The sequence below is a fragment of the Amycolatopsis sp. cmx-4-61 genome, from assembly GCF_046548775.1.
Lineage (GTDB): Bacteria > Actinomycetota > Actinomycetes > Mycobacteriales > Pseudonocardiaceae > Amycolatopsis.
Genome location: NZ_JAEBEI010000005.1, coordinates 112165 through 167969, shown reverse-complemented (window position 1 = coordinate 167969; position 55805 = coordinate 112165). Strand labels below are relative to the sequence as shown.

Annotated in this window: 55 protein-coding genes (2 of these 55 only partly in view); 41 read left to right on the top strand and 14 right to left on the bottom strand. The window is 72.0% G+C overall.

The features are described 5' to 3' along the window. Window positions 1-268 carry the end of a ferritin-like domain-containing protein gene (locus ACLJOU_RS17740; RefSeq protein WP_410568657.1) on the top strand. 473 nt of this gene lie to the left of the window's left edge, so 268 of the gene's 741 nt are visible here — the last part of the coding sequence; the start codon falls outside the window, past its left edge; its stop codon occupies window positions 266-268. Here ACLJOU_RS17740 and ACLJOU_RS17735 read toward each other — a convergent pair. Continuing rightward, entirely contained in the window at window positions 265-810 is a 546-nt protein-coding gene (locus ACLJOU_RS17735; protein ID WP_410568655.1) for a TetR/AcrR family transcriptional regulator, read from the bottom strand. The genes ACLJOU_RS17740 and ACLJOU_RS17735 overlap by 4 nt on opposite strands. Window positions 811-887: 77 nt before the next feature. On the opposite strand from ACLJOU_RS17735, the gene ACLJOU_RS17730 reads away from it, so the two are divergent. Together ACLJOU_RS17730 and ACLJOU_RS17725 are read left to right on the top strand one after the other, a co-directional pair. Then, window positions 888-1511, top strand: coding sequence for an FMN-dependent NADH-azoreductase (locus ACLJOU_RS17730; RefSeq protein ID WP_410568653.1), 624 nt, complete (start codon window positions 888-890; stop codon window positions 1509-1511). Further along, window positions 1499-1813: a DMT family transporter gene (locus ACLJOU_RS17725; RefSeq protein WP_410568651.1), complete on the top strand. Its 315-nt coding sequence runs from the start codon at window positions 1499-1501 to the stop codon at window positions 1811-1813. Before ACLJOU_RS17730 ends, ACLJOU_RS17725 begins: the two co-directional genes overlap by 13 nt. On the opposite strand, the gene ACLJOU_RS17720 is transcribed toward ACLJOU_RS17725, so the two are convergent. Then, entirely contained in the window at window positions 1803-3815 is a 2013-nt protein-coding gene (locus ACLJOU_RS17720; protein ID WP_410568649.1) for a prolyl oligopeptidase family serine peptidase, read from the bottom strand. The genes ACLJOU_RS17725 and ACLJOU_RS17720 overlap by 11 nt on opposite strands. Before the next feature lie 113 nt (window positions 3816-3928). Between ACLJOU_RS17720 and ACLJOU_RS17715 the strand changes: the two genes are divergently transcribed. Next, on the top strand, window positions 3929-4909 hold the full coding sequence (locus tag ACLJOU_RS17715; protein ID WP_410568647.1) for a neutral zinc metallopeptidase: 981 nt from the start codon (window positions 3929-3931) through the stop codon (window positions 4907-4909). Here the strand turns inward: ACLJOU_RS17715 and ACLJOU_RS17710 are convergent. Further along, the gene (locus ACLJOU_RS17710) at window positions 4902-5474 is read right to left on the bottom strand and encodes a TIGR03086 family metal-binding protein (RefSeq protein ID WP_410568645.1); all 573 of its coding nucleotides are present in this window, start codon (window positions 5472-5474) and stop codon (window positions 4902-4904) included. The genes ACLJOU_RS17715 and ACLJOU_RS17710 overlap by 8 nt on opposite strands. A 77-nt stretch (window positions 5475-5551) precedes the next feature. On the opposite strand from ACLJOU_RS17710, the gene ACLJOU_RS17705 reads away from it, so the two are divergent. The 4 genes from ACLJOU_RS17705 (at window position 5552) to ACLJOU_RS17690 (ending at window position 8977) form a co-directional block, all read left to right on the top strand. After that, window positions 5552-6967, top strand: coding sequence for a PLP-dependent aminotransferase family protein (locus tag ACLJOU_RS17705; protein WP_410568643.1), 1416 nt, complete (start codon window positions 5552-5554; stop codon window positions 6965-6967). Next, window positions 6964-7410 (top strand): hypothetical protein, encoded by a 447-nt coding sequence (locus ACLJOU_RS17700; RefSeq protein WP_410568641.1) that lies wholly within the window; start codon window positions 6964-6966, stop codon window positions 7408-7410. Before ACLJOU_RS17705 ends, ACLJOU_RS17700 begins: the two co-directional genes overlap by 4 nt. A gap of 102 nt (window positions 7411-7512) precedes the next feature. Beyond that, window positions 7513-7944 (top strand): CBS domain-containing protein, encoded by a 432-nt coding sequence (locus tag ACLJOU_RS17695; protein WP_410568639.1) that lies wholly within the window; start codon window positions 7513-7515, stop codon window positions 7942-7944. 118 nt (window positions 7945-8062) lie between these two features. After that, a complete protein-coding gene (locus ACLJOU_RS17690) occupies window positions 8063-8977 on the top strand; it encodes a hypothetical protein (protein WP_410568638.1) in 915 nt (304 codons plus the stop codon). 18 nt (window positions 8978-8995) lie between these two features. Here ACLJOU_RS17690 and ACLJOU_RS17685 read toward each other — a convergent pair whose 3' ends face one another. Beyond that, the gene (locus tag ACLJOU_RS17685; protein WP_410568636.1) at window positions 8996-10546 is read right to left on the bottom strand and encodes a DUF4139 domain-containing protein; all 1551 of its coding nucleotides are present in this window, start codon (window positions 10544-10546) and stop codon (window positions 8996-8998) included. An 84-nt stretch (window positions 10547-10630) separates the two neighbouring features. On the opposite strand from ACLJOU_RS17685, the gene ACLJOU_RS17680 reads away from it, so the two are divergent. Together ACLJOU_RS17680 and ACLJOU_RS17675 are read left to right on the top strand one after the other, a co-directional pair. Next, window positions 10631-12427 (top strand): Xaa-Pro dipeptidyl-peptidase, encoded by a 1797-nt coding sequence (locus ACLJOU_RS17680; protein WP_410568634.1) that lies wholly within the window; start codon window positions 10631-10633, stop codon window positions 12425-12427. Beyond that, complete coding sequence (locus ACLJOU_RS17675) at window positions 12427-13098, top strand: YdcF family protein (protein ID WP_410568632.1); 672 nt, start codon at window positions 12427-12429, stop codon at window positions 13096-13098. The genes ACLJOU_RS17680 and ACLJOU_RS17675 overlap by 1 nt, the downstream gene beginning before the upstream one ends. A gap of 65 nt (window positions 13099-13163) precedes the next feature. Here ACLJOU_RS17675 and ACLJOU_RS17670 read toward each other — a convergent pair whose 3' ends face one another. Further along, window positions 13164-13805 carry a response regulator gene (locus ACLJOU_RS17670; protein ID WP_410568630.1) on the bottom strand — a complete coding sequence of 214 codons (642 nt, stop codon included), beginning with the start codon at window positions 13803-13805 and terminating at the stop codon, window positions 13164-13166. After that, window positions 13802-14905 (bottom strand): sensor histidine kinase, encoded by a 1104-nt coding sequence (locus ACLJOU_RS17665; RefSeq protein WP_410568628.1) that lies wholly within the window; start codon window positions 14903-14905, stop codon window positions 13802-13804. The genes ACLJOU_RS17670 and ACLJOU_RS17665 overlap by 4 nt, the downstream gene beginning before the upstream one ends. A 93-nt stretch (window positions 14906-14998) precedes the next feature. On the opposite strand from ACLJOU_RS17665, the gene ACLJOU_RS17660 reads away from it, so the two are divergent. Continuing rightward, a complete protein-coding gene (locus ACLJOU_RS17660; protein ID WP_410568626.1) occupies window positions 14999-15853 on the top strand; it encodes a M23 family metallopeptidase in 855 nt (284 codons plus the stop codon). A gap of 229 nt (window positions 15854-16082) precedes the next feature. After that, window positions 16083-17144: a DUF4192 domain-containing protein gene (locus tag ACLJOU_RS17655; protein ID WP_410568624.1), complete on the top strand. Its 1062-nt coding sequence runs from the start codon at window positions 16083-16085 to the stop codon at window positions 17142-17144. 173 nt (window positions 17145-17317) lie between these two features. Here the strand turns inward: ACLJOU_RS17655 and galE are convergent, their stop codons facing one another. From galE to ACLJOU_RS17640, 3 genes are all read right to left on the bottom strand, one after another. Continuing rightward, a complete protein-coding gene (galE, locus tag ACLJOU_RS17650; protein ID WP_410568622.1) occupies window positions 17318-18298 on the bottom strand; it encodes a UDP-glucose 4-epimerase GalE in 981 nt (326 codons plus the stop codon). Window positions 18299-18398: 100 nt separating this feature from the next. Next, on the bottom strand, window positions 18399-19583 hold the full coding sequence (gene galK, locus ACLJOU_RS17645; protein ID WP_410568620.1) for a galactokinase: 1185 nt from the start codon (window positions 19581-19583) through the stop codon (window positions 18399-18401). After that, window positions 19580-20296, bottom strand: a complete 717-nt coding sequence (locus ACLJOU_RS17640; protein ID WP_410568618.1) for an iron dependent repressor, metal binding and dimerization domain protein — start codon at window positions 20294-20296, stop codon at window positions 19580-19582. Before ACLJOU_RS17640 ends, galK begins: the two co-directional genes overlap by 4 nt. A 201-nt stretch (window positions 20297-20497) precedes the next feature. On the opposite strand from ACLJOU_RS17640, the gene ACLJOU_RS17635 reads away from it, so the two are divergent. The 4 genes from ACLJOU_RS17635 to ACLJOU_RS17620 all read left to right on the top strand — a co-directional run bounded on the left by ACLJOU_RS17635 (window position 20498) and on the right by ACLJOU_RS17620 (window position 26706). Next, on the top strand, window positions 20498-21343 hold the full coding sequence (locus ACLJOU_RS17635; protein WP_410568617.1) for a sulfurtransferase: 846 nt from the start codon (window positions 20498-20500) through the stop codon (window positions 21341-21343). A 376-nt stretch (window positions 21344-21719) separates the two neighbouring features. After that, complete coding sequence (locus ACLJOU_RS17630) at window positions 21720-22889, top strand: acetoin utilization protein AcuC (RefSeq protein WP_410568615.1); 1170 nt, start codon at window positions 21720-21722, stop codon at window positions 22887-22889. 2 nt (window positions 22890-22891) lie between these two features. Continuing rightward, window positions 22892-25573, top strand: a complete 2682-nt coding sequence (locus ACLJOU_RS17625; protein WP_410568613.1) for a GNAT family N-acetyltransferase — start codon at window positions 22892-22894, stop codon at window positions 25571-25573. Window positions 25574-25575: 2 nt separating this feature from the next. Continuing rightward, entirely contained in the window at window positions 25576-26706 is a 1131-nt protein-coding gene (locus ACLJOU_RS17620; RefSeq protein ID WP_410568611.1) for a serine hydrolase domain-containing protein, read from the top strand. Here ACLJOU_RS17620 and ACLJOU_RS17615 read toward each other — a convergent pair. Beyond that, entirely contained in the window at window positions 26703-27725 is a 1023-nt protein-coding gene (locus tag ACLJOU_RS17615; RefSeq protein ID WP_410568609.1) for an acyl-CoA dehydrogenase family protein, read from the bottom strand. The two genes, ACLJOU_RS17620 and ACLJOU_RS17615, sit on opposite strands and share 4 nt — an antisense overlap. Window positions 27726-27747: 22 nt before the next feature. Further along, window positions 27748-28911 carry an acyl-CoA dehydrogenase family protein gene (locus ACLJOU_RS17610; RefSeq protein ID WP_410568607.1) on the bottom strand — a complete coding sequence of 388 codons (1164 nt, stop codon included), beginning with the start codon at window positions 28909-28911 and terminating at the stop codon, window positions 27748-27750. 70 nt (window positions 28912-28981) lie between these two features. Between ACLJOU_RS17610 and ACLJOU_RS17605 the strand changes: the two genes are divergently transcribed. From ACLJOU_RS17605 to ACLJOU_RS17540, 14 genes are all read left to right on the top strand, one after another. After that, complete coding sequence (locus ACLJOU_RS17605; protein WP_410568605.1) at window positions 28982-29173, top strand: ferredoxin; 192 nt, start codon at window positions 28982-28984, stop codon at window positions 29171-29173. Window positions 29174-29256: 83 nt separating this feature from the next. Further along, the gene (locus tag ACLJOU_RS17600) at window positions 29257-30123 is read left to right on the top strand and encodes a 3-oxoacyl-ACP reductase (RefSeq protein ID WP_410568603.1); all 867 of its coding nucleotides are present in this window, start codon (window positions 29257-29259) and stop codon (window positions 30121-30123) included. Further along, on the top strand, window positions 30120-30878 hold the full coding sequence (locus ACLJOU_RS17595) for a glucose 1-dehydrogenase (protein ID WP_410568601.1): 759 nt from the start codon (window positions 30120-30122) through the stop codon (window positions 30876-30878). The genes ACLJOU_RS17600 and ACLJOU_RS17595 overlap by 4 nt, the downstream gene beginning before the upstream one ends. A gap of 96 nt (window positions 30879-30974) precedes the next feature. Then, the gene (locus tag ACLJOU_RS17590; RefSeq protein WP_176175935.1) at window positions 30975-31763 is read left to right on the top strand and encodes an MlaE family ABC transporter permease; all 789 of its coding nucleotides are present in this window, start codon (window positions 30975-30977) and stop codon (window positions 31761-31763) included. Next, window positions 31763-32611 carry an MlaE family ABC transporter permease gene (locus ACLJOU_RS17585; protein ID WP_410568599.1) on the top strand — a complete coding sequence of 283 codons (849 nt, stop codon included), beginning with the start codon at window positions 31763-31765 and terminating at the stop codon, window positions 32609-32611. The genes ACLJOU_RS17590 and ACLJOU_RS17585 overlap by 1 nt, the downstream gene beginning before the upstream one ends. Continuing rightward, the gene (locus ACLJOU_RS17580) at window positions 32608-33930 is read left to right on the top strand and encodes an MCE family protein (protein WP_410568597.1); all 1323 of its coding nucleotides are present in this window, start codon (window positions 32608-32610) and stop codon (window positions 33928-33930) included. The genes ACLJOU_RS17585 and ACLJOU_RS17580 overlap by 4 nt, the downstream gene beginning before the upstream one ends. Then, a complete protein-coding gene (locus ACLJOU_RS17575; protein WP_410568595.1) occupies window positions 33927-34964 on the top strand; it encodes an MCE family protein in 1038 nt (345 codons plus the stop codon). Before ACLJOU_RS17580 ends, ACLJOU_RS17575 begins: the two co-directional genes overlap by 4 nt. After that, on the top strand, window positions 34961-35992 hold the full coding sequence (locus ACLJOU_RS17570) for an MlaD family protein (protein WP_410568593.1): 1032 nt from the start codon (window positions 34961-34963) through the stop codon (window positions 35990-35992). Before ACLJOU_RS17575 ends, ACLJOU_RS17570 begins: the two co-directional genes overlap by 4 nt. Beyond that, window positions 35989-37182 (top strand): MCE family protein, encoded by a 1194-nt coding sequence (locus ACLJOU_RS17565; RefSeq protein WP_410568592.1) that lies wholly within the window; start codon window positions 35989-35991, stop codon window positions 37180-37182. Before ACLJOU_RS17570 ends, ACLJOU_RS17565 begins: the two co-directional genes overlap by 4 nt. Next, window positions 37179-38324, top strand: coding sequence for an MCE family protein (locus tag ACLJOU_RS17560; protein WP_410568590.1), 1146 nt, complete (start codon window positions 37179-37181; stop codon window positions 38322-38324). The genes ACLJOU_RS17565 and ACLJOU_RS17560 overlap by 4 nt, the downstream gene beginning before the upstream one ends. Next, the gene (locus ACLJOU_RS17555; RefSeq protein ID WP_410568588.1) at window positions 38321-39550 is read left to right on the top strand and encodes an MCE family protein; all 1230 of its coding nucleotides are present in this window, start codon (window positions 38321-38323) and stop codon (window positions 39548-39550) included. Before ACLJOU_RS17560 ends, ACLJOU_RS17555 begins: the two co-directional genes overlap by 4 nt. Beyond that, on the top strand, window positions 39547-40029 hold the full coding sequence (locus ACLJOU_RS17550) for a hypothetical protein (RefSeq protein ID WP_410568586.1): 483 nt from the start codon (window positions 39547-39549) through the stop codon (window positions 40027-40029). The genes ACLJOU_RS17555 and ACLJOU_RS17550 overlap by 4 nt, the downstream gene beginning before the upstream one ends. Next, window positions 40026-40508 carry a hypothetical protein gene (locus ACLJOU_RS17545; RefSeq protein WP_410568584.1) on the top strand — a complete coding sequence of 161 codons (483 nt, stop codon included), beginning with the start codon at window positions 40026-40028 and terminating at the stop codon, window positions 40506-40508. The genes ACLJOU_RS17550 and ACLJOU_RS17545 overlap by 4 nt, the downstream gene beginning before the upstream one ends. 38 nt (window positions 40509-40546) lie before the next feature. After that, window positions 40547-41341 carry a hypothetical protein gene (locus ACLJOU_RS17540; protein WP_410568582.1) on the top strand — a complete coding sequence of 265 codons (795 nt, stop codon included), beginning with the start codon at window positions 40547-40549 and terminating at the stop codon, window positions 41339-41341. A gap of 3 nt (window positions 41342-41344) precedes the next feature. On the opposite strand, the gene ACLJOU_RS17535 is transcribed toward ACLJOU_RS17540, so the two are convergent. Continuing rightward, window positions 41345-41824, bottom strand: a complete 480-nt coding sequence (locus tag ACLJOU_RS17535) for a hypothetical protein (RefSeq protein WP_410568580.1) — start codon at window positions 41822-41824, stop codon at window positions 41345-41347. Window positions 41825-41887: 63 nt separating this feature from the next. On the opposite strand from ACLJOU_RS17535, the gene ACLJOU_RS17530 reads away from it, so the two are divergent. The 3 genes from ACLJOU_RS17530 to ACLJOU_RS17520 all read left to right on the top strand — a co-directional run bounded on the left by ACLJOU_RS17530 (window position 41888) and on the right by ACLJOU_RS17520 (window position 45394). Further along, on the top strand, window positions 41888-43129 hold the full coding sequence (locus ACLJOU_RS17530; RefSeq protein WP_410568578.1) for an aminotransferase class I/II-fold pyridoxal phosphate-dependent enzyme: 1242 nt from the start codon (window positions 41888-41890) through the stop codon (window positions 43127-43129). Between the two features lie 116 nt (window positions 43130-43245). Then, window positions 43246-44223 carry a ferritin-like domain-containing protein gene (locus ACLJOU_RS17525; protein WP_410568576.1) on the top strand — a complete coding sequence of 326 codons (978 nt, stop codon included), beginning with the start codon at window positions 43246-43248 and terminating at the stop codon, window positions 44221-44223. 64 nt (window positions 44224-44287) lie between these two features. Then, window positions 44288-45394, top strand: coding sequence for an FAD-dependent oxidoreductase (locus ACLJOU_RS17520; RefSeq protein ID WP_410568574.1), 1107 nt, complete (start codon window positions 44288-44290; stop codon window positions 45392-45394). Window positions 45395-45561: 167 nt separating this feature from the next. Here the strand turns inward: ACLJOU_RS17520 and ACLJOU_RS17515 are convergent, their stop codons facing one another. Further along, window positions 45562-46611, bottom strand: a complete 1050-nt coding sequence (locus ACLJOU_RS17515; RefSeq protein ID WP_410568572.1) for a LacI family DNA-binding transcriptional regulator — start codon at window positions 46609-46611, stop codon at window positions 45562-45564. Between the two features lie 161 nt (window positions 46612-46772). On the opposite strand from ACLJOU_RS17515, the gene ACLJOU_RS17510 reads away from it, so the two are divergent. Genes ACLJOU_RS17510 through ACLJOU_RS17495 form a run of 4 tightly spaced genes read left to right on the top strand, consistent with a single transcriptional unit; the run spans window position 46773 to window position 51296 of the window. After that, window positions 46773-48053: an extracellular solute-binding protein gene (locus ACLJOU_RS17510; RefSeq protein ID WP_410568570.1), complete on the top strand. Its 1281-nt coding sequence runs from the start codon at window positions 46773-46775 to the stop codon at window positions 48051-48053. After that, window positions 48053-48982, top strand: coding sequence for a carbohydrate ABC transporter permease (locus ACLJOU_RS17505; RefSeq protein ID WP_410568568.1), 930 nt, complete (start codon window positions 48053-48055; stop codon window positions 48980-48982). Before ACLJOU_RS17510 ends, ACLJOU_RS17505 begins: the two co-directional genes overlap by 1 nt. A gap of 8 nt (window positions 48983-48990) precedes the next feature. After that, entirely contained in the window at window positions 48991-49878 is an 888-nt protein-coding gene (locus tag ACLJOU_RS17500; RefSeq protein WP_410568566.1) for a carbohydrate ABC transporter permease, read from the top strand. Between the two features lie 17 nt (window positions 49879-49895). Further along, complete coding sequence (locus tag ACLJOU_RS17495) at window positions 49896-51296, top strand: GH1 family beta-glucosidase (RefSeq protein WP_410568564.1); 1401 nt, start codon at window positions 49896-49898, stop codon at window positions 51294-51296. Window positions 51297-51387: 91 nt separating this feature from the next. On the opposite strand, the gene ACLJOU_RS17490 is transcribed toward ACLJOU_RS17495, so the two are convergent. After that, window positions 51388-53184, bottom strand: coding sequence for an AMP-dependent synthetase/ligase (locus tag ACLJOU_RS17490; protein WP_410568562.1), 1797 nt, complete (start codon window positions 53182-53184; stop codon window positions 51388-51390). 127 nt (window positions 53185-53311) lie between these two features. Here ACLJOU_RS17490 and ACLJOU_RS17485 point away from each other — a divergent pair, with 127 nt between their 5' ends. The 4 genes in view from ACLJOU_RS17485 to ACLJOU_RS17470 are tightly spaced (at most 27 nt apart) and all read left to right on the top strand, a layout consistent with a single transcriptional unit that may run on beyond the window. Beyond that, a complete protein-coding gene (locus tag ACLJOU_RS17485) occupies window positions 53312-53722 on the top strand; it encodes a polyketide cyclase / dehydrase and lipid transport (RefSeq protein WP_410568560.1) in 411 nt (136 codons plus the stop codon). A 22-nt stretch (window positions 53723-53744) separates the two neighbouring features. Beyond that, complete coding sequence (locus ACLJOU_RS17480; protein ID WP_410568558.1) at window positions 53745-54539, top strand: metallophosphoesterase family protein; 795 nt, start codon at window positions 53745-53747, stop codon at window positions 54537-54539. 27 nt (window positions 54540-54566) lie between these two features. After that, window positions 54567-55001 carry an SRPBCC family protein gene (locus ACLJOU_RS17475; protein ID WP_410568556.1) on the top strand — a complete coding sequence of 145 codons (435 nt, stop codon included), beginning with the start codon at window positions 54567-54569 and terminating at the stop codon, window positions 54999-55001. A gap of 3 nt (window positions 55002-55004) precedes the next feature. Next, window positions 55005-55805 carry the 5' portion of an ArsA family ATPase gene (locus ACLJOU_RS17470; protein WP_410568554.1) on the top strand. It continues 333 nt past the right edge of the window, so the window shows 801 of its 1134 coding nt (coding positions 1-801); the start codon lies at window positions 55005-55007; the stop codon falls past the right edge of the window.

The following is a 55805-nucleotide window of genomic DNA, read 5'->3' as shown; positions in this document are numbered from 1 at the left end:
CCACTGCCACCGGCTGGAGCTCGCCTTCCGCACCATGAACCACCCCGCAAGGGCGGCATTGTTCGGCGCGTGGCGGGTCCTGCTGCTCGGCGTCGCGATCACGGTCGCCGTGGACCACGGCGCGGCCTTGAGACGGCTCGGCGTCGGGCGGCTCGTCTTCGTCGCCGACGTGCTCACCGCGTTCGAGGCCGCGCTCGGGCGAATCCGCGGCGAGCGGCCGAAGCCGCCGTACGTCCCGAAACGCGCCAGGCCGCGCGGGCTCTTCTAGAGCAGGCCGGCCAGCTGCCGCAGCGTCCGGACAAGCCGCTCCGGCGTCACCCCCCGGCTCGTCTGGTGCAGGAACAGCTCCGGCGCCAGCGGGGCCAGCAGCACGTCGGCCAGCACGTCCGGGTCCGGCGCGCCCGCCGCCTCGGCCAGGACCCGGACGTGCGTGCGCCAGAACCCGTACGCGCCCGTCGTGAACCGCGAATGGCCGACCTCGGTGCCCAGCACCAGGGGTGCGTGCCGCTCCAGCAGGGCCACCATCGCCTCGTAGAACGCCGCCAGCCGGGCGGACGGCGGCGCGCCCGGGCCCAGCGGCGGGTCGCCGCGCAGCAGCGTCTCCTGCAGGCGGCGCTCGTGCTCGTCCAGCAACGCCACGGCGATCGAGGCGCGGTCCGGGTAGCGGCGGTACAGCGTTCCGCGGCCGACGCCGGCCGCCCGGGCGATGTCCTCCATCGTCACGTCAGCCGCGCCGCGGGCGGTGAACAGCTCCTCGGCCGCCGTGAGGATCTTCGCGCGGTTGCGGGCCGCGTCGGCGCGTTCGGGCATGGGCACCAGCCTAGGGAATATCCGGACGAGACGTCCAGTTAACTCAAGCGGACACCGCGTCCACTTGAGGAGGAATCGTGCCCCACCTGCTGCACCTCGACTCCAGCGCCCGCCGCTCGTCGTTCTCGCGCGAGCTGTCCGCCCGGTACGCCGCCGGCTGGCCGGGCACCCGGACCTACCGCGACCTGGCCGCCGACCCGGTCCCGGTGATCGGCGAAGCCTGGACGGAAATCTGCGACGCCCTGCTCACCGAGGGGATCACCGACCCGGCGCACTACGCCGACGTCGTCACGACGCCGGGCCAGCGGAAAGCGTGGGCCGTCGTCGAGCCGCTCCTGGCCGAACTGCTCGAAGCCGACGTCGTGCTGATCGGCGCGCCGATGTACAACTTCTCGATCCCGGCCGCCCTGAAGGCGTGGATCGACCAGGTGACGTTCCCGAAGATGTCCCTGCGCGGCAGGCGGTTCGTCATCGCCGGCGCCCGCGGCGGAACGTACGCCGAAGGGACGCCGCGGGCACCGTTCGACCACCACGAGCGCTACCTGCGGGACTTCATCGCCGGGCACTACGACGTCGACGACGTCCGGTTCGTGCACGCCGAACTGACCAATGCCCTGGTCGACCCGCACCTGGCCGCACGCGAGGGCGAGCGGATCGCTTCCCGCGAAGCGGCGCTGGAGGCGATCCGATGGGCTGGGTGACGCTCGTCTGCGCCGGGCTCGTCGAGGTCGCCTGGTCGCAGAGCATCAAGCCGACGGAGAACTTCACCCGGCCGTGGCCGACGCTGCTGTGCTTCGTGCTCGGCGCCGCCGCGGTCTACCTGCTCTCGCGCGCGATGGACACCGTCGGAGTGGGCACGGCCTACGCGGTGTTCACCGGGATCGGTGCCGTCGGGGCGATCGTGCTCGGCGTCGTCGTGAACAAGGACCCGCTGAGTCTCGGCCGGGTGGCCGCGCTGGCCCTGATCGTCGGCGGCGTCGTGCTCGCGCGGGTCACTTCGTGAGCTGCTCCCACAGGAACTCGAACACCAGCGCCCACTTGAACGCCAGCTGCTCGTTGTCGGCCGCGGCGCCGTGGCCGCCCTCGATGTTCTCGTGATACCGGACGTCGTGCCCCTGCTCACGCATCCGCGCCACCATCTTGCGGGCGTGGGCGGGGTGCACGCGGTCGTCACGCGTCGACGTCACGAACAGCGACGGCGGGTACGTACGTCCACTGTGGACGTTCTGGTACGGCGAGTACTTCGCGATGTACTCCCACTCCGCGGCGTCGTCGGGGTCGCCGTACTCGGCCATCCAGGACGCGCCGGCCAGCAGCAGGTGGTAGCGGCGCATGTCCAGCAGCGGCACCTGGCTGACGATCGCGCCGAACCGTTCCGGGTAGCGCGTCAGCATGACGCCCATCAGCAGCCCGCCGTTGCTGCCGCCCTGGATGCCGAGCCTTTCCGGCGTCGTGATGCCCCGCGAAACCAGGTCGGCGGCCACCGCGGCGAAGTCCTCGTACACGCGGTGGCGCTCGGCCTTGATGGCCTGGGTGTGCCAGCCGGGCCCGTACTCGCCGCCGCCGCGGATGTTCGCCACGACGTACGTGCCGCCGCGGGCCAGCCAGCCGCGGCCGATCATGCCGCTGTAGGACGGCGTCAGGGAAATCTCGAAGCCGCCGTAGCCGGTCAGCAGCGTCGGGCCGCCCTCGGCGCCGGAGGGCCGGACGACGAAGTACGGGATCTTCGTGCCGTCCTCCGACGTCGCGAAGTACTGGGCGACGCTCATGCCCGAAGCGTCGAAGAACGCCGGAGCCTGCTTCAGCACTTCGACCTCTTCGCCGACGCGGCCGTAGCTCAGCGTCGACGGCTGCAGGAAGCCGCTGGAGTCGAGCAGGTACTCGTCGCTGACGTCGGGGTCGGTGTCGAAGATGTCCGCGCTGCCGAACTCCGGCCCGCCCGCCAGGGGCTCGTCGGTCCAGCCGTCCGGGCCGGGCGTGAGGGTGCGCAGCTCGCTGCGGACGTCGCGCAGCGTGCCGAGGAGCAGGTGGTGGCGCGTCCAGGCCCAGTACTCGAGCGAGGTGTGCTCGTCGGGGGTGAAGAGCGTGGTGAAGGTGCGGTCGCCGGCCATGAAGGCGTCGAAGAGGATGGCGATCAGCGAGCCCGCCGGGTGTTCGGTGCCGCCGACGGTCCACGCCGTCCGCGGCCGCACCAGCAGCCATTCGCGGCGCACGGACGCGCTCGCGTCGTCCGGAACGTCGATCTTGACCAGGCCGTCCGGCGTCTTCAGGTGCAGTTCCGAGCGGTAGAAGTCGATCGAGCGGCTGACGAAGTCGCGCTCGAAGCCTTCGGTCGGGTCGTGCGACGCGCCGATCGAGACGTCGTCCGGCTTGCCTTCGAAGACCGTGACGGCTTCCGACAGCGGCGTGCCGCGGCGCCACTCCTTGGCCAGCCGCGGGTAGCCGGAGCTGGTCAGCGAACCCGGGCCGAAGTCCGTTCCGATGTAGACGCGGTCCTCGTCGATCCAGCCGATCCGCGTCTTCGCTTCTCCGACCGTGAAGCCGTCTTCGACGAATTCGTGGGCGTCGAGGTCGAACTCGCGCACGACCGTGGCGTCCGCGCCCCCGCGGGAGAGCTCCACCAGCCCCCGCCGGTAGTCCGGCTTCAGCACGGCCGCGCCCTGCCAGACCCAGTTCTCGCCTTCGGCCTCGGCCAGCGCGTCGACGTCGAGCAGCAGCTCCCACTCGGGCTCGGCGGTGCGGTAGGACTCCGGCGTCGTCCGCCGCCATAGGCCGCGCGGGTGGCTCGCGTCCTGCCAGAAGTTGTAGAAGAACTCGCCGCGGCGGCGCACGTACGGGATCCGGTCGTCGGCGTCGAGCACCTCGCGCAGCTCGTCACGCACTGCGGCGAACCGCGCTCCGGTGGTCAGCTCGGCCAGCGTCTCGTCGTTGCGGGCGCGCACCCAGCCGAGCGCTTCGTCGCCGGTCACGTCTTCCAGCCACAGGTAAGGGTCCTCGACACTCATGCCGTTCAGTCTCGCCCGGCGACGGGTCCCGCGGCCACCCGGTGGCGTTTTCGTTTCGTGATCCCGGCCATCCGGGTGGTCCGTATGCTGGTGCCACACAGCAGGGGGAGATCGTGAACGACGCCGAACCGCCGTGGCCGGGTCCGGCCCGGCCACCGGAACACGCGTGGGCGCCGGAGGCGAACCCGTGGACGCCCGGCTGGGCCGCCGCCCCGCCCGTGCCGATCGCGCCGCCGCGCAACCGGCTCTGGGGTGCGGTCAGCGGGGTCCTGATCGTCGTGGTGGCGTTCTCCCTGATCGCCGCCACCATCCCGCACCGGGTGGACGGCCGCGCGCTCCCCGCCCAGGGCGCCGACACCGGGCGGGCGCACGGCGGCTCGGGCAAGAAGCCCCCCAAGTCCGTGCCCGAGCTGGCACGCAACCCGCTGCTCGGCGCCGGCATCAGCCCCGGCCCGGCCACCTGCACGCTGCCCGACCTCGGCCGGGCGCCCGAGCAGCTCAAGGCCTACTACGGCGCGCTCGTCAGCTGCCTGGAGCAGTCGTGGCGCCCGGCGCTGGAGAAGGCGAACGAGCCGACGCTGACCGCCACCGTGTCGGTGACGCTGCCGGAGCACAGTTCGTGCGGCGCGGCGCCGACGGAGAACGAAGCGGTCGCCTACTACTGCGGCGGCGACACGACGATCTACGCCCCGACCGACTGGATGCTGTCGGACGCCGGGCTCAACAAGGCCCGCCACATCGCCACGATCGCCCACGAGTACGGCCACCACGTGCAGCGCGAGAGCGGCATCCTGTCCGCGGCGGCGGACAAGATGACCTCCCCGGACGAGGACAGCGCGGCCGACAAGGAGCTCGTGCGCCGGATCGAGCTGCAGGCGAACTGCTTCGGCGCGCTGTTCCTGACGGCCGTCGCCGGCACGGGGGCGATCAGCCGGTCGCTGGCGAACGCCGCGGTCGCCGACTACGGCCGGGCCAACGACAGCGACACGCACGGCTCCCGCGAGCACCAGCTGTCCTGGGCGAAGGCGGGCTACGACGGCAAGGCCACGAAGGCGTGCGACACCTGGAGCGTGCCGGCGGCCGAAATCAGCTGAGCGCCCAGGCCGGGTCGCGGCCGAGGAGGGCGAGGAACCGGTCGAGCTCGCCGGCGTCCGGGGGCACGTCGAGGCGGTGGGCGAACGAGCCGTTCTGCTCCCGGCCCTCGTCCGGGATCCGCTCGGCGAGCTGCAGGGCGGCGTGCACGGCTTCGGCGTCCGGCTCGTAGGGCAGGCCGAGGGCGCGGGCCAGGTCCCAGCCGTGCGCGACCGTGTCGACCAGGTGCATGTGCGCGGCGATCGGACCGGGGAACGTGCCGAAGTGGTTGATCGTGAGCTGCCGCTCGAGCACGGCGTCGTCGGCGAAGGCGTCGAGGAAGTCGTCGACGGACGCCCGGTACGCGGCGTAGGCGTCGTCGCCCAGGACGCCGGCGTCCCAGTCCGGCGCCGAGCCTTGCCGGGCCGCCGTCGCGAAGGCGTGGTTCTCGCTGACCTGGTGGCGCAGCAGATCGGCGAGCGTCCAGCCGGCGCACGGGGTCGGGCGGGCGAGGTCGGCGGGGGTCACCCCGGCGACGAGCTTGTCGAGGACGAGCAGGGTGCGGCGGTCGAGTTCGCGGAGATCCATACCGGGCACGCTAGGCGGGGGAGCGGACCACGAGAAGTGCCAAAGCCGACTCTCTTCCGGTGTGCCAATCTGGAGCCGTGGACGTCCACATCGATCTGACCGGGACGCGCGGGCACCGCGACGCGATCTACCGCCAGCTGCGCGCGGCGATCCTGGCCGGCCGGATCCGGCCCGGTGAGACACTGCCGCCGACCCGCGAGCTCGCCCAGCGGCTGGCCGTCTCCCGGACGACGGTCAGCGCGGCCTACGACCGGCTCGCCGCCGAGGGGTTCCTCACCGGACGCGTCGGCGCGGGCACGTTCGTCACCGCTTCGCCGGCGGCTCGCCCGCCGTCGGTTCCGGACGGTCCGGGCGTGCAGCCGCTCCCGGAGTGGGACGCCGTCCCGCCGCCGCCCGCGCCGTTCGCCCCGGCGCCGGAGTTCGACTTCCGGCCGGGTGTCCCGGACCTTTCGCTGTTCCCCTTCGACACCTGGCGGCGGCTGCTCACCCAGCGGCTGCGGGCCGGCCAGGCCGACCTGATGACCTACGGCGACCCGCAAGGGCTGGGGGCGCTGCGGGAGGAGATCGCGAGGCACGTCGGCGTGTCCCGCGACGTCCGGGCGAGTGCGGCCCAGGTCGTCGTGACCGCGGGCGCCCAGCAGACGACCGACCTCGTCGCGCGCGTGCTGCTGCGGACCGGCGACCTGGCCGCCGTCGAGGACCCGGGGTACCCGCCGCCGCGGCTGGTGCTCGGCGCGCGCGGGGTCCGGGTCGCGCCGGTGCCGGTGGACGCGTCCGGGATCGTCGTCGACGCCATCCCGGCGGGGACGCGGCTGGTCTACGTGACGCCGTCGCACCAGTACCCCCTCGGCCTGGCGATGTCGCTGGAGCGCCGTCTGGAGCTGCTCGACTGGGCCGAGCGCACCGACGCCGTGGTCGTCGAGGACGACTACGACACGGAATTCCGCTACACCGGACGGCCCCTGGAACCCTTGCACAGCCTGGATTCCCGGGGCCGCGTCGTGTACGTCGGCTCGTTCTCGAAGGTGCTTTCGCCCGCTCTGCGGCTGGGTTTCCTCATCGCGCCGCCGTCGCTGGTGCCCGCCCTGGTCAAGGCCCGCTACCTCACCGACTGGCACGCGCCGAACGTCGAGCAGGCGGCGCTGGCGGCGTTCATGGCCGAAGGCGGCTTCGCCCGGCACGTCCGGCGGATGCGGAAGATCTACCGCTCGCGGCACGAGACGCTGTCCGCGGTGCTCGCCCGCGACTTCGCGGACTTCCTGACGCCGTTGCCGTCGACCGCGGGCCTGCACCTGAGCGCCACTTCGGCCGCCGACCTCGGCCCGCTCGTCCGCGCCGCCCGCCGTCGCGGCGTGCGGCTGTACTCGCTGGGGGACTTCGGGGCGGGGGAGCGGCGGCACGGGCTCGTCTTCGGTTACGGTGCGGTCGCGGCCGGGCGGATCGAGCCCGGGCTGGCCCGGCTGCGGGCACTGGCGGACGAGGGAGCGGCATGACCGACGACGTGATGGTGGCGATCGACGCCGGTCTGCGGCAGCACATCGGCGGCGACCGCGCCGGCGCGTACGCGACCTTCTCGGCGCTGTGGGCCTCGATCGGCGACGACGGCGACCCGCTGCACCGCGTCGCCCTGGCCCACCACATGGCCGACGTCTGCGACGACCCGGCCGAGGAACTCGAGTGGGACCTGCGGGCGTTGGCCGCGGCCGATTCGCTGACCGATTCGCGGGCCCGGGAGCACCACTCCTCCCTGGCGGTGCGCGGGTTCTACCCGTCGCTGCACCTGAACCTCGGCGAGGACTACCGCAAGCTCGGCGACCTGCCGGCGGCCCGCGAACAGCTGGCGCTGGCCCGCGCGCGCCTGGCCGCCCTGGGCGACGACGACTACGCGGCCGGGATCCGGCTGGCGCTGGACGGCTTGGCCGAACGCCTCGGCTGAGGTGGCGCCCTTACCACGAAGACGCCCCGTTTGCCGGACTTTCGCGGGGCGCCGGGGGGCCCTAACCTGTGGTGATCCAGCTCACCGACGGGAAGGATCGCCATGCGGATTGCGGATCTGCTGCGCAAGAAGGGGTCGGCGGTCGCGACGGTCACCCCCGAGACGACGGTGACCACGCTGCTGGCCGGACTGGCCGACCACAACGTCGGCGCGATGGTGGTCGTCGCCCCGGACGGTTCGATCGCGGGAATCGTCTCCGAACGCGACGTCGTCCGGCGCCTGCACGAACACGGCCCGGAGCTGCTGGACGGCCCGGTGTCGGAGATCATGACGAAACTGGTGGCGAGCTGCACCCCGGACGACTCGGTGGACCAGCTGTCGATCCTGATGACGGAGAGGCGCATCCGCCACGTCCCGGTCCTGGCCGACGGGCGGCTGGCCGGGATCGTGTCCATCGGGGACGTCGTGAAGAACCGGATGGAACAGCTGGAGCAGAGCCAGGAACAACTGCAGGCGTACATCGCCCAGGGGTGACGCCGGGGCCGGCTCGCCTTTCCGGGTGAGCCGGGCCCTCGCACAAGCCGGAGTTCCTCGAAGTGCCGTATGCCTCCGATAAGGTCCGATGGTCAGGACCGGCGAGAGGGGAATCGGTATGGCGGAGCTGGGCGAGCGCCTGAGAACCGGCCGCTTCCGGGAGAGCTCATTGAGTCTCTTCGCGGTATTCGTCGACGAAGGGCTGTGTTCGGCCGCCGAAGCTCGCCGGGCTCGCTGGAGCGCCCATAGGTCCGAGTACGGGTCCTTCTACCTCATCCTGTCGAGCGTGGTTCTCGCCTCGTTCACATACCGACTGGTCGAGCCGCTGCCGCCCGAGGCTCGGTCGATGACTGTGCCGTTCGTTATGTGGCCCAGCGTGCTGCTCGTCTTGTACGTATTCGTCGGTGCCTGGGGTGCCCGGTTCGCGGGTGGCCGGATCCATCGCCAGGTCGCGAAGCTGCTGGACGAGCTGGGTGATGTGGACGCACTGGCGTCCGGTGTGTCCTTTCGCTGCCGGCTGGGCAATCCGGCGCGGATCGAACAGATGCGGATCCGCACGCTTCGGGCACTTCTCCGGCGAGCGGCTGTGACTGTTCCCAGGGAGTTGCTGCTCCTCAGTGGTCGTGGCCACCAAGCAGGTGACCTCGTGACGACCGACAAGGTGAAGAACGTTTTCCTCGACGCGCTGACCACTGTGCCGAGGCCGGAATCGGCGGCTGAGCGGAAGGATTTCCGCAGATTCCCGGCTACTCTTTCCGTTGCGGTCATGGAAGCCGACCCGTACTCGCGACTGGAGCGCGCGGTCCGCACGGTGCCGGCGGCTTGCTCGGCTCGTTCCGCGCCGCTCAAGACATGGACGTGGCAACTGAGTTCACTTTCCGTACCGGTACTGCTCTCGATCATCGCTCTCCCGGTCGCGGGATTCCTGATCGTCAAGTTCGCCGGCTCTTCCACACCGGTCGGCTTGGCCGTCGCGGCTGTCGCCACGGCGTTCCAAGCCGCGATGCGGTACCTCAAGAACCACCGGGACTGATCGCCTCCGGGCGAGCCGCTACTCCCGCCAGCCAGACAGTTCCACGCCCTTCGCGACATCCACCCGGTAGGACAGCGACACGGTCTTGGTCTCACCCGGTGCCAAGGTCAGTTTCCACGTGTGTTCGCCCAGTTCCGAAGTCTCCACCGGTTCCGGCGCGGTCTTCACGTCCTTCACCGTGATCGCGTCGTCCCGCGAAACCGGCGCCTGGTCCAGCACCGTCACCTCCGCCGGGCGCGGCCCGTGGTTCCCGACCGAAATCCGGTACTCCGCCTCACGCCGCTTCTGCCCGGACAGCGCCGCCTTGGAAGCCGTGCGCCGCACCAGTTCCCGCTCCACCCGGATCCGGTCGTCGACCCCCAGCGCCAGCTCCAGTTCCTCCCCGGGCGCCCACGGTTCGAGCACGGTCGTGCCGACGAACTCCGCGTCGTGGAACACCGAAGCGCGGCCTGACCGCAGGGCCTGCTCCGACGTGTTCACCACCGTGACGCGCAGGTACGCCTCTTCCGCCAGCACCGGCGCGGTGACGTACCCGAGCGAAGCCGTGAGCGAAAGCTGCGCCAGCGTGGTCCGATGGCCCGAAGCCCCCGACGGCACCGCCACCGGCCGGGACGGCCGGTAGGTGACCGCCGTCGTGCCCTGCTCGACCGACGCCAGTTTGTTCACCATCGGCGGCGAAGCCGCCGCCGCGAACCGCATCCGCGCACCCTCGTGCGCACCCCCGGCCGCCGCCGTGGCCACCCAGCCGCCCGGCTCCGCGAGGACGCGGTCGAGGTACCAGGGCGAAAGTTCCGGCACCACCACCGACACCGCGGGCCGCGCCGTCGACAGCGCCAGTTCGCACTCCGGCCAGTCCTCGCCCGTGTGCTGGGTGACCAGCCCGTACGACACCACGGTGACGTCGGTGCCGCGCACACGCACGTCGTAGCCCGGCTCCCAGCTCGCTCCGGCGACCACATAGGACAGTTCCAGCTCGGCTTCCCCGGCCGGGTCCGCGATCTCCAGCTCCACGACCACCGACGTGCTGTCCCGCCCGGCCTGCGCGCCGTGCGCCTCGATCCGCCGGTCGAGCGCGGCGAGGTCCTCGCGCAGCCGGGCGATCCGCTCGCTCAGCACCCGCCGCGCCTTCAACGCGGCGGCCAGCCGCGCACTCAGCGCGTCCGTCACTTCCGCGACGCGCGCGGGCTCGGTGGTGCTGGCGGCGAGGGCCTTCGCGAAACTGCCGCCGCTGCGCTTCGCGAGCGAAGTCAGCAGATCCACCTTCATCGTTTCGGCGGCTTCGTCGTCGACGACGCCGTCGAGCGTCGCCTGATCGGCACGCCGTTGCTCGACGAGCGCGTCCAACGCCGCGTCGGCGGGGGCGGCGTGCCACTCGGTGCGCACGTCGACGCCGGTGATCAGCGCGGGCCCGGAGCCGGTGACGCGCACCGAAGCCGGGTCGAGCGCGGGCGGGAGCCCGGCGAAGGTGACGCGCGGCCCGCCGTCGAGCGGGGCCTTGCCCCGGCGGGTGATCCGCGCCTGCTGCGGGTAGACGGTGACGGCGGCGATCGGCGCTTCGACGGTCGGCATGCCTCCGACGTTAGTCGCTTGACACCCCCGCGGGCGGAGCGGAAGTGTCTTCAGTCGTCCGCTTCGCCCGGCTTGGGGGTTTGAGTGAAAGCCGCAGTCCTGCTCGCCGCCGTCCTCGCGCTGCCGCTGACCGCGGGCGTCGCCGAAGCCGCGCCACCGGCCCCGGTGTTCACCGGCGGCCAGGCGCAACCGGTGTTCGACCCGGCCGACGTCGTCCGCGAAGACGTCTGGGTCACCGCGCCGGTCGACAGCGACCACGACGGCGCCGACGACCTGGTGCACGCCCAGGTCGTGCGTCCGCGCGCGACCCAGCAGGGCCTGAAGGTGCCGGTCGTCTACCAGGCCAGCCCGTACTACGCCGGCGGCAACGACGTCGCCAACCACGACGTCGACGTCGAGCTGTACGCGCCCGGGTACGCCCGCGGCCCGGAAGGCCCGCGCGTCGCCGCGCACGGCGTCGGCCCGGCCACCCCGATCACCTGGCGCTACCAGGACTACTTCACCGCGCGCGGGTTCGCCGTCGTCTACGGCGAATCGCTCGGCACCGGGCTTTCGACCGGCTGCCCGACCACCGGTGATGTCAACGAGACGATCGGTGCCCGCTCGGTCGTCGACTGGCTCAACGGCCGCACTTCGGCGCGCGACGCGGACGGCGTCGCGGCGAAGGCGGATTGGAGCACCGGCAAGACCGGCATGATGGGCGTTTCCTACAACGGGACGCTGCCCAACGCCGTCGCCAGCACCGGGGTCGAAGGCCTCGAAACGATCGTGCCGATCGCGGCCATCTCCAGCTGGTACGAGTACTACCGCCACGCCGGCGCGGTGGTCGCGGCCGGCGGGTACCAGGGCGAGGACGCCGACGTGCTCGCCGAATACGTCTACACCCGCGCCGACCGGCAGGTCTGCCGCCCGGTGATCGACGGGCTCACCCGCGACCAGGACCGCATCACCGGCGACTACACGCCGTTCTGGGACGTCCGCAACTACCGCAACGACGTCGGCAAGGTGCACGCCTCGGTGCTCGCGGTGCACGGCCTCAACGACTGGAACGTCAAGACCGAGCAGGTCGCGACCTGGTACGAGGCCCTGAAGGCCCGCGGCGTCGAGCACAAGATCTGGCTGCACCAGTCCGGCCACGCGGACCCCTACTCGCTACGGCGCGACGTCTGGCTCGCGACGCTGAACAAGTGGATGTCGCACTACCTCTACGGCGTCGACAACGGCATCCAGAACGAGCCGAAGGCGACGATCCAGCGCGAGGACCTGTCCTGGACCGACGAGGCCGACTGGCCGGCGCCGGGCACCTCCGACGTCCGCGTGTACCCGTGGCCGGGCGGCCGGTCGAAGGGCACGATCGACACGCGCCACCCGGTGCCGGGCACGGCGGCCGTCGAAACCCTCGCCGACGACTCGTCGAAGACGATCGAGCAGCTGGCCGGCCTCGCTTCGTCCGGCAACCGCCTGCTGTACGCGACTTCGGCGGCGAAGCAGGCCGTACGCCTCTCCGGCACGGCCCGCGCCGACCTGGCGCTGGCGTTCGACCGGCCCGCGGCGAACGTCTCGGCGATCCTGCTCGACCGCGCCCCCGACGGCACGTCCCACGTCATCAGCCGCGGCTGGACCGACCCGCAGAACCGCACGTCCCCGGCCCGCACCGAGCCGATCACGCCCGGGCGGACCTACCGGATCGGCGTCGACCTGATGCCGAAGGACTACCTCCTCGCGGCGGGCCACCGGCTGGAGGTCCTGGTCGCCTCCAGCGACCACGACTACACGGTGCGGCCGAAGCCGGGCGCGGGGCTCGCGCTCGACCTGACGAGGACGTCGGTCACGCTGCCGGTCACGGGCGGCAAGCCGGCGCTGCGGGCCGCGTTCGGCTGATGCTGCCGGCAGACCTGCGGGCCGACGTCCGCACGTTGTGGGACTACCACGACCTGCGGCACGCGCCGCGGCGCTCGGACGTCGGCATCGGGCTCGGCAGCCGGGACCCCGGCGTGGCCGTCCACGCGGCGGAGCTGTTCCACGCCGGCTGCTTCCCGCTGATCGTGTTCACCGGCGCGAACGCCCCGACGACGGTGGAGCGCTTCCCGCGCGGAGAAGCGGTGCACTACCGGGAAATCGCCTTGGACCTCGGCGTCCCGGACGAGGCGATCCTGGTCGAGCCGCAGGCCCGCAACACCGGCGAGAACATCGTCTTCACCCGGCGGTTGCTCGAACAGCGGGGGATCGCCGTCCGGACCGTGACGCTGGTTTCGCGGCCCTACCAGCAGCGCCGGGCGTACGCGACGGCCAAGCGGCTGTGGCCCGGGACCGACCTGGTCTGCGCGGCGAAGGGTGTGTCGCTGGAGGACTACCTCGCCGGGAGCGAAGAGGCCGAACGGGTGATCGGCATGCTCGTCGGCGAGACGCAGCGCATCACCGAGTACGCCGAGCGGGGCTTCGCGATCCCGCAGCGCGTCCCGCCCCGCGTCGAGCGGGCGTTCGGCAGGCTGGTCGAGGCCGGCTTCACCCAGCGGCTGGTCACGGTCCGCGCCGACGATCACCGAAGGTAACGGTGGTCGCCGGTCAGGCGGGAGAGTCCGCCACCACGCGAACATCCCGCCCGCGTCGTGGGGAATCAGCCGGCGATGCCCGTCCGGTAGGCGAAGGCGACCGCCTGCGCGCGGTCGCGCAGGCCGGCCTTGGCGAACAGGTGGTTCACGTGGGTCTTCACGGTCGCCTCGCTCACCACCAGGGTGCGGGCGATCTCGGTGTTGGACAGGCCCGCGGCGATCAGCCGCAGCACTTCAACCTCGCGTGCGGTGAGGCCGTCGACCTCCCGGACGCGCGCCGGGGTGCTGCGGGCGGCGGCTTCGACCAGCCGCCGCTGCAGCTCGCCGTCCACTGTGGACTGCCCGGCCGCGGCCGAGCGCAGCGCCCGCGCGATGGACTCGGCGTCGGCGTCCTTGGTGAGGAACCCCCGCGCACCGGCGCGCAGCGCGGCCAGCAGCGACTCGTCGTCGGCGTACGTCGTCAGCACGACGACCTCGGTGCCCGGGTGCCCGGCGCGGATCCGTTCGGTGGTTTCGACGCCGTCGCAGCGCGGCATCCGCAGATCCACCAGCACGACGTCGGGGTGGTGCTCGGCGACGAGCTCGAGCGCGGCCAGCCCGTCGGCGGCGGCACCGACCACCTCGATCCCGGGCAGCAGCCCGAGCAGCGTGACCAGGCCTTCCCGGACCACCGCCTGGTCGTCGGCCAGCACGACGCGCAGCGTCACGCCGGCACCATCAGGTGAATCCGCCATCCGTCCTCCGCCGGCCCGCTGTCCAGGCGCCCGGCCAGCAGCGCGACCCGTTCGCCCATCCCGCGCAAACCGTAGCCTGCCGCCGGCGCGGCCGGCGGCCGCCTGCCCTGCCGGTCGGCCACGGTCAGCTCCACCGACCCGGCGCCGTAGTGCAGCGTGACGTCCACGTCGGCGTGCGCCGCGTGCTTGCGGGTGTTGGCCAGGGCCTCCTGCACGGCGCGGACCAGGGCCGTGCGCACCGCCGGGTCGAGCTCGCGGGACTCGCCCTCGATCGCCAGGTCCGCGCGGGCCCCGCTGTCGAGGCGGTACGCGGCGAGGAGGTCCGCGATCGCGCGTTCGGCGCCGACGGCGTCTTCGCGCAGCGCGGCCACGGCCTCGCGGGCTTCGGCGAGGCCGTCCGACGCCAGCTTCTGGGCCCGCTCGATCTGCGCGACGGCGTCCGGGCTCGCCCCGTCGCGCACCAGCATCAGCCGCGCGCCCTGCAGGTTCAGCGAAAGCCCGGCGAGCGAGTGCGCCAGGACGTCGTGCAGCTCACGGGCGATGCGAGCGCGTTCGGCGAGGGCGGCCGCGCGGGCGTGCTCCTCGTTGGCGGTCTGCGCGCGGGCCAGCGCCAGCTCGGTCTGTTCGATGCGGGCCAGCCGGGCACGCCGATTCAGCCCGAGCAGCAGGATCACGACGACGACCGCGTACGTGGGCAGCGCGCTCTGCCAGGTGCCGTGCAGGACGGCCCAGCAGGTGATCGCGGCCAGGTCGATCGCGACGGCCAGCACGATCGGGCCGGTCCGCTGCTTGAGGACGACGAAGAAGGTGGTGCCGAACATCGTCACCGACGCCCAGCTGTTCGGCACGATCGCCAGCAGCGTGCCCGCCGCGCCGATCACGGCGATCGTGACGACCGGCGCCCACCGGTACCCGGCGGGATCGTGCAGCCACAGGACCGGGACCGACAAGGCCAGGGTGACCCCGATCAGGACCCAGGCGAGGGCGTTCGCGCGGGGCATCGCGGCGACCATCGGCCCCGCGACGAGCGCCCAGCGCAGCCAGTCCTGCGCCTCGGGTCGTCGGGTCGTCATCGGCAGTCCTCCGCGGTGCTTGTACGGAAAATGTACCGGCGGGGACTTCCCTTCGTGGGGTCACGTTGTCCCGTTCGCCAAGGAGGTTCCCCCATGTCCAAGTTGCGCCGGCTCGCCCTGCTCGCCGCCGCCGCGGCGCTGCCCGCGCTCGGCCTCACCCTCGCCGGCCAGGCGACCGCCTCGGCCGCGCCCAACTTCCAGGTGCCGTTCAAGTGCGGGGTCACGGTGACCGCGGCGACGTTCAGCGGCCACAGCCCGGCGTACTCGGTCGACTTCCAGAAGGACGGCATCACCGGCATGCCGGTGCTCGCGGCGGCCTCCGGCACGGTGACCCGGGTGGCCGACGAGGGCAGCACGAGCTACGGCAAGTGGATCGAGCTGGACCACGGCGGCGGCTGGCGCACCCGGTACGCGCACCTGTCGGCCCAGGAGGTCTCGGTCGGGCAGTCGGTCGGCCTCGGGAGGGAGCTCGGCAAGGCGGGCTCGACCGGCGGCGTCACCGGGCCGCACCTGCACTTCGAAGAGCGCCTGGACGGCGTGGTGCAGAAGGCGAAGCTGAACGGCGTCGCGGTGCCGTACTACGGCCACACGAACTTCACGAGCAAGAACCACTGCGGCGGCAACCCGTACTCCGCCGAAGAGGTGTGCGGCGACGGCTTCTCCGTCGTCGACCAGCAGGCGCTGGCCAACTCCTCGGGCACGGCCTACCTGCTGTACAACGCGTCCACCAAGGCGAACTGCGTGACCACGCTGAAGGCCACGTCGCTCGGCACGGCCAGCGCGGTCTCGGCGTTCCTCGAGGTCCAGGGTTCGACGCGGGTGACCGACTCCGGCAGCTTCACCTACTACGCCGGACCGGTGAAGAAGACCGCCGGCGCCACCTGCGTGAAGTGGGGCGGTTCGGTGGGCGGCAACACCTACGAGAGCGGGTTCGAGCACTGCGGCTGAGCCGTGGCACCAGGCCACCCGCAAGAAGGCCGTGACACCCGGGGTTCCGCGACCCGGCCCCCGCGAGAAGATGTGGTCCGGCCGGTGGGGCCGGGCACTATAGCCCGCCCCACCGACAGGAACGCCCCGCCCGGCCGCCGCCGGGCGGATTCCGTCCACATCGGCCCCGCCCATCCACAGATTTCCCGCCACCGCCCCACCCGGCCCCGTCCTGCCCCATCGTGGAGGCATGACCACAGCCACCCCGGCCGGCCCATCGCCGGTCGACCTCCGAAACCCCGCGCAGCTGCTGGCCGCGCTGCCGTACCTGATCGGGTTCCGGCCCGCGAAGTCCGCCGTCCTGCTCGGCCACCTCCCGCCGGGCCACCGCCCGGGCCTGGTCCTGCGCGGCGACCTGCCCCGCCGCGAACACCGCGCGTACCAGGCGCGGGCGCTGGCCGCGAAGTTCGCCGCGGGCGAGCACACCGGCGTCACGGTGGTCCTCGTCGGCGGACGGCGAAGACCCGGGAAGCCGCCGCCGCACGCGGGTTTCGTCGGCGACCTGGCGGACGCACTGGGGGACTTCGGGCTCCCGGTGGTGCACGCCCTGTGGACGCCCGCGATCACCGCGGGCGCACCCTGGGCGTGCTACCGCGTCGAGGAGTGCGGCGGCGAGCTGCCGGACCCGCGCTCGACGATCGTGGCGGCGGTCGCGACCGAGGGCGGCACGGTGGCGTTCGACAGCCGCGAGGAGCTCGCGGCCCTGCTGTCCCCGCGTTGCCCGGAGGCGGTGGCCCGCCGCGCGGACCTGTTGGCCGGCCGGCGATCCGCGCCCGGAGCAACGGCGGTTTCCGCCGCGGCATCGGCGGTCCGGTCGGCGTTCGACCGCCAGCGCCGCGGCGACGGCCCCCCGACGGACGAGGAGGCGGTGGGGCTGGCGAGCGCGTTGGAGCTGCCGGAGATCCGCGACCTGTGCCTCGCGATGGCGGTACCCCCGGGCACGACATCGGCGCGGGAAGCGGAACGCCTGTGGCTGACCCTGGTTCGCGAGCTCCCACCGCCGGAGCGCGCCGAGCCGGCCACGCTCCTGGCGTTCACGGCCTACCTCCGCGGCGACGGCACGTTCGCGGGCATGGCCTTGGACAACGCCCTGGAGGCGGCACCGGGCCACTTGCTGGCGTCGCTGTTGCGGAGGGTCCTGGACCGGGGAACGCCCCCGCAGGTCATCCGCGGCCTGGCCGCGGCGGCGGCCGACCCCTTGTCGAACTTCGGCTTGGCGCCGGCGGATTTCGACGCGGACCAGGCGGTGTGAGACCCCGGCAGCGGTCCGGCTCGGGTCGGCATCCACTGTGGACAGCGAGAGTCCTGCCGCCGCGGTTGCGGCCGGTGTCCGGAATGGACTCCGGCCGCGACTCCGCGGGCCGGCCTTCCCGGCCGGCGGTTCGGGTTCGGCAGGCGCAGACCCGCCGCCCGTCAGGGGCCGGTTCAGCCCCGCCGCGACTGGGTGAAGTTCCAGGCGTCCCGCACGATCGCGGTCAGCTCGGTCCGCTCCGGCTTCCAGCCCAGGTCCTCACGCGCCCGGTCACTGGCCGCCACCAGCACCGAAGGGTCACCCGCCCGCCGCGGAGCCACCGCCGCCGGGATCGGGTGGCCGGTCACCTCGCGACAGGCTTCGATCACCTCGAGAACGGAGAACCCGGTGCCACTGCCCAGGTTGTAGATGCGGTGCTCACCCGCGGTGGCGTGCTTCAGCGCCAGCAGGTGCGCGTCGGCGAGGTCCACGACGTGGATGTAGTCGCGCACCGCCGTGTGGTCCGGCGTCGGGTAGTCGTCGCCGAAGACCTGGATGTGCTCGCGGTCGCCCGTGGCGACCTGCAGGACGAGAGGGATGAGATGGGTTTCCGTGGTGTGGCGCTCACCGAAAGCGCCGTACGCGCCCGCGACGTTGAAGTACCGCAGGCTCACCGCCGCCAGGCCGTGCGCGCCGGCGAAGCTGGTGATCGCCGCGTCGATGGCGAGCTTCGTGGCGCCGTAGGTGTTGGTCGGCCGGGTCGGCGCCGTCTCCCGGATCGGCGACTGCTCCGGCTCGCCGTAGGTCGCCGCGGTCGAGGAGAACACCAGCCGGGGCGTGCCGTGCTCGTGCATGGCCTCGAGCAGCCGCAGCGAGGTGACGACGTTGCCTTCCCAGTACTTCGCCGGCTCCGTCATCGACTCGCCGACCAGCGACTTGGCCGCGAAGTGCAGCACGCCGTCGAAGCCCTCGCGCAGCAGGCTGCCCGCCACCTCCGCGGCGTCGCCTTCGATGAACCGCGCGTCCGGGTGGACGGCGTCGGCGTGCCCGGTGGACAGGTCGTCGACGACGGTGACCTGGTGCCCGGCTTCGACCAGCCGAGCCGCGCAGACACTTCCGACGTACCCGGCTCCGCCCGTCACGACCAGCTTCAGGGCGTTGCTCTGCTCCGACACATCCAGGCCTTCCTGCCGAGGGTGACTGTGCCCCCCCAGTCTTCCCCCTTGGCGACGCGCGGGTCCGCGCGGGGGTTGCCCCGGACGGACCCGCGCGGCCTCAGACCTCGTCGCGGCCGGCGCCGCGCGAGGGCACCGCCGTGAACATCCGCGGCCGCCGGTAGCCGGCCTTCTCGTACGCCGCCTCGACCGCTTCCTTGACCCGCTCCAGGTCGGCGTCGCGGACCAGCGCAATCGCCGAGCCGCCGAAGCCGCCGCCGGTCATCCGCGAGCCGAGCGCGCCGGCTTCCCGCGCCGAGTCGACCGCGAGGTCCAGTTCGGCCGTGGAGATCCGGTAGTCGTCGCGCATGCTGACGTGGGAGGCGTCCAGGTGCGGCCCGATGTCGGCCAGCCGCCCGGCGCGCAGCAGCTCGACCGTCTCGAGCACCCGCTGGTTCTCGGTGACGACGTGCCGGACCAGCGGCACGAGGTCTTCGGGCAGCCGGTCGAGAGCGTCGGAGAGGCCGTCGGGGGTGATGTCGCGCAGCGCTTTCACCCCGAGCAGCTCGGCCGCCCGCTCGGTGCCGCGGCGGCGCTCGCCGTACCCGCCTTCGGCGTGGGAGTGCTTGGTGCGGGTGTCCATGATCAGCACCTGCAGCCCGGCCTCGGCGAGGCCGAAGGGCACCTGCTCCTGCTCGCCCGACCGCACGTCGAGGAACAGCACGTGGGCCTCGGTGCAGCAGAGGGACGCCGTCTGGTCGAGCAGGCCCGTGGGGGCGCCGACGAAGTCGTTCTCCGAACGCTGCACCCACCGCGCGACCTGGGGCCGCGTCGGGACGTCGTCGCGGCTGCCGTCCAGCTCCAGGCCGGCCAGCCCCAGCAGCGCCAGCGACACCGCGCACTCGAGCGCGTGGGAGGAGGACAGGCCGGCCCCGGACGGCACGTCCCCGGCGATGACCAGGTCGGCGCCGTCGGCGAAGCCCTGGTCGCGCAGCACCCAGGCGACACCCGCCGGGTACGCGGCCCACCCGTCGACGCGGCCCGGCGCCAGGTCGGCGATCTTGAGCTCGCCGGAGCGCTGGAGCTGGCCGTCGTCGCCCAGGGTGGCCACGGACAGCACGCCGTCCTCGCGGGGCGACGCCGCCGCGGCCAGGCGGTGGGGCAAGGCGAACGGCAGCACGAAGCCGTCGTTGTAGTCGGTGTGCTCGCCGATCAGGTTGACGCGGCCGGGCGCCGACCAGACGCCGGCCGGCGCGGTGCCGTGGATCGTGCGGAACGCCGCGACGGCGTCCGAAGCGGGGCTCATCGGGCCTGCGCCAGGACGGCGTGCAGCGCGGAGCTGGAGACCTGCGCGGTGGTGTCCCCACCCGTGACCTCGATGGTGCCGCCGGTGGCCTTGCCGACGGTGACCGTGCCGCCCGGCACGATGCCGACGGACTTGAGCTCGGTCATCAGCGACTCGTCCAGCTGGACGTGCTCGGCGATGCGCCGGATCTCCACGCGGCCGCCGCCGGTGCGGGCGAACTCGTCGAGCCGGACGAGGTCGGCCTCCGCGGGCGGGGCGGGGTCGCCGTCGCCCAGCTTGTCGAGGCCGGGGATCGGGTTGCCGTAGGGGGAGGTCGTCGGGTGGTCGAGCAGCTTGACCAGCTTGCGCTCGACGGCCTCGCTCATCACGTGCTCCCACCGGCACGCCTCGTTGTGCACGTGCTCCCACTCGAGCCCGATCACGTCGACGAGGAGGCGTTCGGCCAGGCGGTGCTTGCGCATCACGGCGATGGCCAGCTCGCGGCCGTGGTCGGTCAGCTGGAGGTGCCGGTCGTCGGCGACCACGACCAGGCCGTCACGCTCCATCCGGGCGACGGTCTGGCTCACGGTCGGGCCGCTCTGCTGCAGGCGCTCGGCGATGCGGGCGCGCAGCGGAACGACACCCTCTTCTTCGAGCTCGTAGATGGTACGCAAGTACATCTCGGTGGTGTCGATGAGATCGTTCACGCTGTCCCCTTCGTCCGCGTTGCTCATCGTAGTCGTTGACCCCGGCCGCGGCGGCGGCCCTCGGGGGTAACGCGGCGCCGGTGGTCACCGATCCGGCCGCGGCCACGGCCGCACGACTTCGCAGCACCGAGCGGGGACGGCCTGCTTTCGGCCGGATCGGCGATCGGCCGGTGGGGAGATGTCCGCACCCCGGCGCGGCGGGGCGGGCGGCCGCTGGAAGATGGGGGCATGCGTCCGCTGATCAGCACCACCGACCTCGCCGCCGCCCTGGCCGGCCCGGAGCGGGACCGCCCGGTGGTCCTCGACGTCCGCTGGCGGCTCGCCGGCCCGCCCGGCGCCGAGTCCTACCGGGAGGGCCACGTGCCCGGCGCGGTGTTCGCCGACCTCGACCGCGTACTCGCCGGAGAGCCGGGCGAAGGCGGCCGGCACCCGCTGCCCGACCCGGCCGACCTGCAGCGCGACCTGCGCGCGGCGGGCGTGCGGGAGGGCGCTCCGGTGGTGGCCTACGACGACGCGGACGGCTCGGTGGCGGCGCGCGCGTGGTGGCTGCTCCGCTGGGCGGGCCACCCCGAGGTGGCGGTCCTCGACGGTGGTTACGCAGCGTGGACGGCCGAAGGTCACCCGGTGACCACGGAGGAGGCGCACCCGGAGCCGGGCGACATCACGGTCCGCCCGGGCGGGATGCCGGTCCTGGACGCGGACGAAGCGGCGGCGCTGGCCCGCGACGGCCTGCTCCTCGACGCCCGCGCCACCCCGCGCTACGCGGGCGAGACGGAGCCGGTCGACCCGCGGGCCGGCCACATCCCGGGAGCGGTGAACGCCCCGTTCGCCGGCCACACCGGCGAGGACGGCCGCTGGCGAGCCCCGGTGGAACTGGCGGCGAGGTTCGCCGGCCTGGGCCTGCGCCCGGGCGAGCCGGTGGGCGCGTACTGCGGCTCGGGCGTGACGGCGAGCTCGGTGGTCCTGGCCCTGGAGCTGGCGGGCCACCCGGGCGCGGGCCTGTACGCGGGCTCGTGGTCCCACTGGTCCCGCGACCCGAACCGCCCAGCGGCTACGGGCACCCTGCCGGGCTGATCCCAACCCATTGCGGGACCTGGTGCCACCGGGTCCCGCGGCTCCCGGTCGGGCCGATCGCCCAGGAGTGCGCTGTAGGGGGCCTGGCCTTCGGCGCCCGCGGGCACCCCGCCGGGCTGGTCTCCGCCCACCGCGGGACCTGGTGCGCCGGGTCCCGCCGCTCCAGACCAGCCGATCGCCCAGAAATGCGCTGAAGGAGACCTGCGGCGCCCGCCGGGCTGATCCGCGCCCGGTGCGCGCCGCAGACGTGGTCCCCCGACTCGCGGCAGCCGGCGGGCACCGGCATCCCGCCGGACCGGCCCCCACGCCCGACGAGCGAGGCGGCCGGGCTCCTTCCACTCCACGCAGCCCCGCGATCGGCACTAGAGTCGACCGCATGTCGCCGGCCGTGGTTTGGGATCGTGGGCTGCTCGGTTATGACCTGGGTGCGGACCACCCGTTCAACCCCGTGCGGCTGGAGCTCACCGTCCGGCTGGCCACCGAGCTCGGCGTGCTCGACGACGTCGAACTGCTCGTCCCGACCGGGGCCGGGGACGAGGAACTCCTCCGGGTCCACGCCCCCGAATACCTCGCCGCCGTGCGGGACGCGCCGCTGGTCGGGTGGGATGTCGGGCACGGGCTCGGGACCTCCGACAACCCCGTCTTCTCCGACATGCACGACGCCTCCGCCCTCGTCGTCGGCTCCACGCTGCTCGCCGCCCGGAAGGTCGCCGAAGGCGAGGCCACCCGGGCCGTCAACATCGCCGGCGGGCTGCACCACGCCATGCGGGACCGGGCCGCCGGCTTCTGCGTCTACAACGACTGCGCGGTCGCCATCTCCTGGCTGCTCGACCACGGCTTCGAGCGCATCGCCTACATCGACACCGACGTCCACCACGGCGACGGCGTCCAGGCCGCCTTCTACGACGACCCCCGCGTCCTCACCATCTCGATGCACCAGCACCCCTTCACGCTCTGGCCCGGCACCGGCTACTCCGCCGAGACCGGCCGCGGGAAGGCCGACGGCACCGCCGTCAACGTCCCCCTGCCGCCGCGGACCCGGGATCCCGGGTGGCTGCGCGCCTTCCACGCCGTCGTCCCGTCGCTGCTCGCCGACTTCGAACCGCAGCTGCTGTTCACCCAGTGCGGCGTCGACTCGCACGAAGAAGACCCGCTGGCCGACCTCTCCCTGTCCGTCGACGGGCACCGCACCATCTACGCCACCCTCCGCGACCTGGCCGAGACCTACGCCGGCGGCAAGTGGATCGCCGTCGGGGGCGGCGGCTACCAGCTGATCCGGGTCGTCCCGCGGTCCTGGACGCACCTGATCGCCACCGTCCTCGACCGGGACGTCGACCCGGCGACGCCGCTGCCGCCCGGCTGGATCTCCACCGTCGCGAAAGCCGCCCCGCACGCCGAGCTCCCGCAAACCATGTCCGACGACCGCGACACGGAGTTCAAGCCGTGGGGCGACGGCGAGGACGACCCGGTGGACATCGCCGTCCGGGACACGCGCCGCGCCGTCTTCCCGCTGCACGGCCTCGACCCGGACGACCCCAGGGACTGACCATGGCCGGACGGGACCCCTTCGACTACCCCCGCGACTGGGAGGCCGACGTCGTGCTGTCCGACGGCGGCACCGTCCACCTGCGCCCGGTCGTGCCCACCGACGCCGACGGCCTCGTCGCCTTCCACGCGAAGCTCTCCGAGCGCACCCGCTACTTCCGCTACTTCGGCGCCTACCCGCGCATCCCCGAACGGGACCTCAAGCGCTTCTCCACGGTCGACCACCACGACCGGGTCGCGTTCGCCGCGTTCCTGGGCGACGACATCGTGGCCGTCGGCCGGTACGAACGCCTCGAGCACGGGCCGTCGGCGGAGGTCGCCTTCGTCGTCAGCGACGCCCACCAGGGCCGCGGGCTCGGCTCGATCCTGCTCGAGCACCTCGCGGCGGCCGCCTCCGAATGCGGGCTGCGCCGGTTCGTCGCCGAGGTGCTCGCCGAGAACGCCGCCATGGTGCGCGTCTTCCGCGACGCCGGCTACCAGGTCAGCCGCGAGATCGAAGAAGGCGTGCTGCACCTCGAGTTCGACATCGACCCGACTGAGGAGTCCCTCGCCGTCGCGCGCTCGCGCGAGCAGGCGGCCGAGGCGCGCAGCGTGCACAACCTGCTGCACCCGTCCTCGATCGCGGTGATCGGCGCGTCCGCCGAGCCGGGCAAGGTCGGCCACGTCGCCTTCGTGAACCTGCTGGCCGCCGCGTTCACCGGCACCGTCTACCCGGTGAACCCCGAGCACCGCGCGATCCGCGGCGTCCGCGCGTACCCGTCGGTGCTCGACATCCCGGACCCGGTCGACCTCGCCGTCGTCGCGGTGCCCGCCGAGGCCGTCGAGTCCGTTTTGGACGCTTGCCTGGCCAAGGGCGTGAAGACGCTGCTGATCCTCTCCAGCGGGTTCGCCGAAGCCGGCCCGCACGGCCTGCACGCCGAGCTGCGGCTGGTGGGGGAGGCGCGGGCGCACGGCATGCGCGTGGTCGGCCCGAACGCGCTCGGCGTCCTCAACACCGCGCCCGGGATCCGGCTGAACGCCACGCTCGCGCCGCGGCTGCCCGGCCGCGGGCGCACCGGGTTCTTCTGCCAGTCGGGCGCGCTGGGCACGGCGATCCTCGCCGACGCCGAGGCGCGCGGCCTCGGGCTCTCGACGTTCGTCTCGGCGGGCAACCGCGCCGACGTCTCCGGCAACGACCTGCTCCAGTACTGGGAAACCGACCCGGACACCGACCTCGTCCTGCTGTACCTCGAGTCCTTCGGCAACCCGCGCAAGTTCGCGCGGCTGGCCCGCCGCCTCGCCCGGACCAAACCGATCGTCGCGGTCAAGTCCGGGCGGCACGCGGTCCGGCCGCAGCTCGCGGCGACGTCGACCGAAATCGACGAGGCCAGCGTGCAGACCCTGTTCGAGCAGGCCGGGGTCGTGCGGGTGGAGTCGCTGGCGCAGCTGTTCGACACCGCGCTCGTGTTCGCCCACCAGCCGCTGCCCGCCGGGCCGCGGGTCGGCATCGTCGGCAACTCCAGCGCGATCGGGCTGCTGGCCGCCGACACCGCGCGGATGCAGGGCCTCCGGCTGGCCACGGACCCGGTGGACGTCGGCCCGCAGGCCGCACCGGAGGAGTTCGCCAAGGCGGTCCGCGAGGCCCTCACCTCGCCGGAGACCGACGCGCTCGTGGTCGTGTTCGCGCCGCCGGTGGCGATCCCCGGCACGGCGTACGCGCGCGCCCTGCGGGAGACCGTCGTCGAACTGGGGCAGCGCAAGCCGATCGTCTCGACGTTCCTCGCCGCCGAAGGCGTCCCGGACGAACTGGCCGTGCTGTCCGGCGACGGCGTGCCGACGCGCGGGTCCATCCCGTCGTACCCGAGCCCGGAACGCGCGGTGAACGCGCTCGCCCGGGTCGTGCGGTACGCGGCGTGGCGGCAACGCCCGCAGGGCACGCTGGTGCGGCCGGCCGGCATCCACACCGAGCAGGCGCAGGGGATCGTGCGCGAACTCCTCGAAGCCGACAACGGCAAGACGACGCTGCTCTCGGACGCCGAAGTCGTGCGGCTGCTGGCGTGCTACGGCATCGACGTCGTCCCGTTCCGCATCGTGTCCACAGTGGACGAGGCGGTCGCGGCGGCGGGCGAGCTCGGTTACCCGGTGACGCTCAAGGCGGTCGACGAGCGGCTGCGCGGCCGGCCCGACCTGGCCGGGGTCCGGCTCGACCTGGCCTCCGAAGACTCCGTGCGCACGGCCTACGAGACGTTGCGCGAGGTCTCCGGCGACGACGAGGTGTACGTCCAGCGGATGGCGCCCAAGGGCCTGTCGTGCGTGATCGGGCTGCAGGACGACCCGTCCTTCGGCACGCTCGTGTCGTTCGGGCTGTCCGGGCTGGTCAGCACGCTGCTGGGCGACCGCGCGTACCGGGCCGTGCCGCTCACCGACGTCGACGCGGCGACCCTGGTGCGCGAGCCGCGGACGGCACCGCTGCTCACCGGCTACCGCGGCGACGAGCCCGCCGACCTCGCCGCGCTGCAGGACATGGTGCTGCGGGTGGGTGCGCTCGCCGAGGACAACCCGGAGGTGCGGTCGCTGGTGCTGGACCCGATCCTGGCCTCGCCGGACGGTGCCTTCGCCGCCAACGCCCGCCTGGTGCTGGGGGCGCCGCCGTCCCGGCCCGACACCGGCCCGCGCCGCCTGCGCGCGATCAACCCCCAGGACTGAGCATGACCGCGCTGACCGAGCTGCTGACCCGGCACACCGGCGACCTGCCGGGCGCGGTGGCACTGGTGGCCCGCGGCGAGCAGGTCGAAGCCGCGGCTGTCGGCTCGGCCGACGCGGAGGGCACCGTGCCGATGGCGCGGGATTCGCTGTTCCGCATCGGGTCGCTCACCCAACCCCTCACCGCCGCGGCCGTCCTGCTGCTCGTCGACGACGGCGAGCTGGCCCTCGACGACCCGGTCGCGCGGTGGCTGCCGGAGCTGGCCTCGCCGGTGGTCGTCCGCACGCCGTCGGGCCCGGTCGACGACGTCGTGCCGGCCGTCCGCCCGGTCACCGTGGCCGACCTGCTCACCCTCCGCTGCGGCTACGGCCTCGCCGTCGACACGACGCTGCCGGCGGTCGATCTGCTGCTCCAGGTCCTGGGCCACCCGGCCGCGTCCCCGCGGGCGCTGTCGCCCGACGAGTGGCTGGCCGCGCTGGCGCAGGTGCCGATGCTGCACCAACCCGGCGAGACGTGGCTGTACAACACCGGCGCGGACCTGCAGGGCCTGCTGATCTCCCGCGTCTCGGGCCGTCCGCTGCCGGAGTTCCTGGCAGAGCGGCTGTTCGAGCCGCTCGGCATGGCCGACACCGGGTTCGTGGTGCCGACGGCGGCGCTCGGCCGGTTCACCAGCGCCTACCGCCGCGGCGAGGAGGGGCTGCGGCTGATCGACTCGCCGGAGGGCCGCTGGAGCGCGCCGCCACCGTTCCCGTCCGGGGCCGCGGGGCTCGTCTCGACGGCCGACGACCTCCTGGCGTTCGCGAGGTTCCTGCGCGACGAAGGCACGGCGGGCGGCCACCGCCTGCTGACGCCGGAGTCGGTGCACCGCATGACGGCCGACCACCTGACCCGGGCCCAGCGCGACGCGGCCCGGCCGTTCTTGCGGGGCCAAGGCTGGGGGTTCGGCGGTTCGGTCGACGTCGACGCGACGCAGCCGTGGGAGGTCCCGGGCCGCTACGGCTGGACCGGCGGGGGCACGGCTCTGTACCTCGTCCCGGCGACGGGCACGGTCTCGGTGCTGCTCACCCAGGTCGAGCCGACCAGCGCCGAACCCACCCCGCTGATGCGCGGGTTCTGGACCTACGCCGCGAGCTAGCCGCGGCCCGCGAGGCGGTCGCCCAGGGCGAGGAGCTGGTGGGTGGCCGCGCCGAGCTGGAACTCCAGGCGCTTCGCCGCCGCGAAGTACCGGTGCACGACGTGGTCGACGTCGATGCCCACGCCGCCGTGGACGTGCACCGCCGTGTGCGCCACCCGGTGGCCCGCTTCGGCCGCCCAGAACTTCGCCGTCGCCACCGCTTCGGCGGCGGGGACGTCCGAGGCCAGCCGCCAGGCCGCCTGCAGCGTCGTCAACCGGACCGCCTCGACGTCGAGGTAGGCGTCCGCCAGCCGCTGGCGGACCGCCTGGAACCCGCCGAGCACGTGGTCGAACTGCTTCCGCTCGGCCGCGTAGGCCGCGGTCAGCTCCAGGGCCCGCTCGACCACGCCGAGCTGCTGGGCGCACACCCCGGTCGTGCCGCGCAGGCGCAGCCACTCGCCGATGTCGCCGAGCGGCACGCCCGGCACTTCGGACAGCGACAGCAGCGCGGCGTCGGCGTGGTCGACCGTCTGCTGCGGCGCCACGGAGACCCCGGCCGCGGACGCGTCGACCAGGAAGACCTCGCCCGAGGCGGCGACCAGGAACCCGTGCGCGTACGCCCCGAACGGCACCGCCGTCTGCGTGCCCGACACACGGCCCCGCGAAGCCGTGAACCCGGACAACGCCACGGCCAGGACCCGCTCGCCGCGCAGCACCGGCAGCACCCAGCGGTCCACCAGCTCGGGCGGGCCGAACTCCGCCAGCGCCGACGCCGCCATCGTGATCGACGTCAGGTAGGGGACCGCTGCCACCGCGCGGCCGATCTCCGTCAGCACCGCGCACTGCTCGAGCACCCCGAACCCGCCGCCGCCGAGCGACGACGGCAGCGCCGCGTCCAGCACGCCCGCCCGGCCGAGCGCCCGCCACGCGGCCGCGTCGAACCCGCCGGTGCCGTGCGGGTCGTGGGTCGCCTTGTCGCCGAGGATGCGCCGGGTCAGCGCGGCGAGGTCGGCCGACGCTTCGGAAGGGGTGAAGTCCATATTTTCTCCTGACTGGGTGCTCCTAGCGCGTGACGGGCAGGCCGAGGGCGGTGGCGGCGATCATGTCCCGCTGGATCTCGTTGGTGCCGCCGCCGAAGGTGAGGATCAGCGCCGACCGGTGCAGCCGCTCGATCCGCCCGGCCAGCAACGCTCCCGGCGAGCCTTCGCGGACGACGGCGGCCGAGCCGAGCACCTCCATCAGCAGCCGGTACGCCTCGATCGCGAACTCCGTGCCGAACACCTTCGTCGCCGACGCCTCGGCCGGGCCGAGCTCGCTCGCCGCGGCCGCCCAGGCGATCCGCCAGTTGCGCAGCTTCAGGTACTCCGCGCCCGCGTGCACCCGCGCCAGGTGCAGCCGCACCCACTCCTGCTCGATGGCACCGGTCTCCTTCGCCCAAGCCAGCACGTCCGCGAGCGCCTTGCGGATCGGGGCCGACGACGTCAGCGCGACCCGCTCGTGGTTGAGCTGGTTGGTGATCAGCGGCCAGCCCGCGTTCTCCTCGGCGACGCGCGCCGACACCGGCACGCGCACGCCGTCGTAGTAGGTCGCGCTGGTCCCGGCGCCCGCGACCGTGTGCACCTTGGTCCACGAAAAGCCGTCGGCGGACGTCGGCACGATGAGGATCGACAGCCCGCGGTGCTTCTTCGCGTCCGGGTCCGTCCGCACCGCGAGCCAGACGTAGTCGGCGTACTCGATCAGGCTGGTCCACATCTTCTGCCCGGTGACGACGTACTCGTCGCCGTCGCGCTCGGCGCGCGTCCGCAGCGACGCCAGGTCGGTGCCGGCTTCCGGCTCGGAGTAGCCGATCGAGAAGTGCAGCTCCCCGGCGGCGATCTTCGGCAGGTAGAACGCCTTCTGGTCGTCGGTGCCGTAGCGCATGATCGTCGGGCCCACGGTGTTCACGGTCAGGAACGGGACCGGTACCCCGGCGATCGCCGCTTCGTCGGTGAAGATCAGCTGGTCGAGCATCGAGCGGTTCTGCCCGCCGTACTCCTCCGGCCAGCCCAGCGCGAGCCAGCCGTCCTTGCCCAGCTGCCGCACGATCTCCTTGTACGCCACGCCATCGCCGTATTCGCCGCCTCCCGAGCGCAGGCCCGAACGCCGTTCGGGCGTCATCAGCTCGGCGAAGTACTCCCGGAGTCCGGCCGCCAGGGCCTGCTGCTCCGGGGTGTGGTCGATCCGCACCCGTCACCTCGATCCGGCGCTATATTAGAACCTGTTCTAGTTGTACCAGGACTCATCCGGCGGAGGAAGCATGGAGATCGGGGTCGACCGTTCGCTCTGCGAAGCGAACGCGGTGTGCGTGGGGCTCGCGCCGGACGTCTTCGACCTGGACGACGACGAAGAGCTCGTCATCCGGCCGGGCGCCGTACCGGTCGACCAGGTGGAACGGGTTTCCGCTGCCATCAAGGGCTGCCCGAAGAATGCCCTGTTCAGCGCAGGTTAGCGGTGTTCACTTTGCCGCTTGCCTGAAACAAGAACAGATTCTAATGTAGGCGCGAGATCCGAGACTCGACGAGGAGGCCTCGCGTGAGCCTGACCGGCAGGACAGCGATCGTCACGGGCGCCGCCGCCGGGCTGGGCCGGGCCGAAGCCCTCGCCTTGGCCGCGCGCGGCGCCACCGTGGTCGTCAACGACATCGGCGAGCCGACGGACGTCGTCGCCGAGATCGAAGCAGCCGGCGGCAAGGCCGTCGCGGTCGCCGGCGACGTCGGCGACCGGGCCACGGCGGACGCGCTCACCGAGGCCGCGCTCGACCTCGGCGGGCTGGACATCGTGGTGAACAACGCGGGCGTGCTGCGCGACCGGATGCTGTTCTCGATGTCCGACGCCGACTGGGACACCGTGCTGCGCGTCCACCTGCGCGGCCACTTCCTGTTGTCCCGCAACGCTGCCAAGCACTGGCGCGACAAGTCCAAAGCGGACGGCGGACCGGTCTACGGGCGGCTGGTCAACACCGCCTCCGAGGCGTTCCTCATCGGCTCGCCCGGTCAGCCCAACTACGCCGCGGCGAAGGCGGGCATCACCGCGCTCACCATGTCGGCCGCTCGCGGCCTGGCCAAGTACGGCGTCCGCGCCAACGCGATCTGCCCGCGCGCCCGGACGGCGATGACCGAGGGCGTGTTCGGTGCTCCTCCCGAAAACACTTCAGCGGGTGCCGATCCGCTCTCGGTCGAGCACGTCGCCCCCTTCGTCGCCTACCTCGCCTCCCCGGCGGCCGAGCACGTGAACGGCCAGGTGTTCGTCGTCCACGGCGGCACGGTCGCGCTGGTCGAGCCGCCGCGGATCGAGCACCGCTGGAAGCTCGACGAGCTCGAGACGTCCCTGAGCAGGTTCTTCGCCGACCGCGACCCCGGCCGGATGTTCGCCGCCACCGAAATCCTGGGAGAGTCATGAGGCTGGACGGGAAGATCGCCCTGATCACCGGGTCCGCGCGCGGGCAGGGCGAGGCCGCCGCCCGGGCGTTCGTCGCCGAAGGCGCCAAGGTGGTGATCGCCGACATCCTGGACGACGAGGGCAAGCAGCTCGCCGCCGAGCTCGGGGAGCAGGCCGTCTACCAGCACCTCGACGTCGGCGATGAGGACGGCTGGGCCGCCGCGGTCGAGCGCGCCACCAGCGAGTTCGGCCACCCGAACGTGCTGGTCAACAACGCGGGGATCCTCCATTTCTCGGAACTCGGCAAGACGACGCTGGCCGATTACGAACGCGTGATCCGGGTGAACCAGATCGGGGCGTTTCTCGGCATGCGCTCGGTCGTTGAACCGATGACCGCCGCCGGCGGTGGCTCCATCGTCAACGTGTCCTCTGTGGAGGGACTGGCCGGGATGCCCTACCTGATCGCCTACACCGCGAGCAAGTTCGCCATTCGCGGGATGACCAAGGTCGCCGCGATGGAGCTGGGCAAGAAGCACATCCGCGTCAATTCGGTGCACCCCGGCGCGATCGACACCAAGATGGTCGAGACCGCGGCGGGCGGGCAGAAAGTCGACATGTCGTACGTGGGGAAGAAGGTCGCGCTCAAGCGGGTCGGGCAGCCGGAGGACATCGCCAAGCTGGTGTTGTTCCTGGCCAGCGACGAGAGCGCGTACTGCACGGGTGCGGAGTTCGTCGCGGACGGCGGGGCGACGGCGACCCACGCCCTCAACTTCTAGCCGGAAGCGGCCGAAGAGCGTAGTGAACACCGCTAACGAAACGCGGTGACCGGGTGTGGAGAAGACTCGGGGGTGAGTGAACACGGGGAGGTCTGGGTGAGCGAGAGCACCGGCACGCTACCGGGAACCGCGGCCCTGACCCAGGTCGGCCGCCTGGCGACGCTTTCCTGGGAAGTCCTGCGCGCGATCTTCAAGCGGCCCTTCCAGGCCCGCGAGTGGATCCAGCAGTGCTGGTTCTTCGCCAGCGTCACGATCCTCCCGACGGCCCTGGTCGCCATCCCGTTCGGCGCGGTGATCGCCCTGCAGCTCGGCTCGCTCACCGCGCAGATCGGCGCCCAGTCGTTCACCGGTGCGGCCAGTGCGCTCGCCATCGTGCAGCAGGCCAGCCCGCTGATCACCGCGCTGCTCGTCGCCGGCGCCGGCGGCAGCGCGGTCTGCGCGGACATCGGCGCCCGCAAGATTCGCGAAGAGATCGACGCCATGGAGGTCCTCGGCGTCAACCCGATCCAGCGGCTGATCGTGCCGCGGGTGCTCGCCGCGATGGTCGTTTCGGTGCTGCTGAACGGCTTGGTCAGCGTGGTCGGCGTGCTCGGCGGCTACTTCTTCAACGTCGTCCTGCAGGGCGGCACGCCCGGGGCCTACCTGGCCAGCTTCAACGCCCTAGCCCAGGTGCCGGACCTGTGGATCAGCGAGATCAAGGCGCTGCTGTACGGCTTCGTCGCCGGGGTCGTCGCCGCCTTCCGGGGCCTCAACCCGGCGGGCGGGCCGAAGGGCGTCGGCGACGCCGTCAACCAGGCCGTCGTGATCACCTTCCTGCTGCTGTTCCTGATCAACGTCGTGCTCACCGCGATCTACCTGCGGATCGTCCCGCCGAAGGCGATGTGATGACCGCCGAACCCCTGGACGCCGACCGGACGCTCGAGTACCTCGCGCGGCCCGGCCAGAGCCTGGAAGGCCTCGGCAAGCAGCTCGCGTTCGCGGCCAAGGCCCTCGCGTGGTCGCCGCGCACGATCCGCCGCTACCGCCGGGAAACGCTGCGGCTGCTCACCGAGGTCTGCTTCGGCACCGGCGGCCTCGCGGTCATCGGCGGCACGCTCGGGGTGATGATCGGCATGACGCTGTTCACCGGCCTGATCGTCGGCCTGCAGGGCTACTCGGCGCTGAACCAGCTCGGCACGGCCGCGCTCACCGGGTTCATCTCCGCCTACTTCAACACGCGCGAAGTCGCGCCCCTTTCGGCGGGACTCGCCCTGAGCGCGACCGTCGGCTGCGGCTTCACCGCCCAGCTCGGGGCCATGCGCATCTCCGAGGAGATCGACGCACTGGAAGTCATGGGCGTGCCGAGCATGCCCTACCTGGTGACGACCCGGGTGCTCGCCGGCGTCGCCGCGGTGATCCCGCTGTACGCGGTCGGCCTGCTGTCGAGCTACCTGGCGTCCCGGCAGATCACCATCTGGCTCTACGGCCAGTCCGCGGGCACCTACGACCACTACTTCACGCTCTTCCTGCCCCCCGGCGACGTCCTGTGGTCGTTCGGGAAGGTGATCGTGTTCAGCGTGCTCGTGATCCTGTCCCACTGCTACTACGGCTTCACCGCCAGCGGGGGTCCGGCCGGCGTGGGCGTCGCCGTGGGCCGCGCGGTGCGGACGTCGATCGTGCTGATCTCGGTGCTGGACTTCTTCCTGTCGCTGGCGATCTGGGGCGCGAACACCACGGTGAGGATCTCGGGATGAGGCGGGAGCTCTGGCAGCGGCTCCGGTACCAGGTGCTGGGGCTGGTCTTCCTGGTGGTCGCCGCGTTGTTCATCGCCTTCACCCTCGCCGTCTACCACAAGGCGTTCACCCCGGTGACGCTCGTGAAGCTCGAGACCGACCGCGTCGGCAGCCAGCTGCGCACCGGCGGCGACGTCAAGGTCCGCGGCATGCTCGTCGGCGAGGTCCGGTCCGTGCTGGCCAAGGGCGACCACGCCGAGCTGGAACTCGCGCTGGATCCGGACAAGACGCCCGTCATCCCGAAGAACGTGTCCGCGCGGCTGCTGCCGAAGACGCTCTTCGGCGAGCGCTATGTCGCCCTGCAGCTGCCGGAGAACAAGGAACGGCCGATCGAGGCGGGTGACGTCATCCCGCAGGACCGCAGCAGCGCCGCGATCGAGCTGCAGAAGGTCCTCGACGACGTGCTGCCGCTGCTGCAGGCGGTCCAGCCGGAGAAGCTGTCGAGCACGCTGACCGCGGTGGCGACCGCGCTCGACGGCCGCGGCAAGCAGCTCGGCGAAACCCTGGCCGGGCTGTCGGACTACCTCGGCAAGCTCAACCCGTCGCTGCCGGAACTCAAGGCCGACATCACCGGTCTGGCGAACGTCGCGAACACCTACGACAAGGCGGCGCCGGACCTGCTGCAGGCGCTGTCGGACCTGACGACGACGAGCCGGACGATCGTCGACCAGCGCGACCGGCTGAGCGACCTCTACGCCACGGTGACCGCGGCTTCGGTGGACCTCACGAACTTCCTGCAGGTCAACGAGGACAACCTGATCCGGCTCACCACCGCCGTCCAGCCGACGCTGGACGTCCTCGCGAAGTACGCGCCCGAGTACCCGTGCCTGCTGCGGCAGCTCGCCGAGTCGGTGCCGCGGGCGGAACTGGCGTTCGGCAAGGGCACCGCCCACCCCGAGGTCAGCCGGGTCACCATCGAGTTCGCCGCCAGCCGCGGCAAGTACCTCCCCGGCGTCGACGAGCCGAAGTACGAGGACAAGCGCGGCCCGCGCTGCTACCCGCAGGTGCCGAAGCCGGGCGTGTGGCCGCAGTACCCGCCGGACGGCGCGATCAGGGACGGCTCCAGCAAGCCCGCGCCGCCGAAGTACCCGCCCGAGACGCTGCCCGCGGGTGGGGGTGCGCTCGGCGGCGACGGCACGATCGTCGGGTCCGCTTACGAGAACGACCTGATCGGCCTGCTCGCGTCGCCCGCGCTCGGCACCGCGCCGGGGGACGTGCCGGGCTGGGCCGGCCTGCTCGTCGGGCCGCTCTACCGCGGGGCGGAGGTGGAGCTGAAGTGAGGAGCTTCCTCCCGTCCCTGATCAAGCTCGGGATCTTCGCGGCCGTCACGGTGCTGCTCACCGGGATCCTCGCGGCCACCATCGCGAACACCAACTTCGGCGAGACGTCCGGGTACCTGGCCAAGTTCACCGACGCGTCGGGACTGAAGGAAGGCGACGACGTCCGCATCGCCGGGGTCAAGGTCGGCCAGGTCGACGCGATCGAAGTGGTCGAGGGCGAACGGAACCTCGCCCAGGTGCGGTTCGACGTCGAGCAGGCCTACCGGCTGCCGGAGACGGTGACCGCGACGATCAGGTACCGCAACCTCGTCGGCCAGCGGTACCTCGCGCTCGGCACCGACGTCCCCGGCGATCGCGCGTTGCCCGACGGCGGCACGATCCCGCCGGAGCGCACGAAACCCGCGCTCGACCTGACCGTGCTGTTCAACGGGTTCAAGCCGCTGTTCAAGGCGTTGAGCCCGAAGGACGTCAACCAGCTCTCGGCCGAGATCATCAGCGTCTTCCAGGGCGAGGGCGGCACGATCACCAGCCTGCTGCAGCACACCGCGTCGCTGACGAGCGCGATCGCGCGCAAGGACCAGGTGATCGGCCAGGTCATCGCCAACCTGAACACCGTGCTCGGCACGGTCAACGCCCACGGCGCCCAGCTCGGCGACCTCGTCGAGCAGACCCAGAAGCTGGTCAGCGGGCTGGCCGAGCAGCGCAAGCCGATCGGGGACGCGGTCAGCGCGCTCGGCGACCTCGCGGTGTCGACCACCGGCCTCCTGGCGGACGCGCGCCCGGCGCTGAAGGACGACGTGGCCCGGCTCGGCGTGCTGTCGCAGAACCTCGGTGACTCCGGCGTGCTGCTCAACCACCTCCTCGAGGTGCTGCCGGGCAACCTGCAGAAGTTCACGCGGACGCTGAGCTACGGCAGCTGGTTCAACTACTACCTGTGCGGGATCACCGGCACCATCGGCATTTCCTCGCTGGACATCACCCTGCCGATCATCCCCATCCCGGGCACCCGGCGCGCGGAGAGGTGTGGTCCGTGAAACCGCTGAAGGAACGCAACCAGGCCGCGGTCGGCGCGGTCGCGCTCGTGCTGATCGTGCTCGTCACGGCCACGACGTACTTCTCCGACCAGCTGCCGTTCTTCGGCAACGGCACGACGTACTCGGCGTACTTCGGCGAGTCCGCCGGGCTGGCGCCGGACAACGAGGTCGAGGTCGCCGGCGTCAAGGTCGGCACGGTGTCGTCGGTGAAACTGGCGGGCAAGCAGGTCCTGGTCCGCTTCCGCGTCAAGGACGTCCGGGTCGGCGACGCGACGACGGCGTCCATCGAGATCAAGACGCTGCTGGGGGAGAAGTACCTCGCGCTCGACCCGAAGGGCGGCGGCGCGCAGGAACCGAACCAGACGATCCCGCAGGCCCGCACGCGCACGCCGTTCCAGCTGCAGGACGCCTTCGACCGGCTGTCGACGACGGTCGGTGACATCGACACGAAGCAGCTGGCGGACAGTTTCAACGCTCTGTCCGACAGCCTCAAGGACAGCCCGCAGTACCTGAAGGACACGCTTTCCGGGTTGTCGTCGCTGGCTCGCACGGTCTCCTCCCGCGACGCCGATCTCCACACCCTGCTGGCCAACACGAGCCAGGTCTCGAAGACGCTGTCCGACCGCAACGCCCAGCTCCAGCGCGTGATCAGCGACGGCAACCTGCTGCTCACCGAGCTGCAGAACCGCAAGGCCGCCATCACCGCCCTGCTCACCGGCACCCAGCAGCTCTCGCAGCAGCTCACCGGCCTGGTCCAGGACAACCGGGCGCAGCTCAAACCCGCGCTGGACAAGCTGAGCAAGGTGACCGACATCCTGCAGCGCAACCAGGGCAACCTCGACCAGAGCCTGCGGCTGATGGCGCCGTTCGCCCGCGTCGGCGCGAACGCCACCGGCAACGGCCGCTGGTTCGAGGGCTACCTGTGCGGGCTGCTGCCGCCGACGATCACCGCGGCCGGGCTGCACATAAACCCCGAAGGCTGCACCCCGCCGATCGCGGCGCCGAACCAGGGGGTGGGCCGCCGATGACCATCCACACCGCCCGCGGCCGCAGCCTGGTGACGTGGCTGGCGTTCGCCTGCGTCCTCGCGCTGATCGTCACCGCGGGTCTCTACCTGGTGTTCCGGTCGTCGAACGGCACCAAGCTGTCCGCGTACTTCGGCAAGACCGTCGGGCTGTACGCCGGTTCGTCGGTACGGGTGCTCGGCGTGCCGGTCGGCCAGGTCACCGACGTCACGCCGGAGGGGGACGCGGTCCGGGTGGACATGCAGGTCGACGACGTGCCGCTGCCCGACGGCGTCGGTGCGGTCGTCGTCGCGCCGAGCCTGGTCAGTGACCGGTACGTCCAGCTCACCCCGGCCTACGACAGCGGCCCGGTCCTGGCTTCGGGCACGGTCCTGCCGCGCGACCGCACGGCGACCCCGGTGGAGCTGGACGACCTGTACGCCAGCCTGGACAAGCTGTCGACCGCGCTGGGGCCGACCGGCGCCAACAAGAACGGCGCGCTGTCCGGTGTCCTGGACACCGCCGCGAAGACGTTGCAGGGCAACGGGACTTCGCTGAACTCGACGGTCGGGCAGCTGGCCGAGCTCGCGAAGACCCTCGACGGTTCGAAGGACGACCTGTTCTCGACCGTGCAGAACCTCAACTCGTTCACCGGTGCCCTGGCCCGGAGCGACCAGCAGCTCGACGAGTTCTACGGCCGCGTCGCCGACGTCAGCCGGTTCCTCGCCGCGGACTCCGCCGACGTCGGGGCGGCGCTGCAGTCCCTCGGCGGGGCGCTCGGTGACGTCCAGCAGTTCGTCAACGACAACAAGACGGCCCTGGAGTCCAATGTGGACAAGTTGGCGTCGCTGTCGAAGGTCCTCGTCGACCAGCGCGCCGCGCTCGCCGAGGTGCTCGACATCGCCCCGACCGGCGCCACGAACTTCATCAACTCCTACGACGCGGCGTCCGGCACCATCGCCGTGCGCGACAACCTGAACGAGCTGACCAACCCGCCGATCCTCACGGTGTGCCGCCTGATCAGCTCGGTCACCCCGAAGGAAGTGCCGGACGCGCTGGGGACCATCTGCAAGCAGCTCGCCCCGGTGCTGGACGGCGTCCTGAAGCTGCCGACCATCCCGCAGGTGCTGAACTCGCTGCAGAACGGGACCCTGCCGCCGTTGCCGCTCCCGCTCGTCGACGTGATGGAGCAGCTTTCGGGGGGTGCGAAGTGAAGCGGTTCGCGGGGGTGCTCGCCGGGCTGCTCGTGCTGGCCGGCTGCAGTGACGGCGGGTTCAACGGGCTCTACGGCACGCCGCTGCCCGGCGGTGCCGACGTCGGGGACCACCCCTACCACGTCACCGCGCTGTTCACCGACGTCCTGGATCTGGTGCCGCAGTCGAGCGTCAAGGTGAACGACGTCGCCGTCGGGCGCGTCGACAAGATCAGCCTGACGCCGGACACGCGCTCGGCGCTGGTGGCGATGACGGTCAACGGCGACATCGCGCTGCCCGCCGACGCCCGCGCCGAGCTGAAGCAGTCTTCGCTGCTGGGGGAGAAGTTCGTCGAGCTGAGCGTGCCGACCGCCGAGCCGGCCACCGGGCGTCTTGGCGAAGGCGGCCGGATCCCGCTCGGGCGCACCAACCGCAACCCCGAGGTCGAGGAGGTGCTCGGCGCGCTTTCGCTGCTGCTCAACGGCGGCGGCGTCGAGCAGATCCAGAAGATCAGCCACGAGCTCAACGACGCGCTGTCGGGCAACGAGCCGGAAATCCGCGCGCTGCTGTCCCGGGTGGACGAACTGGCCACCCAGCTCGACGGGCACAAGACCGAGATCCTGCGGGCGATCGACAGCCTCGCGAAGCTCTCGAAGACGTTGACCGGCCAGACGCAGAACCTGACGAACGCGCTGGACGACCTCGCGCCGGGCCTGAAGGTCGTCACCGACCAGCGCGACCAGCTCGTGGGGATGCTGACCGCGCTGAACACGCTGTCGGGGGTCGCGGTGGACACCGTGACGAAGAGCCGCGACCAGCTCGTCGCCAACCTCAGGGCGCTGCAGCCGACGTTGACCAAGCTCGGCGAAGCCGGGGCCGACCTGCCGAACGCGCTGCAGATCCTGCTGACGTACCCGTTCCCGGACTACGCGGGCAACGTGATCAAGGGTGACTACGCGAACGTCGAGGCGAACGTGAACCTCGACCTGGACACGCTGATCTCGAACTTCACGAACTCGTCGCAGCCGCCGATCGCGCTGCCGTCCGGGCCGCCGTCCGCCGTCGCGCCGCCGCTGCCGCTGCCCGACTCGGGATCGGTTCCGCCGGCCGCCGGGCCGAACCTGCTCGGCGGGCTGCTCGGGCTGATCGGCGGTGGCCGGTGACCCGCAGGATCCGGATCCAGCTGTTCGCGTTCGTCGTCATCGCGGTGGTGTCGGTGGTCTACGCCGGTGGCCGGTACGCCGGGCTGGACCGGCTCTTCGGCCACCGCGGTTATGTCGTCACGGCGCAGCTGACCGACTCCGGCGGCGTCTTCGTCAACTCCGAAGTCGCCTACCGCGGGGTCACGGTCGGCCGGGTGACGTCGATGACGCTCACCGAGCACGGCGTCGACGTCGCCCTCGACATCGACCCGGGCGCGCCGGACATCCCGGCCGACGCGCACGCGCAGGTGGCGAACCGGTCGGCGGTGGGGGAGCAGTTCGTCGACCTGCTGCCCCGGCACAACGGCGGCCCGTACCTGACGGACGGCTCGGTGATCACGGCGGATCGCACGTCGCTGCCGCCGTCGCCGGACACCGTGCTCACCCACCTCGACGACCTGGTGGCGAGCGTGCACCCCGAGTCGCTGCGGACGGTCGTCGACGAGACGTACAACGCGTTCGCGGGGGCGGGGCCGGAGCTGCAGCAGCTGCTGGACAGCACGGGCTCGCTGACGGCGGTGGCCGCCCAGTACGTGCCGCAGACGCAGGGTTTGCTGGCGAACTCGCGGATCGTGCTCGGCACCCAGGAGCGCCAGGCGGCGAACATCACCGACTTCGCTTCGGGGTTGAAGACGATCGCGGGGCAGCTCAAGAAGTCCGATCCGGACCTGCGGCGGGTGATCGCCGAAGCCCCGCGGCTGAGCCGGCAGATCAGCGACGTGCTGGCGGCGTCGGGCACCGACCTGGGGGTGCTGTTCGCCAACCTGCTGACCACGGCGCAGATCACCACATCCCGGAAGGACTCGATCGAGGAGCTGCTGGTCGCGTACCCGATCATCTCGGCGTTCTCGCCCTCGACGTCCCCGGACGGCACGGGCCACCTGGGCGTGGTGTTCAACTTCTTCGACCCGGCTTCGTGCACGAAGGGGTACGAGGGGACGAAGCAGCGGCCGGCGAACGACGTCTCGGAAGCGCCGGTCAACATGAACGCCTACTGCGCCGAGCCGCCCGGGAGCCCGACCGGGGTGCGCGGGGCGCAGAACGCGCCGTACGCCGGGAAGCCGCCCGCGATCCCGGCGGCGCCCCGGCAGCAGGCCGCGTCGGCGCCGCAGCAGTTGCCGGGGGTGCTGAGCCTGCTCACGGGCCCGTCGCCGGGCGGGCTCGGCCGGCTGCTGGGCGCGCCGTGAAGCTGCTGGTCGTCGCGGCGGTGCTGTCCGTGCTGGCGGCGGCGTTCGCGGGCTGGTCCTGGTGGCGGGCGGCTTCGGACGACTCGTTCGCCCGCGCCCGTTCGCGCGACGAGGTCCTCGCGGCGGCGGGCCCGGAGCTGGTCACGTTGAACACGATCGACTACCGCACGGCGGCAGCGGACGTGGACCGCTGGACAGCGGCGACGACGGGCCAGTACGAAAAGGACTTGGCGGGCGACCGCCAGCTCCAGATCGACCGCGCTTCGTCCTCCCGTACCGTCTCATCGGCCTCCCTGGTCCGGGCGGCGGTGACGGAGATCGACCCTTCGCGCGGAGTGGCCCGCCTGCTGGCGGTGCTGGACGTCCGGGTATCGACGGCAGGTGCGCCTGCCGCCCCCCGCTTGAACCGGCTCACGGTCGACGTGTCCCGCTCCCCGTCCGGTTGGAAGATCGCCGGGGTCCAGGCGGCGGGCTCATGACCCGGGTGCTGATCGCGGTGGTGGTGCTGGCCCTGGGCTGCACGGCGTGGTTCGGCATCGAAGCGGCTTCGCTGTCGCCCGGGGACAATCTCGCTCTGGTGGACTCCTCGGCCACTGCCGAAGTGTCGTCTTCGGTGAGTGACGCGGTGAAGGCGGTGTTTTCGTACGACTACGCGAATCTGGCCCGCACGGAGAGGGCGGCTGCGGAAGTCTTGACGGGAGACGCCGTCCGGCAGTACCAGGCCCAGTTCGCCTCGGCCCGGACGCGCGCGGAGTCGCAGAAGCTGACGCGCACGACAACGGTCCGGGCGGTGGGGGTCCGGTCGTTGCGGGGGGACACCGCGGATTTGCTCTTGTTCTTGGACCAACAGACGGTGACGGCTGGTGGGGGAGCGCCGACTTCTTCGGTGGCACAGTTGGCGGTGACCGCAAAGCGGGTGGACGGCCGCTGGAAGCTGGCGACGTTGACGGCCCTTTAGCCGTCCCGCGGTTGCCGGTGCTCCGCGACGCTCTTGTCGTGCCGGTGAGGAACGACGAGACGCGTGCGCTGCCCACTGCGGACGAACTGCTCCGGGCCCTGTTGGGAAGGGAGATCCGCACGGTCGCCCAAGGGCGGCCGAACACCGTGGCCGAGATCAGCGGCGGAGTCGTGAGGGTGAAGACCGGGCGCTCCCCGGACGGGCAGCCGGTCGAAGTCGCCGACGTGCAGAACGGCCTGGACTTGCTGGCCACGCACGGCTCGGTCCGGGTGACGGTCGACGAACTGGGACACCGCAGCTCTTTCGTCGGCGCGGTGCTGGCCACCCTGCCCGGGACGGCCACGACTTCGAAGCCGCCGGTGGTGACCCTGCGCGAACCGGCGGACGAGGAGGTCGCCGACGATCCGCACTTCGGCGAGCTGGACACTCTCACCCAGGTCAAGGTCCGCACCGAGCAGGCGAGACTGCGCCGTCTCCTCACCGACGGGCGGCCCGTGGCCGAATGCGCCCTGTGCGGCGTCGCTTATCCGGTCGAATTCCTCGTCGCCGCGCACATCAAGAAGCGAGCGGTCTGCAGTGACACCGAACGCCGCGACTTCCGCACCATCGCGATGCTCGCGTGCAGCATGGGGTGTGACGCACTCTACGAATCAGGGTGGATCACCGTCGACGCGACCGGGACCGTTCGTGCCCACGTACCGGACGATCTGCCGGCCGGCGGGCTCCGAGCCCGGCTGACGCCCCTGGCGGGGCGGCAGTGCGGCGCTCACTCGGCGGCTTCCGAGCCCTACTTCGCCTGGCATCGCCACGCGGTGTTCCGCGGCGGAAGCTGATCTTCAGCCGTCCCAGACCGCCGCGCCCTGGCGGAGAACCTCCACATCGGACTGCTCGTCCACCGGCCACAGCTCCACCACGTACCGGTAGTGCTCCCCGAACTCGTGCTCGTTCCAAGTCACCGCAGGCGGACCCGCCGGTACGTACGAAACCCGCGCCCGGTACAACCCCGGCAGCACCGGAAAGACCTTCTCCTGCGACACGTAATCCGCGGGCCCGGAAATCACCAACCGCCCGCTGGGGACCGGAAGATCCGCCTCCACCACGTGCTCGGCGGACGACGACAAAGCCGGCGCCGACGGCAGCGACGAAACCGACGACTCCACCACGTCCGACCGGGCCGTCGCGATCGCGATGCCGCCCGGCTCCACCCCGATCCGGTGAACCTCGACCGCGTCCGGAGTCCACCCGCTGCCCGTCAACCGGGCGCGGGAATCCCGGATGGTGAACTGCCGCTGGTCGGCGTGGACGACGAGATGCACACGAACCACCCTAGCCAGGACCCGCCCCGAAATGGTATCGACACCGGGTTTAGCGTTGAGGCCATGACCACTGCTTCCGTCGACGTCGACACGGCCCGCAGCGACTACGCGGCCCTGGTCGGCCGAGGCCTCTCCCTGGACATCACCCGCGGCAAGCCGTCCCCCGAGCAGCTCGACCTCTCGAACGCGCTGCTCTCCCTCCCCGGCGACGGCACCTTCAAGGCCGAGGACGGCACCGACGTCCGCAACTACGGCGGCCTCAACGGCCTGCCGGAGCTGCGCCGGATCTTCGCCCCCGCCCTGCAGGTGCCGGTCGGGCAGCTGCTCGCCGCCGGGAACTCGAGCCTCGAGCTGATGCACGACGCCGTCGTCCAGGCGCTGCTGAGCAAGCTGCCCGGCGCCGAGCGCCGCTGGGCGGACGAGCCGAAGGTGAAGTTCCTTGCCCCCGTCCCGGGCTACGACCGCCACTTCGCGCTCACCGAGCGCTTCGGCATCGAGCTCGTGCCGGTCGCGATGACCGACGAGGGCCCGGACATGGACGTCGTCGAGACGCTGGTCGCCGAGGACCCGGCCGTCAAGGGCATCTGGTGCGTCCCCAAGTACAGCAACCCCACCGGTGTCACGTTCAGTGACGACGTCGTCCGGCGGCTCGCCACCATGCGCACCGCGGCGCCGGACTTCCGGATCTTCTGGGACAACGCCTACGCCGTGCACCACCTCACCGACGACGAGGCGGAGCTGGCGGACGTCTTCGCGCTGGCCACCGAGGCGGGCAACGCCGACCGCGTCTTCGTCTTCGGCTCCACCTCGAAGATCACCCTCGCCGGGGCCGGCGTCGGCTTCTTCGGCGCGTCCGAGGCCAACCTCGCCTGGTGGACCGCGAACAGCGGCAAGCGCACCATCGGCCCGGACAAGGTCAACCAGCTGCGCCACGCCCACTTCCTCAAGGACGAGAACGGCGTCCGCGCGCACATGCGCAAGCACGCCGACATCATCGGCCCGAAGTTCGCGGCCGTCGACCGCATCCTCTCCGAGGAGCTGGCGGACCTGGCGTCCTGGACCAAGCCGACCGGCGGGTACTTCATCACCCTGACCGTCCCCCAGGGCACCGCGAAGGAGGTCGTGCGGCTGGCGAAGGAGGCCGGGGTCGCGCTGACCCCCGCCGGGGCGACCCACCCGCACGGGAACGACCCGGCCGACGCCGTCATCCGGATCGCGCCGACCTTCCCGAAGCTCGAAGAGGTCGAAGAGGCCGTCCGCGCGCTGGCCGTCTGCGTCCGGCTCGCCGTCGCCCAGCGCGGCTGAGCAGGGCAAACGCAATTCGATCAAAAATTTTCCCGTTTTGACCGAGCCGGGGGACGCCCAGGTACGTATGACCGGTGGGTGAGGTGGACGAACTCGTCACGAGAGGACGTCCCCCGGTGTTCGGAAAACGCTACACAGAGCAGCTGATCGAGCGCAGCGCGGAGAACGCGACCGACCGCCGCCGCTTCCTCAAGGCTGCGGGAGCGGCGGGACTCGGCGTCGCGGGTGCCGGCGCGCTGGGCACGGCGCTGTCGCTGGGCCTCGGCTCGGCGGGTGCCACGTCGCAGTACGGGCAACAGGGAGGTGACGCGGCGAAGGAGGCGGCGAGCGACGCCGCCGTGCTCAACTTCGCGCTGAACCTCGAGTACCTCGAGGCGAACCTGTACTCGTTCGCCGTCTACGGCTACGGGCTGAACGAGAAGTACGTCAACGGCATCGGCAACCTGGGCAAGGCCAACGGCGGCCACGCGGTGAAGTTCAAGAGCGAGCACACCAAGCAGATCGTCCAGGAGATCGCCGGCGACGAGGTCGCCCACGTCAACTTCCTGCGCAAGGCGCTGGGCAAGGCCGCCGTCGCGCAGCCGGAGATCGACTTCCAGAACAGCTTCACCGCGGCCATGCAGGCCGCGGGCGTAATCAAGCAGGGCCAGACCTTCGACCCGTTCGGCAGCGAGAACAACTTCCTGCTCGCCGCCTACCTGTTCGAGGACGTCGGCGTGTCCGCCTACAAGGGCGCCGCCCCGCTGGTCAACAACAAGACGTTCCTCGACGCGGCCGCGGGCATCATGGCCGTCGAGGCCTACCACGCCGGGATCGTGCGGTCGGCGCTGTTCGAACGCGGCCTCGGGGACATCACGAACAAGATGTCCGACGCCCGCGACAGCCTCGACGGCAAGGCCGACGACGACGAAGGCGTCCTGAAGGACGGCAAGGCGAACCTCGTGCCGGCCGACGCCAACGGCATCGCGTTCGGGCGCTCGGCCGAGCGTGTGCTCAACATCGCCTACCTGAACCCGGACAAGGTGTCCTCGGGTGGCTTCTACCCGCGCGGCCTGAACGGCGACATCGCCACCAGCGGTGCGAAGGAGAAGTAGGCGCCGCGTGCCGCCGTCACGGTAACGTCGACGACGGCGGCACGCGGAGTCGAGGGGGCGCGAAGTGCGGGTACTGGTGGCGGGCGGCGGGATTTCGGGCACGGTCACCGCGATGGCGCTGAAGCTCGCCGGGCACGACCCCGTCGTGTACGAGGCCTATCCCGCGGGCGGGGACGACGTCGGCGCGTTCCTCACGATCATGCACAACGGCATGGACGCCCTGCGCGCGATCGGCGCCGACCGGCCGGTGATCGACGCCTCCTTCACCGCGTACGGTGTCGAGCTCGTCGCCCCGACGGGGGAAACCGTCGGGCGGCGCGAGTTCGACACCGAAGGCCTGGACAACCCGCGCACCCTGACCCGCGCGACGCTCTACCGCGTCCTGCAGGACGAGGCCGCGCGCCGCGGCGTCCCGCTGGAGCGCGGCAAACGGCTGGCGGGCGCGACGCCCGGCCCGGAGGGGATCACGGCGGAGTTCGCCGACGGCACCACCGCAACGGGTGACGTGTTGGTCGGCGCGGACGGGTTGCGCTCGGTGGTCCGGCGGCTGATCGACCCGGCCGCGGACGAACCCCGCTACACCGGCTTGACCGTCGTGTACGGCTACACGCGCGCGGGTGGGCTGCCCGCCGCGCCCGGGATCTACCGGATGGTCCGCGGCAGCCGCGCGGCCTTCGGGTTCACCACGGACCCGGACGGCGCCACGTTCTGGTTCGCCCGCGTCCCGGACGCCGAGCGGTCCCGCGAGGAGATCGCGGCCGTCACGCCGGCGGGCTGGCGCGAGTTCGCGCACGCGGCGTTCGACGGAGACCCGTTGCCCTGCGCGGACATCGTCGCGGCAACCGGGGAGGAGGTCTTCGGCGGCCACTCCTACGACGTCCCGGAGACGCGGATCTGGTCGACACCGGAGATGGTCCTGGTCGGCGACGCGGCCCACGCGGCCTCCCCGGCGGCGGCCCAGGGCGCTTCGATGGCCGTCGAGGACAGCGTGGTCCTCGCGCAGTGCCTGCGCGACCTGCCGGACCCGCCGTCGGCGTTCGCGGCGTACGAGGGACTCCGCCGCGAACGGGTGGAGAAGCTGGTGGCGGCGAGCGCCGGCCAGGACGTCGGCGAGGAGAGCGGCTGGCTGTACGCGCACCACATCGACTGGGACGCGAAGATCACCGCCTAGCCCCGCTCCGCCCAAGCGCCCCAAGGCGGCCTTGGGTGCGTTGAATCAGCACTGCGGCGCGAAGCGCCTCCGTTGAGGGGGGCGGTGGGGGCATGGGCGGAGCACCGAAGGCGGCCTTGGGTGCGTCTGACGCACCGAAGGCCACATTGGGACGCATCAGCTTGGGTTCAGCGGGCCGAACGACCGCCGCAGGAGTCGCGGATCACCAGTTTCGTGGGCAGCAGCACCGGTTCCGGGGCCGCCGCGTTCTCGAGCATCGCCAGCAGCGCTCCGGCCGCCGCCGTGCCGAAGCCCGGTTTGTCCTGGGCCACCGTCGTCAGCGCCGGGTCCACCAGGGACGCCACCTCGATGTCGTCGAACCCCACCACGGCCAGGTCCGCCGGCACCCGCAGCCCGGCCGCGCGGGCCGCCAGCAGGGCGCCGACCGCCATCTCGTCGCTGGCCGCGAACACCGCCGTCGGCGGGTCCTTGCGGGCCAGGAGCCGCCGCATGCCGACGAACCCGCTCTCGCGGTAGAAGTCGCCGCCGACCACCAGGTCCTCCGAAACCGGCAGCCCGGCTTCGGCCAGCCCGCGGCGGTAACCCTCGGTGCGGGCGGCCGCCGGCGCGTTGCCGCGGGGGCCGGTGATCGTCGCGATCCGGCGGTGGCCGAGGGCGGCCAGGTGCCGGACGGCTTCCGCGGCGCCACCGGCGTTGTCCGAGGTCACGTGGGTGGCGCGCGGTCCGGACAGCGCGACGTCCAGCGCGACGCACGGCAGCCCGGACTGGGCGAACGCGGTGAACGCGTCGGCGTCCGTGCCGCTGTCGATGAGCACCAGCCCGGCCAGGTGGTGACGCCGGGTCATGCTCACGTAGCCGATCGGGTCGGCCAGTGACACGCCCGGGTGGCGCTCGCGGGCGTGGTCGCTCGTCGCGAGCATGAGCAGGTGGTAGCCGTGCGAACTCAACGCGGACTTGAGGCCCAGCAACAGGTCCTGCAGGAACGGGTGCCGCCAGCCGGGCCGGCGGTGGTCGGTGTCCCAGACCAGCCCGACCATCGCCGACTGCTGCCGCGACAGCGCGCGCGCCGACTCGTTCGGCGAGAAATCGAGGTCCCGCGCGACGCGTTCGACGCGTTCGCGGGTCGTCGCGCTGACCGTGGCCGGGCGGTTGAACACCCGCGACACGGTGGCGACGGAAACCCCGCAGAGCTGCGCTACCTCGCGGGCTGTGACCATGAGCATCTCCGTTCTTGTAACCGGTTACATCTCTAGCACACGACTTCGGAGTGCGTAAACGCCGGAGTGCGTTATAATTTCGTTACTTGACGACAGGCCGCTGGGAGCGCTCTCATGGGTCCCACGTTTTCCCGACCGGCCCGTAGAACAACGGAGATCTCATGCGCCCGAAAACGAGGAACCGCCGGATCCGCCTGCTCGCCGGGGTGGGTGCCACCCTGGTCGCGCTCACCGCGCTGAGCGCCTGCGGGGACAGCGGCGCCGCCGGTGGCAAGGTCAAGCTGAGCCTCGGCCTGTTCGGCAACTTCGGCTACACCGACCTGATCAAGGAGTACCAGGCCGCGCACCCGGACGTCGAGATCACCGAGCGGACCGCGTCCTACTCCGACCACCACAAGAACCTCGCCGCGCACCTGGCCACCGGTGGCGGCGCCGCGGACATCGAGGCGGTCGACACCGGGTACATCGCCCAGTTCAAGGCGACGCCGGACAAGTTCGTCGACCTGAACACCGTCGGCGGCGACAAGCTCAAGGACCGCTGGCTGCCCTGGAAGTGGGCGGCGTCGCTGGGCAAGGGCGGGCAGCAGATCGGCTACGGCACCGACGTCGGCGGCCTGGCCATCTGCTACCGCCGCGACATGTTCAAGACCGCCGGGCTGCCCGAGGACCGCGACGCGGTCTCCGCGCTCTGGCCCACCTGGCAGGCCTTCTTCGAGGCGGGCAAACGGTTCCAGGCCCACGCGCCGAACGGCGTCAAGTTCATGGACGGCGGCCCGACCGTGCTCAACGCGATCGTCGGCCAGGCCCCGCAGGGCTACTACGACCAGAACGACCAGCTCATCGTGGGCAGCAACCCGGCGCTGCACCAGGGCTGGGACCTCGTGGTCGACGCGGTCAAGGCGAACCTGAGCGCCGGCCTGCTCTACAGCACGCCGCAGTGGAACACCGGCTTCACCCAGGGCCAGTTCGCCACCGTGACCTGCCCCGCGTGGATGATGACCAAGATCAAGGACCAGGCGCCGGACACCGCGGGCAAGTGGGACGTCGCGACCGTGCCCGGCGGGGGCGGCAACTGGGGCGGCTCGTACCTGACGGTGCCGAAGCAGGGCAAGCACACGAAGGAAGCCGCCGAGCTCGCCGCGTGGCTGACCGCGCCCGAGCAGCAGGCGAAGGTCTTCACCAGCAAGGGCCTCCTGCCCTCGGCGCCGTCGCTCTACAGCGACCCGAAGATCACCGGTTACACGAACCCGTTCTTCAACAACGCGCCGGTCGGCAAGCTCTTCACGGACGCGGCGAAGAAGCTGAACCCGCAATACCAGGGCCCGAAGGCCGGCGACGTGCAGACCGAGTTCGGCAACGCGATGCAGCGCGTCGAGCAGGGCAAGCAGGACGGCGCAGCGGCGTGGCAGCAGCTGGTCGGTGACGTCTCGAAGATCAAGTGATGGCGGTCAAAACGCTGACCTTCGCCGAGCGGCGGCAGAAGTGGGACGTCAAGCTGTCGCCGTTCGGCTTCATCAGCCCGTACTTCCTGATCTTCGGCGTCTTCGGGCTCTTCCCCCTGCTGTACACGGCGTTCGTGTCGCTGCAGAAGCGGAACCTCATCGACGCCGAAGGCGCGCAGTTCATCGGCTTCGGCAACTACGAGCAGCTGCTGTTCCACGACCCGTACTTCTGGAACGCGATGGGGAACACGGTCAGCCTGTGGCTGCTGACCACGATCCCGCAGATCCTGTTCGCGCTCGGCATCGCGCACCTGCTCAACCGGCGGCTGCGCGGCCGGACGCTGTTCCGGATGGGGATGATCCTGCCGAACATCACCTCGGTGGCGGCGGTGACGATCATCTTCGCGCAGCTGTTCGGCCGGGACTTCGGCCTGGTCAACTGGATGCTGAGCTGGTTCGGCGCCGGCCACGTCGACTGGCAGGCCGGCACGGCCAGCTCGCACACCGCCATCGCGGCGATGGTGGTGTGGCGCTGGACCGGCTACCACGCGCTGATCTTCCTGGCGTCGATGCAGGCGATCCCGTCGAGCATGTACGAGGCCGCCACCCTCGACGGCGCCAAGGGCTGGCAGCAGTTCTGGCGGATCACCGTGCCGCTGCTGCGGCCGCAGATCATCTTCTCCACGGTGATCGCGACGACCGGCAACATGCGGCTGCTCGCCGAGCCGCTGCTGTTCAACCCGGGCACGGCGGCCGCCACCGGCGGGTCGGACCGGCAGTTCCAGACGGCCGCGCTCTACCTCTACGAGCAGGGCTTCTCCAAGTACGACTTCGGCTACAGCTCGGCGATCGCGCTGATCCTGGCCGTGGCCACGATGCTCGTCGCGGGCCTGTCGTACCTGGTGACCCGGCGGATCCAAACGGACTGAGGAGCGACATGACTTCCGTGCTGACCCCGGCCGCGCCCGCGCCGCCGGAAGCCGCGCCCGGCCGGATCCGGCGCCTCGGCAAGCGGGTCGCGAGCCCGTGGACCTACGCCGCGCTGATCGCGATCCTGGCCGGCTCGGCGTTCCCGGTGTACTGGTCGTTCGTCGTCTCCTCGCAGACGACGGAGGCCGTCGGGAGCGTGCCGCCGGTCCTGGTGCCGGGCGGGCACCTGTTCGAGAACATCGCCCGGGTCTTCGACCAGACGGACTTCGCGCTGGCGCTGGGCAATTCGCTCATCGTCTCGGGCACGATCACCGTCTCGGTGGTGCTGTTCTCGACGCTGGCCGGGTTCGCCTTCGCCAAGATGCGGTTCCGCGGGCGGACGGTCCTGCTGCTCGTCGTGGTCGCCACCCAGGCCATCCCGACCGAGCTGGGTGTCGTCCCGCTGTACATGATGATGGCCGACTTCGGGTGGGCCGGGCAGCTGCAGGCGGTGATCGTGCCCGGCCTGGTCACCGCGTTCGGCGTGTTCTTCATGCGCCAGTACTTCGAGCGGGCGCTCCCGCTCGAGCTGCTGGAGGCGGGCCGGATGGACGGCTGCGGGTCGCTGCGGCTGTTCTGGCACGTGGCCCTGCCCGCCGCCCGCCCGGCCGCGGCGGTGCTCGGGCTGTTCACCTTCATGCAGGCCTGGAACGACTTCTTCTGGCCGCTGGTCGTGCTGGTGCCGGAGAACCCGACCGTCCAAACCGCACTGTCCACCCTGGCCAGTGGCTACACCACCGACTACACGCTCGTGCTCACCGCCGCCACCATCGGCACCGTCCCCGTCCTGCTCGTGTTCCTGCTGTTCGGCCGCCAGATCGTCGGCGGCATCATGCAGGGCGCGCTCAAGGGCTGACCACCTCGGAGCTCACCGTGACTTCCAGTGACACCCGGGGGCTTCGCCACCCGGACCCCCGAAAAGCCGGCTTCCCGCCCGGCTTCCGCTGGGGCGTGGCCACCTCGGCGTTCCAGATCGAGGGCGCCACCACGGCCGACGGCCGCGGACCGTCCATCTGGGACACGTTCGCCGCGGTCCCCGGCGCGGTGGCGGGCGGCCACACCGGGGAACCGGCGGCCGACCACTACCACCGCTGGCGCGCCGACCTCGACCTGCTCACCGAGCTCGGCGTCGACGCCTACCGGTTTTCCGTGTCCTGGCCCCGCATCCAGCCGGACGGGCGCCGCGCGGAGCGGCGCGGCCTCGACTTCTACCGGCGGCTGGTGGAGGGCCTGCGGGAGCGGGGGATCGAGCCGTTCCTGACGCTGTACCACTGGGACCTGCCGCAGGCGCTGGAGGACGCGGGCGGCTGGCGGTCCCGCGACACCGCGTTCCGCTTCGCCGAGTACGCCGCCCTGGTGCACGAGGAACTCGGTGACGTCGTCGACCACTGGACGACGCTGAACGAGCCGTACCCCTGCGCGGTCGCGGGGTACGGCGAGGGCCGCCACGCGCCGGGGGCCAGGGAGGGACACGGCGCGCTGGCGGCCGCGCACCACCTGCTGCTCGGCCACGGCCTGGCGGTCCGGGCGATGCGGGAGCGGGCAGCACTGCCGCACCAGTTCGGCATCGTCCTCAACCAGTCCCCGGCGGTCCCGGTGTCGGACTCGGCCGCCGACACCGCGGCGGCCGCGCGCCAGGACACGCTGCTGCGCCGCCAGTTCACCGACCCGCTGTTCGGCGGCCGGTACGCCCCGGGCCTGGCGGCGATGTTCGACGGCGTCTCGGACTTCTCGTTCCGCCACGACGAAGACCTCGAGACGATCGGGGTGCCCCTGGACTACCTGGGCGTCAACTACTACTACCGCCTGCACGTCGCCGACGCCCCCCACCGCGAGCCGGACCCGGCCCTGCGCACGGTGGCGGACATCGGGGTGGACACTTCGCGGTTGCCGGACGTCCCACGGACGGGGATGGGCTGGCCGGTCGAGCCGGAGGGCCTGACGGAAGCCCTGGTCGGCCTGCACAACCGCTACCCGGGGCTGCCGCCGGTGTACCTCACGGAGAACGGGTGCGTGTACGCCGACCGCGCCGATTTCGCGGACTACGAGCGCATCGACTTCCTGAGCGAGCACATCGAGGCGGCCCGCACGGCCGCGGCGGCCGGGGTGGACCTGCGCGGCTACTTCTGCTGGTCCCTGCTCGACAACTTCGAGTGGGCGCACGGCTACAAGCACCGCTTCGGCCTGGTCCACGTGGACTACGAGACGCAAGCCCGCACCCCGCGCTCGAGCTACCGCTGGTACCGCGACTTCATCGAAGCCCAGCGCGGGTAGGCCCAAGCGCCCCAATGTGGCCTTCGGTGCGTCACACGCACCGAAGGCCGCATTGGGTGCGTCTCACGCACCGAAGGCCGCCTTGGGGCGCTTACTTCGTGTACAGGGCCTCGATGTCGAGGGCGTAGTTCTTCGAAACCACGTTGCGCTTCAGCTTCAGGCTCGGCGTGATCTCGCCGCCGGCCTCGGTGAAGTCGTTGGCCAGCACGGTGAACTTCTTGATCGCCTCGGCCTTGGACACCGACTTGTTCGCCTCGTCCACCACGGCCTGGATCTCCGCGAGCAGGTCCGGGTCCGCCGCCAGGTCCGCGACCGTGGCCGAAGCCGGCTTGCCGTGCTGGGTCTTCCAGGACGGGAAGTACTCCTCGTCCACCGTCACCAGCGCCGCGATGAACGGGCGCTGGTCGCCGACCACCATCGCCTGGCTGACCAGCGGGGACGCCTTGATCGTGTCCTCGAGGCCGGACGGGGCGACGTTCTTGCCGCCCGCCGTCACGATGATCTCCTTCTTGCGGCCGGTGATCTTCAGGAACCCTTCGGAGTCCAGCTCGCCCAGGTCACCCGTGTGGAACCAGCCGTCCGTGAGGGCCTCCGCGGTCGCCTGCGGGTTGTTGTAGTACGCCCGGAACACGACGTCGCCCTTGAGCAGCACCTCGCCGTCGTCGGCGATGCGGACCGACGTGCCGTTGACCGGCTTGCCCACCGTGCCCACGCGGAACGCCGTCTGGGTGTTGACGTTCGCCGCCGCGGACGTCTCGGTGAGGCCGTAGCCCTCGAACACCGGGACGCCGATGCCGCGGAAGAAGTGGGCCAGCCGGGCGCCCAGCGGCGCGCCCCCCGAAACCGCCGCCACGCAGCGGCCGCCGAGGGCCGCGCGCAGCTTGCCGTAGACCAGCTTGTCGAACGCCAGGTGCTTGAGCTTCAGGCCGAGCCCGGCGCCGCCGTGGTCCTGCGCCTCGCTGTAGGCGACGGCCACCGCCTCGGCGGCGTCGAAGATCTTGCCCTTGCCCTCGCTGTGCGCCTTCTGCTTCGCCGAGTTGTAGACCTTCTCGAACACGCGCGGCACGGCGACGACGAACGTCGGCCGGAAGGTGCCCAGGTCGGCGACCAGGTTCTTGACGTCCGGGGTGTGGCCGAGGGTGACGCGGGCGCTCAGCGCGGTGACGGCGATCGCGCGGGCCAGCACGTGCGCCAGCGGCAGGAACACCAGCAGCGAGTTGCCCTGCTCCATCAGCTGCGGGAACGCCTCGATGTCGGCGCGGATCTCGGCCAGGAGGTTCCGGTGGGTCAGCTCGACGCCCTTGGGGCGGCCGGTGGTGCCCGAGGTGTAGACGATGGTGGCGAGCTCGTCCGCGGTCACCTCGCGGCGCCGGTCGTGCAGCTCGTCGTCGGACAGCGAAGCGCCCAGCGCCGACAGCTCCTCGACGGCGGGGGAGTCGCCCTCGATCTGCCACGTGTTCGCCAGGTCGGTGAGCCGGTCGCGGATCTGCTCGACCGCCGCGGCGTGGGCGTTCGTCTCGACGAACACGCCCTTGGCGGCCGAGTCGGAGAGGATCCAGTACACCTGTTCGGGGGAGGACGTGTCGTAGATCGGGACGGTGACCGCGCCGGCCGCCCAGATGGCGAAGTCGAGCAAGGTCCACTCGTAGCGGGTCTTCGACATGATCGCGACGCGGTCGCCGCGGCCGATCCCGGCCTTGGCCATGCCCTTGGCCACGGCCAGCACCTCCGCCGCGAACTCCTTGGCGGTGACGTCCAGCCAGCTGCCCTCGACCTGGCGGCGGAAGCTCACCACGTCGGAGAACCGCTCGGCGTTCGCCCAGACGACGTCGGACATGTTTTCGTCGTCGGCCACCGGCTTGCCGGCGGGAGCGCTGTATTCGCGCACGTGGACCTCCGTGTTCAACGCGTGCGGCAGGCGACACCGCTGTTACCCGCCAGTCAACTTAGCGTGGTGAGCACCTTAAGACCATGCTGATCGGCCTCACGCGGCGAGGGCGTGACATTCTTCGCACGTGAACGCACCGCCCGCCATCGACGTCGTCGACGAGACGTTCCTCGCGGTCCCGCCGTCCACCGTGGCCGCCGTCTTCGCCGATCCCGGATCGTGGACCCGCTACTGGCCCGACCTGGTCCTCGAGGTCTACACCGACCGGGGGGACAAGGGCCTGCGCTGGACCGTCCGCGGCGCGCTGGTCGGTACGATGGAGGTCTGGCTCGAGCCGGTGCTCGACGGCACCCTGCTGCACTACTTCCTGCGGGCGACCCCCGCCGACGCGGCCGGGGCGCCCCGTGCGCTGGCGCCACGCGACCTGCGCCGGGAGTTCGACCGGCGGGCCCGCGCGGCGAAGGCGGTCGCGCTCGGGCTCAAGGAGATCCTGGAGGACGGGCGCGAGCCCGGCGTCCCTCCGCGAACCGAAGGCTGAACCGAAGGCTAGGGGGCCAGGGGTGCGGGTACACGTCGTCTCGGACGTGCACGGCAACGCGGACGCGTTGAAGCGGGCGGGCGACGGGGCGGACGCCCTGGTCGTGCTCGGGGACCTGATCGACTTCGTCGACTACCACGACCACGACAAGGGCATCATGGGCGCCCTGTTCGGCGCGGAGAAGGTCGGCCAGTTCGCCCGCCTGCGCCGCGAGGGCACCCGTGACGAAACCGTTGCCTTCTCCCGCACGCTCTGGGCGACGCTCGACGACCCGGCCTCCGCGGTCGACGAGGCCATCCGCGCCCAGTACGCGACGCTGTTCGCGGCGATGACCGCGCCCACCTACGCCACCCCCGGCAACGTCGACACCCCGGCGCTGTGGCCGGAGTTCACCGGCGAAGGCGTGCGGGTGCTCGACGGCGAGGTGGCCGAGCTCGGCGGCCTGCGGTTCGGGTTCGTCGGCGGCGCGCTCCTGCCCGACGGGGTCGTCCCGCGGCCCCGCAAGGGCGCCGCCTGGCGCCCCTACCTGCGGGATCGCGCGGACTACGACCGGAGCGTGGCCGCGCTCACCGACGTGGACGTCCTCTGCACCCACGGCCCGCCGGCGCTGCCGGAGCTGACCTACGACGTCGTGGCGCGCCGCAGCGAGATCGGCTCGACGGCGCTGCTGGAGCTGATCCGGGCGCAGCGGCCGCGCTGGTCGGTGTTCGGGCACGTGCACCAGCCCCTGGCCGCGCGCGCCCGGGTGGGCCTCACCGAGTGCCGCAACGTGGGTCACTTCAAGGAGACCGGGCAGCCGTACGTGCTGCGCTGGTGACCAAGCGCGGCGGCTACGCTTCGACCCATGGCCGAGCAGTCCACACAGTCCATCGAGGTCGACGCCGAGCCCAGCCGGGTGATGGCCGTGATCGCCGACTTCCCCGCGTACCCGGAATGGGCCAAGGCCGTCCGGCAGACCGAGGTCCTCGACACCGACGCCGAGGGCCGGGCCAAGCAGGTCAAGCTGACCTTGGACGCGGGCCCGATCAAGGACGTCTACACCCTCTCCTACGACTGGGACGCAGACGGCCTCGGCGTCAGCTGGCACCTGGTCAAGGGGCAGATGCAGAAGGCGCAGAACGGCCGCTACGCGCTGGCCGACCTCGGCGGCCGGACGCGGGTCACCTACACGCTGTCGGTCGAGCTGGCGCTGCCGATGATCGGCCTGCTGCGCCGCAAGGCCGAGAAGATGGTCATGGACACCGCGCTGAAGGAGCTCAAGAAGCGGGCCGAGGGCTAGCACGTGCGGATCCTGCTGTGCACCGGCAAGGGGGGTGTCGGGAAGACCACGCTGGCCGCGGCCACCGGCGCCGCCCTCGCCGCCCGCGGCAGGAAGACCCTCGTCGTGTCGACGGACCCGGCGCACTCGCTCGGGGACGCGTTCGCCCGGCCCCTCGGCGCCGAACCGTCCGAAGTGGATGCTCTGCTTTCGGCGGTGCAGGTCGACTCGCGGACCTTGGTGGACACCTCCTGGGTGCGGCTGCGCGGCGAGCTGCGGGCCGTGCTGGCCGGCGCGGGCCTGGACACCCTCGACGCCGAAGAGCTCACCGTGCTGCCCGGCGTCGACGAGCTGCTCGCCCTCACCGAAGTCCGCCGGCTGGCCGAGGACGGCCCGTGGGAGACCGTCGTCGTCGACTGCGGGCCGACGGCCGAGACGCTGCGGCTGCTGGCCCTGCCCGAGGCCGTCTCCGGCTACCTGACCCGGGTGTTCGGGCCGCGCGGGCGCGTCACGGATTCGGTGCGCCGCCTCGGCACCCACCTCGACGGCCTGCGCGCCCTGCTCACCGACCCGGTGGTGACGACGGTCCGGCTGGTCCTGACCCCGGAGCGGGTGGTGGTCGCCGAGGCGCGGCGCACGCTCAGCTCCCTGGCCCTGCGCGGCATCGCCGTCGACGGCGTGATCGCCAACCGGCTGATGCCCGCGCCCGGCATCTGGCGCGGCGGCGCCGCGGCCTGGCTGCGCACGCGCCGGACGCAGCAGGACGCCGTGCTCGCCGAGCTCGCCGCGGCCGGGATCGCGCCGGTCGCGCGGGTGGAGCACCGG

What these genes read in the sequence shown, in the direction of transcription:
- ACLJOU_RS17735 (WP_410568655.1), bottom strand. Translation starts at nt 810, where the DNA reads ATGCCCGAACGCGCCGACGCGGCCCGCAACCGCGCGAAGATCCTCACG.
- ACLJOU_RS17725 (WP_410568651.1), top strand. Translation starts at nt 1,499, where the DNA reads ATGGGCTGGGTGACGCTCGTCTGCGCCGGGCTCGTCGAGGTCGCCTGG.
- ACLJOU_RS17720 (WP_410568649.1), bottom strand. Translation starts at nt 3,815, where the DNA reads ATGAGTGTCGAGGACCCTTACCTGTGGCTGGAAGACGTGACCGGCGAC.
- ACLJOU_RS17710 (WP_410568645.1), bottom strand. Translation starts at nt 5,474, where the DNA reads ATGGATCTCCGCGAACTCGACCGCCGCACCCTGCTCGTCCTCGACAAG.
- ACLJOU_RS17700 (WP_410568641.1), top strand. Translation starts at nt 6,964, where the DNA reads ATGACCGACGACGTGATGGTGGCGATCGACGCCGGTCTGCGGCAGCAC.
- ACLJOU_RS17695 (WP_410568639.1), top strand. Translation starts at nt 7,513, where the DNA reads ATGCGGATTGCGGATCTGCTGCGCAAGAAGGGGTCGGCGGTCGCGACG.
- ACLJOU_RS17690 (WP_410568638.1), top strand. Translation starts at nt 8,063, where the DNA reads ATGGCGGAGCTGGGCGAGCGCCTGAGAACCGGCCGCTTCCGGGAGAGC.
- ACLJOU_RS17685 (WP_410568636.1), bottom strand. Translation starts at nt 10,546, where the DNA reads ATGCCGACCGTCGAAGCGCCGATCGCCGCCGTCACCGTCTACCCGCAG.
- ACLJOU_RS17675 (WP_410568632.1), top strand. Translation starts at nt 12,427, where the DNA reads ATGCTGCCGGCAGACCTGCGGGCCGACGTCCGCACGTTGTGGGACTAC.
- ACLJOU_RS17665 (WP_410568628.1), bottom strand. Translation starts at nt 14,905, where the DNA reads ATGACGACCCGACGACCCGAGGCGCAGGACTGGCTGCGCTGGGCGCTC.
- ACLJOU_RS17660 (WP_410568626.1), top strand. Translation starts at nt 14,999, where the DNA reads ATGTCCAAGTTGCGCCGGCTCGCCCTGCTCGCCGCCGCCGCGGCGCTG.
- ACLJOU_RS17655 (WP_410568624.1), top strand. Translation starts at nt 16,083, where the DNA reads ATGACCACAGCCACCCCGGCCGGCCCATCGCCGGTCGACCTCCGAAAC.
- galK (WP_410568620.1), bottom strand. Translation starts at nt 19,583, where the DNA reads ATGAGCCCCGCTTCGGACGCCGTCGCGGCGTTCCGCACGATCCACGGC.
- ACLJOU_RS17640 (WP_410568618.1), bottom strand. Translation starts at nt 20,296, where the DNA reads ATGAGCAACGCGGACGAAGGGGACAGCGTGAACGATCTCATCGACACC.
- ACLJOU_RS17635 (WP_410568617.1), top strand. Translation starts at nt 20,498, where the DNA reads ATGCGTCCGCTGATCAGCACCACCGACCTCGCCGCCGCCCTGGCCGGC.
- ACLJOU_RS17630 (WP_410568615.1), top strand. Translation starts at nt 21,720, where the DNA reads ATGTCGCCGGCCGTGGTTTGGGATCGTGGGCTGCTCGGTTATGACCTG.
- ACLJOU_RS17625 (WP_410568613.1), top strand. Translation starts at nt 22,892, where the DNA reads ATGGCCGGACGGGACCCCTTCGACTACCCCCGCGACTGGGAGGCCGAC.
- ACLJOU_RS17620 (WP_410568611.1), top strand. Translation starts at nt 25,576, where the DNA reads ATGACCGCGCTGACCGAGCTGCTGACCCGGCACACCGGCGACCTGCCG.
- ACLJOU_RS17615 (WP_410568609.1), bottom strand. Translation starts at nt 27,725, where the DNA reads ATGGACTTCACCCCTTCCGAAGCGTCGGCCGACCTCGCCGCGCTGACC.
- ACLJOU_RS17605 (WP_410568605.1), top strand. Translation starts at nt 28,982, where the DNA reads ATGGAGATCGGGGTCGACCGTTCGCTCTGCGAAGCGAACGCGGTGTGC.
- ACLJOU_RS17595 (WP_410568601.1), top strand. Translation starts at nt 30,120, where the DNA reads ATGAGGCTGGACGGGAAGATCGCCCTGATCACCGGGTCCGCGCGCGGG.
- ACLJOU_RS17585 (WP_410568599.1), top strand. Translation starts at nt 31,763, where the DNA reads ATGACCGCCGAACCCCTGGACGCCGACCGGACGCTCGAGTACCTCGCG.
- ACLJOU_RS17580 (WP_410568597.1), top strand. Translation starts at nt 32,608, where the DNA reads ATGAGGCGGGAGCTCTGGCAGCGGCTCCGGTACCAGGTGCTGGGGCTG.
- ACLJOU_RS17565 (WP_410568592.1), top strand. Translation starts at nt 35,989, where the DNA reads ATGACCATCCACACCGCCCGCGGCCGCAGCCTGGTGACGTGGCTGGCG.
- ACLJOU_RS17545 (WP_410568584.1), top strand. Translation starts at nt 40,026, where the DNA reads ATGACCCGGGTGCTGATCGCGGTGGTGGTGCTGGCCCTGGGCTGCACG.
- ACLJOU_RS17530 (WP_410568578.1), top strand. Translation starts at nt 41,888, where the DNA reads ATGACCACTGCTTCCGTCGACGTCGACACGGCCCGCAGCGACTACGCG.
- ACLJOU_RS17515 (WP_410568572.1), bottom strand. Translation starts at nt 46,611, where the DNA reads ATGGTCACAGCCCGCGAGGTAGCGCAGCTCTGCGGGGTTTCCGTCGCC.
- ACLJOU_RS17510 (WP_410568570.1), top strand. Translation starts at nt 46,773, where the DNA reads ATGCGCCCGAAAACGAGGAACCGCCGGATCCGCCTGCTCGCCGGGGTG.
- ACLJOU_RS17505 (WP_410568568.1), top strand. Translation starts at nt 48,053, where the DNA reads ATGGCGGTCAAAACGCTGACCTTCGCCGAGCGGCGGCAGAAGTGGGAC.
- ACLJOU_RS17500 (WP_410568566.1), top strand. Translation starts at nt 48,991, where the DNA reads ATGACTTCCGTGCTGACCCCGGCCGCGCCCGCGCCGCCGGAAGCCGCG.
- ACLJOU_RS17475 (WP_410568556.1), top strand. Translation starts at nt 54,567, where the DNA reads ATGGCCGAGCAGTCCACACAGTCCATCGAGGTCGACGCCGAGCCCAGC.